48 protein-coding genes and 1 other RNA gene (1 of these 49 cut by a window edge) are annotated in these 51346 nt (G+C 67.1%); 27 read left to right on the forward strand and 22 right to left on the reverse strand.

Annotated features, from left to right (window positions below; all coding sequences use genetic code 11):
* The 7 genes from mmsB to FHT09_RS16985 form a co-directional block, all read left to right on the forward strand.
* Positions 1-806, forward strand: the 3' portion of a protein-coding gene (mmsB, locus tag FHT09_RS16955) for a multiple monosaccharide ABC transporter permease (RefSeq protein ID WP_219843004.1). The gene continues 337 nt to the left of window position 1, outside the view; only the last 806 of its 1143 coding nucleotides appear in the window; its start codon lies off the left edge, out of view; its stop codon occupies positions 804-806.
* A gap of 33 nt (positions 807-839) precedes the next feature.
* The gene (locus FHT09_RS16960; protein WP_104607522.1) at positions 840-1151 is read left to right on the forward strand and encodes a Dabb family protein; all 312 of its coding nucleotides are present in this window, start codon (positions 840-842) and stop codon (positions 1149-1151) included.
* 25 nt (positions 1152-1176) lie between these two features.
* Positions 1177-2241 carry a maleylacetate reductase gene (locus FHT09_RS16965; protein WP_104607521.1) on the forward strand — a complete coding sequence of 355 codons (1065 nt, stop codon included), beginning with the start codon at positions 1177-1179 and terminating at the stop codon, positions 2239-2241.
* A 154-nt stretch (positions 2242-2395) separates the two neighbouring features.
* Positions 2396-3712 carry a carbohydrate porin gene (locus tag FHT09_RS16970; protein WP_181141475.1) on the forward strand — a complete coding sequence of 439 codons (1317 nt, stop codon included), beginning with the start codon at positions 2396-2398 and terminating at the stop codon, positions 3710-3712.
* Positions 3713-3860: 148 nt separating this feature from the next.
* On the forward strand, positions 3861-4775 hold the full coding sequence (locus FHT09_RS16975) for a LysR family transcriptional regulator (protein WP_104607519.1): 915 nt from the start codon (positions 3861-3863) through the stop codon (positions 4773-4775).
* Between the two features lie 54 nt (positions 4776-4829).
* Positions 4830-4964, forward strand: a complete 135-nt coding sequence (locus FHT09_RS20345; RefSeq protein WP_258077308.1) for a hypothetical protein — start codon at positions 4830-4832, stop codon at positions 4962-4964.
* 17 nt (positions 4965-4981) lie between these two features.
* Positions 4982-5272, forward strand: coding sequence for a HigA family addiction module antitoxin (locus FHT09_RS16985; protein WP_104607518.1), 291 nt, complete (start codon positions 4982-4984; stop codon positions 5270-5272).
* Positions 5273-5813: 541 nt separating this feature from the next.
* Here the strand turns inward: FHT09_RS16985 and FHT09_RS16990 are convergent.
* From FHT09_RS16990 to FHT09_RS17010, 5 genes are all read right to left on the reverse strand, one after another.
* Positions 5814-6134: a hypothetical protein gene (locus FHT09_RS16990; protein WP_104607517.1), complete on the reverse strand. Its 321-nt coding sequence runs from the start codon at positions 6132-6134 to the stop codon at positions 5814-5816.
* On the reverse strand, positions 6101-6934 hold the full coding sequence (locus FHT09_RS16995; RefSeq protein WP_184417045.1) for a restriction endonuclease: 834 nt from the start codon (positions 6932-6934) through the stop codon (positions 6101-6103). Before FHT09_RS16995 ends, FHT09_RS16990 begins: the two co-directional genes overlap by 34 nt.
* Positions 6935-7169: 235 nt before the next feature.
* Positions 7170-8192, reverse strand: a complete 1023-nt coding sequence (locus FHT09_RS20350) for an XVIPCD domain-containing protein (protein ID WP_258077313.1) — start codon at positions 8190-8192, stop codon at positions 7170-7172.
* The gene (locus FHT09_RS17005; RefSeq protein WP_104607587.1) at positions 8189-8821 is read right to left on the reverse strand and encodes a hypothetical protein; all 633 of its coding nucleotides are present in this window, start codon (positions 8819-8821) and stop codon (positions 8189-8191) included. The genes FHT09_RS20350 and FHT09_RS17005 overlap by 4 nt, the downstream gene beginning before the upstream one ends.
* Entirely contained in the window at positions 8818-9318 is a 501-nt protein-coding gene (locus FHT09_RS17010) for a hypothetical protein (RefSeq protein ID WP_184417047.1), read from the reverse strand. Before FHT09_RS17010 ends, FHT09_RS17005 begins: the two co-directional genes overlap by 4 nt.
* A 384-nt stretch (positions 9319-9702) precedes the next feature.
* Here FHT09_RS17010 and FHT09_RS17015 point away from each other — a divergent pair, with 384 nt between their 5' ends.
* Positions 9703-10581, forward strand: coding sequence for an RluA family pseudouridine synthase (locus FHT09_RS17015; RefSeq protein WP_181141482.1), 879 nt, complete (start codon positions 9703-9705; stop codon positions 10579-10581).
* A gap of 118 nt (positions 10582-10699) precedes the next feature.
* Positions 10700-11038, forward strand: coding sequence for a hypothetical protein (locus tag FHT09_RS17020; RefSeq protein WP_181141483.1), 339 nt, complete (start codon positions 10700-10702; stop codon positions 11036-11038).
* Between the two features lie 28 nt (positions 11039-11066).
* On the opposite strand, the gene FHT09_RS17025 is transcribed toward FHT09_RS17020, so the two are convergent.
* Positions 11067-11522, reverse strand: a complete 456-nt coding sequence (locus FHT09_RS17025) for a hypothetical protein (RefSeq protein ID WP_104607575.1) — start codon at positions 11520-11522, stop codon at positions 11067-11069.
* Between the two features lie 304 nt (positions 11523-11826).
* On the opposite strand from FHT09_RS17025, the gene FHT09_RS17030 reads away from it, so the two are divergent.
* Entirely contained in the window at positions 11827-12228 is a 402-nt protein-coding gene (locus FHT09_RS17030) for an antitoxin Xre/MbcA/ParS toxin-binding domain-containing protein (protein ID WP_166766755.1), read from the forward strand.
* 81 nt (positions 12229-12309) lie between these two features.
* Here the strand turns inward: FHT09_RS17030 and FHT09_RS17035 are convergent, their stop codons facing one another.
* From FHT09_RS17035 to FHT09_RS20355, 3 genes are all read right to left on the reverse strand, one after another.
* Positions 12310-13935: an alpha/beta hydrolase-fold protein gene (locus FHT09_RS17035; RefSeq protein WP_184417049.1), complete on the reverse strand. Its 1626-nt coding sequence runs from the start codon at positions 13933-13935 to the stop codon at positions 12310-12312.
* Between the two features lie 630 nt (positions 13936-14565).
* Positions 14566-15498 (reverse strand): XVIPCD domain-containing protein, encoded by a 933-nt coding sequence (locus FHT09_RS17040; protein WP_181141485.1) that lies wholly within the window; start codon positions 15496-15498, stop codon positions 14566-14568.
* Between the two features lie 16 nt (positions 15499-15514).
* Complete coding sequence (locus FHT09_RS20355) at positions 15515-16126, reverse strand: DUF6393 family protein (RefSeq protein WP_223571191.1); 612 nt, start codon at positions 16124-16126, stop codon at positions 15515-15517.
* A 440-nt stretch (positions 16127-16566) separates the two neighbouring features.
* Here FHT09_RS20355 and FHT09_RS17050 point away from each other — a divergent pair, with 440 nt between their 5' ends.
* On the forward strand, positions 16567-17127 hold the full coding sequence (locus FHT09_RS17050; protein ID WP_104607585.1) for a hypothetical protein: 561 nt from the start codon (positions 16567-16569) through the stop codon (positions 17125-17127).
* A gap of 273 nt (positions 17128-17400) precedes the next feature.
* Here the strand turns inward: FHT09_RS17050 and FHT09_RS17055 are convergent, their stop codons facing one another.
* Together FHT09_RS17055 and FHT09_RS17060 are read right to left on the reverse strand one after the other, a co-directional pair.
* Positions 17401-18513, reverse strand: coding sequence for a type II toxin-antitoxin system RelE/ParE family toxin (locus FHT09_RS17055; protein WP_104607382.1), 1113 nt, complete (start codon positions 18511-18513; stop codon positions 17401-17403).
* On the reverse strand, positions 18500-18706 hold the full coding sequence (locus FHT09_RS17060; RefSeq protein ID WP_104607399.1) for a hypothetical protein: 207 nt from the start codon (positions 18704-18706) through the stop codon (positions 18500-18502). The genes FHT09_RS17055 and FHT09_RS17060 overlap by 14 nt, the downstream gene beginning before the upstream one ends.
* Positions 18707-18974: 268 nt before the next feature.
* On the opposite strand from FHT09_RS17060, the gene FHT09_RS17065 reads away from it, so the two are divergent.
* Positions 18975-19481 (forward strand): hypothetical protein, encoded by a 507-nt coding sequence (locus FHT09_RS17065; protein WP_104607383.1) that lies wholly within the window; start codon positions 18975-18977, stop codon positions 19479-19481.
* A 29-nt stretch (positions 19482-19510) separates the two neighbouring features.
* Here FHT09_RS17065 and FHT09_RS17070 read toward each other — a convergent pair whose 3' ends face one another.
* A complete protein-coding gene (locus FHT09_RS17070) occupies positions 19511-20776 on the reverse strand; it encodes a phospholipase D-like domain-containing protein (protein WP_181141463.1) in 1266 nt (421 codons plus the stop codon).
* 152 nt (positions 20777-20928) lie between these two features.
* A complete protein-coding gene (locus FHT09_RS17075) occupies positions 20929-21768 on the reverse strand; it encodes an SDR family oxidoreductase (RefSeq protein WP_104607384.1) in 840 nt (279 codons plus the stop codon).
* A gap of 100 nt (positions 21769-21868) precedes the next feature.
* On the opposite strand from FHT09_RS17075, the gene FHT09_RS17080 reads away from it, so the two are divergent.
* Both FHT09_RS17080 and FHT09_RS17085 read left to right on the forward strand, forming a co-directional pair.
* Positions 21869-22762 carry a LysR family transcriptional regulator gene (locus FHT09_RS17080; protein ID WP_104607385.1) on the forward strand — a complete coding sequence of 298 codons (894 nt, stop codon included), beginning with the start codon at positions 21869-21871 and terminating at the stop codon, positions 22760-22762.
* Between the two features lie 252 nt (positions 22763-23014).
* Positions 23015-24376 carry an MFS transporter gene (locus tag FHT09_RS17085; RefSeq protein ID WP_104607386.1) on the forward strand — a complete coding sequence of 454 codons (1362 nt, stop codon included), beginning with the start codon at positions 23015-23017 and terminating at the stop codon, positions 24374-24376.
* Positions 24377-24610: 234 nt separating this feature from the next.
* Here FHT09_RS17085 and FHT09_RS17090 read toward each other — a convergent pair whose 3' ends face one another.
* From FHT09_RS17090 to FHT09_RS17110, 5 genes are all read right to left on the reverse strand, one after another.
* Entirely contained in the window at positions 24611-26803 is a 2193-nt protein-coding gene (locus FHT09_RS17090; protein ID WP_104607387.1) for an FUSC family protein, read from the reverse strand.
* On the reverse strand, positions 26800-28260 hold the full coding sequence (locus tag FHT09_RS17095) for an efflux transporter outer membrane subunit (protein ID WP_104607388.1): 1461 nt from the start codon (positions 28258-28260) through the stop codon (positions 26800-26802). Before FHT09_RS17095 ends, FHT09_RS17090 begins: the two co-directional genes overlap by 4 nt.
* Positions 28257-29177: an efflux RND transporter periplasmic adaptor subunit gene (locus FHT09_RS17100; protein ID WP_181141464.1), complete on the reverse strand. Its 921-nt coding sequence runs from the start codon at positions 29175-29177 to the stop codon at positions 28257-28259. The genes FHT09_RS17095 and FHT09_RS17100 overlap by 4 nt, the downstream gene beginning before the upstream one ends.
* The gene (locus tag FHT09_RS17105; RefSeq protein WP_024939640.1) at positions 29174-29392 is read right to left on the reverse strand and encodes a DUF1656 domain-containing protein; all 219 of its coding nucleotides are present in this window, start codon (positions 29390-29392) and stop codon (positions 29174-29176) included. The genes FHT09_RS17100 and FHT09_RS17105 overlap by 4 nt, the downstream gene beginning before the upstream one ends.
* 102 nt (positions 29393-29494) lie before the next feature.
* Complete coding sequence (locus tag FHT09_RS17110) at positions 29495-29950, reverse strand: MarR family transcriptional regulator (protein WP_104607390.1); 456 nt, start codon at positions 29948-29950, stop codon at positions 29495-29497.
* Positions 29951-30081: 131 nt separating this feature from the next.
* Between FHT09_RS17110 and folE the strand changes: the two genes are divergently transcribed.
* The 5 genes from folE (at position 30082) to FHT09_RS17135 (ending at position 39222) form a co-directional block, all read left to right on the forward strand.
* Positions 30082-30684 carry a GTP cyclohydrolase I FolE gene (gene folE, locus FHT09_RS17115; RefSeq protein WP_104543982.1) on the forward strand — a complete coding sequence of 201 codons (603 nt, stop codon included), beginning with the start codon at positions 30082-30084 and terminating at the stop codon, positions 30682-30684.
* 19 nt (positions 30685-30703) lie between these two features.
* On the forward strand, positions 30704-32173 hold the full coding sequence (locus FHT09_RS17120; protein ID WP_104607391.1) for a DUF3375 domain-containing protein: 1470 nt from the start codon (positions 30704-30706) through the stop codon (positions 32171-32173).
* Positions 32160-32861, forward strand: coding sequence for a DUF4194 domain-containing protein (locus FHT09_RS17125; RefSeq protein ID WP_102596602.1), 702 nt, complete (start codon positions 32160-32162; stop codon positions 32859-32861). Before FHT09_RS17120 ends, FHT09_RS17125 begins: the two co-directional genes overlap by 14 nt.
* A 99-nt stretch (positions 32862-32960) precedes the next feature.
* Positions 32961-37013 carry an ATP-binding protein gene (locus FHT09_RS17130; RefSeq protein WP_104607392.1) on the forward strand — a complete coding sequence of 1351 codons (4053 nt, stop codon included), beginning with the start codon at positions 32961-32963 and terminating at the stop codon, positions 37011-37013.
* A 148-nt stretch (positions 37014-37161) separates the two neighbouring features.
* Positions 37162-39222 (forward strand): TonB-dependent siderophore receptor, encoded by a 2061-nt coding sequence (locus FHT09_RS17135; RefSeq protein ID WP_184417051.1) that lies wholly within the window; start codon positions 37162-37164, stop codon positions 39220-39222.
* Here FHT09_RS17135 and FHT09_RS17140 read toward each other — a convergent pair.
* Positions 39219-39998 (reverse strand): TSUP family transporter, encoded by a 780-nt coding sequence (locus tag FHT09_RS17140; protein WP_181141465.1) that lies wholly within the window; start codon positions 39996-39998, stop codon positions 39219-39221. The genes FHT09_RS17135 and FHT09_RS17140 overlap by 4 nt on opposite strands.
* An 82-nt stretch (positions 39999-40080) precedes the next feature.
* Here FHT09_RS17140 and FHT09_RS17145 point away from each other — a divergent pair, with 82 nt between their 5' ends.
* Entirely contained in the window at positions 40081-40470 is a 390-nt protein-coding gene (locus tag FHT09_RS17145) for a YchJ family protein (RefSeq protein WP_053051739.1), read from the forward strand.
* 172 nt (positions 40471-40642) lie between these two features.
* Here FHT09_RS17145 and FHT09_RS17150 read toward each other — a convergent pair whose 3' ends face one another.
* On the reverse strand, positions 40643-41401 hold the full coding sequence (locus tag FHT09_RS17150) for an SDR family oxidoreductase (protein ID WP_039816147.1): 759 nt from the start codon (positions 41399-41401) through the stop codon (positions 40643-40645).
* A gap of 97 nt (positions 41402-41498) precedes the next feature.
* On the opposite strand from FHT09_RS17150, the gene FHT09_RS17155 reads away from it, so the two are divergent.
* The 6 genes from FHT09_RS17155 to bphP all read left to right on the forward strand — a co-directional run bounded on the left by FHT09_RS17155 (position 41499) and on the right by bphP (position 49557).
* Entirely contained in the window at positions 41499-42371 is an 873-nt protein-coding gene (locus FHT09_RS17155) for a LysR family transcriptional regulator (protein ID WP_016902181.1), read from the forward strand.
* A 264-nt stretch (positions 42372-42635) separates the two neighbouring features.
* Entirely contained in the window at positions 42636-42842 is a 207-nt protein-coding gene (locus FHT09_RS17160; RefSeq protein ID WP_104607402.1) for a hypothetical protein, read from the forward strand.
* A 311-nt stretch (positions 42843-43153) separates the two neighbouring features.
* Entirely contained in the window at positions 43154-45316 is a 2163-nt protein-coding gene (locus FHT09_RS17165) for a lytic murein transglycosylase (protein WP_104607393.1), read from the forward strand.
* Between the two features lie 384 nt (positions 45317-45700).
* Complete coding sequence (locus FHT09_RS17170; protein WP_104607394.1) at positions 45701-46966, forward strand: TCR/Tet family MFS transporter; 1266 nt, start codon at positions 45701-45703, stop codon at positions 46964-46966.
* Between the two features lie 99 nt (positions 46967-47065).
* Positions 47066-47659: a biliverdin-producing heme oxygenase gene (locus FHT09_RS17175; RefSeq protein WP_104607395.1), complete on the forward strand. Its 594-nt coding sequence runs from the start codon at positions 47066-47068 to the stop codon at positions 47657-47659.
* Positions 47656-49557, forward strand: coding sequence for a bacteriophytochrome BphP (gene bphP / locus FHT09_RS17180; RefSeq protein ID WP_104607396.1), 1902 nt, complete (start codon positions 47656-47658; stop codon positions 49555-49557). The genes FHT09_RS17175 and bphP overlap by 4 nt, the downstream gene beginning before the upstream one ends.
* A gap of 39 nt (positions 49558-49596) precedes the next feature.
* Here the strand turns inward: bphP and FHT09_RS20415 are convergent.
* Both FHT09_RS20415 and FHT09_RS17185 read right to left on the reverse strand, forming a co-directional pair.
* Positions 49597-49691, reverse strand: a non-coding RNA gene (locus FHT09_RS20415) — sX9 sRNA.
* Positions 49692-49721: 30 nt separating this feature from the next.
* A complete protein-coding gene (locus FHT09_RS17185) occupies positions 49722-50897 on the reverse strand; it encodes a benzoate/H(+) symporter BenE family transporter (RefSeq protein WP_104607397.1) in 1176 nt (391 codons plus the stop codon).
* Positions 50898-51143: 246 nt separating this feature from the next.
* On the opposite strand from FHT09_RS17185, the gene FHT09_RS20110 reads away from it, so the two are divergent.
* The coding region (locus tag FHT09_RS20110) for a hypothetical protein (RefSeq protein WP_221230805.1) at positions 51144-51346 on the forward strand (203 nt) is incomplete at its 3' end.

Below are 51346 nucleotides of genomic sequence, written 5' to 3' on the forward strand. Positions count from 1 at the left end.
GGCGCATGCCGTCCTTCATCGTGACCCTGGCCGGCATGCTGGTCTTCCGCGGCGTCACCATCGCCCTGTCCGACGGCGCGTCGGTGGGGCCGTTCCCGCCGCTGTTCACCTCGATCAGCTCCGGATTCCTGCCCGATCCGTTCGCGACCCACCGCCTCCACCTGCTGTCGCTGGTCATTGGCACGCTGGCCACGCTCGCCTTCCTGGCCGTCGAGGTCCGCGCCCGCGCGCGCTCGCTGTCGCGCGGCGCGACCGTCCCCTCGCTGTCGGTGTTCGCGCTCAGGAACGGCACCGTGGCCGCGCTGTTGCTGGTGTTCTGCTACACCCTGGCCAGCTATCGCGGCATCCCCACGGTGATGGTGATCATGGGCGTGCTCATCGCCTTCTACACCTTCCTGATGAACCGCACGGTGCTCGGCCGGCGCATCTACGCGGTGGGCGGCAACCTGAAGGCCGCACGGCTGTCCGGCGTCAACACCGAGCGCGTGGCATTCGTCGCTTTCGTCAACATGGGCCTGCTCGCGGCCGTCGCCGGGTTGATCTTCGCCGCGCGCCTCAACAGTGCGACGCCGCGTGCGGGAACCGGATTCGAACTCGACGTGATCGCCGCGGTCTTCATCGGCGGCGCCTCGGCCTCGGGCGGTGCGGGCAAGGTGCTCGGCGTCGTGATCGGCGCCTTCATCATGGGCGTGCTCAACAACGGCATGTCGATCCTCGGCCTCGGCGTGGACTACCAGCAGATGATCAAGGGCCTGGTCCTGCTCGCCGCCGTGTTCATCGACATCTACCAGAAGAACAAGTCCTGACCCGCCTGCCCCTCCCCCCCGTCTGGAGCATCCATGATCAAGCATATCGTCATGTGGAACGTGCGCGGCGAGACCGCGGAAGAGAAGGCCGAGGTGGCCGCCCGGGTCAAATCCGGCTTCGAGGCGATGGCCGCGCTGATCCCGGGACTGGCCAAGCTCGAGGTCGGGCTCGACTGCAGCCACGTCGACTACGCGTGCGACATGGTGCTCTACACCGAGTTCGAGAGCCAGGAAGCGCTCGACGCGTACGCGGTGCATCCCGAGCACCTGCGTCTGCGCGACGCGCTGCTGGGGGCGCGCATCGCGCGGTTCCAGGTGGACTACCCGGTGGACGCCGCCGCATGAGCCGCCCCTTGCAGAGGACAACCTGATGTACGAATTCACCTATGTCGCCCAGCCCGCCCGCGTCGTGTTCGCCAAGGGCAGCGTCGCCTCGGTCGCGAGCGAGGTGCAGGCGCTCGGTGCCCGCCGTGCGCTTGTGCTGTGCACGCCGCCCCAGCGCGCGCAGGCCGAGCGGGTCGCGGCGCTGCTGGGCGACCTGAGCGCGGGCATCCACGACGGCGCGCAGATGCACGTGCCGATCGAGGGCGCGCGCAAGGCGCGGGCGCTCGCGGCCGACCTCGGTGCCGATTGCGCAGTGGCGATCGGCGGCGGCTCGACGATCGGGCTCGGCAAGGCGATCGCCCTCGAATCGTCGCTGCCGATCCTGGCGGTGCCGACCACTTACGCCGGCTCGGAAATGACCTCCATCTACGGGCTGACCGAGGGCGGCATCAAGAAGACCGGGCGTGACCCGCGCGTCCTGCCGCGCACCGTGCTCTACGATCCGGACCTCAGCGCCACACTGCCGCTGCCGCTGTCGGTGGTGAGCGGCATGAATGCCATCGCCCACGCCGCCGAAGGCCTGTACGCGCGCGACGGCAATCCGGTCATGTCACTGATGGCCGAGGACGGCATCCGGGCCCTGGCCAGCGGGCTGCAGGGCCTCGCCGAGCAGGGGCCGCACGACGACGCGGCGCGCTCGCAGTGCCTCTACGGCGCCTGGCTATGCGGCAGCGTCCTCGGTCATGTAGGCATGGCCCTGCACCACAAGCTCTGCCACACGCTCGGCGGCAGCTTCAACCTGCCCCATGCCGAGACCCACACCATCGTGCTGCCGCACGCGCTCGCCTACAACGCCGCGGCCGCGCCCGAGGCGATGACCCGCATCGCCCGTGCCATCGGCGAGGCCGATGCGCCGGGCGGCCTCTATCGCCTGGCCGGCCGGCTCGGCGCGCCGCGCGGCCTGAAGGACATCGGCCTGCAGCCATCCGACCTCGACCGCGCGTGCGAGATCGCGCTGTCCAATCCGTACTGGAACCCGCGTCCGATCGAGGCCGGACCGTTGCGGGCCCTGCTGCAGCGGGCATGGGAAGGCGTGCCGCCGCAGCCCTGACCGGTCCACCGCTGTCGCGGGCGCCGCTCGTCCCGGCGGCCCCGCAGCGACGCATTCCATTCCGCCTCATGCCGGGTGCCGCGCACCCGGCGTGTCTTCGCGCGCCGCCCTTCGCCAGGGAGATGACCCCATGTGCAGCCCCCGATACGTTCCCTTGCTGCTGACCGCAGTGGCCCTGACGGCCGGCCCGGCCGCCGCACTGGCCCAGGACGGCGACACCGCGACCTCCGCCGCGGCCCCGCCGCAACGGCCGCCCGAGACATCGCCCGGACCGGGCGGATTCGCCGCCTGGAAGGCCGACCTCGAAGCGCGCGGGATCACGTTCGCGCTCGGCTACCGCTCCGAGGACCTGGCAGCGGTCTCGGGTGTGGACGACCACGACCTCGTCCACGCCGGACAGATCGCGCTGACCACCCTGTTCGACATGGAACGCCTGGCCGGATGGCCCGGCGCGAGCATCACCGCCAGCCTCGCCTACCGCGACGGCGACAACATCAACGACCGCTCCGCGGTGGGCGCGCTGCTGGGGCCCCAGGAAATCTACGGGCGTGGCCACGACCTGCGCCTGACCCAGTTCTGGCTCGACCAGTCGCTGTTCGGCAACCGGCTCCAGCTGCGGCTGGGCCGGCTCGCTCCCGGCGAGGACTTCCAGGCCACCGAATGCAGCTTCACCAACCTGTCGTTCTGCGCCAATCAGCCCGGCAACTACGTCGCCGACTACTGGTTCAACTGGCCGATCAGCCAATGGGGCATCACCGTACAGGGCAACCTCGACGCCACCCGCTACCTGAAGATCGGCGCCTACCAGGTCAATCAACGCAACCTGCGCGGGAACCTGTGGGAGGCACTCAGTCCCCGCGGCGGCAGCGGCGTGCTGGTGCCGTTCCAGTTCGGCTGGAACCCGACCAGCGCGGATGGCCGCATCAGCGAGTACACGATCGGTGGCTGGTACAGCGGCGCCGACCGCCAGGACGTCTACGCGGACATCGCCGGCGGGCCGGCCTCGGCCAGCGGGCTGCCGTTCCGCTGGCGCGACGGCGCGCACGGCGCGTTCGTCAGTGCCGTGCGGCAGCTCACCCGCGGCCGCGGCGAGAGCGCCAAGAGCGGCTTGCGCGCGGTGGTCAAGGCGTCGGTCGCCGACCGGGCCACCAGCACCGTGGACCGCACCTTCGCCGCCACGTTCGTCTATACCGGAGCGTCCGCGCGCCGCCCGCTCGACGACGTCGGCGTCGCGATCGCCTTCAACCATCTCAACGACCGTGTGGCCGACTACCGCGCGGAACGGCTCGCGCTGGGGCAGCAGGCACCGCTTCCCGGCGACGGCGAACGCACGATCGAGGCCTACTACAGCTTCCGGTTCGGCAGCGTCGTCATGATCCGGCCCGACATCCAGTGGATCCGGCATCCCGGCGGGATCAGCCGCCGCGACGACGTGGTGATCGTCGGCGTGCGCACCGAGATCACCTTCTAGCGGCCACGCACGATGGGCCGACACGCCCCGACGCTGCGGGTTCCCGCAGCGGTCGCGCGCCTTCCCAAGCGTCGGCGCCGCGCCCTATCATCCCCGGGCCCGCGATCTGGACGCGCGGCGCGTCCTTCTCTCCTCCGGCCGGTGACGTTTGGATCAGTTCCGCGAGATCGAGTTGTTCGTGCAACTGGCCGATTCCGGCAGCCTCAGCAAGGCGGCGCTGGAGCTCAACATCTCGGTGTCCGCCGCCAGCCGCTACCTGCACCAGCTGGAGAAGCGCCTTGGCGTGCGGCTGGTGCAGCGGACCACGCGGCAGATGTTCCTCACCGAGGCCGGGCACGAATTCCGCCGGCGCTGCCGCTCGATCCTCGGCGACCTGCGCGAGGCCGAGGCCTCGGTGCAGGACATCGCCGTGCGGCCCAAGGGACTGCTGCGGGTGACCGCATCGCTGTCGTTCTGCCTGCTGCACATCGAGCCGCTGCTGCCGGAATTCACCGCGCGCTACCCCGACATCACCATCGACATCCTCGCCGCCAACCGCTACCTGGACATCATCGGCAACAACGTCGACGTCGCCATCCGCACCCGCCAGTTCGAGGCCGACCGCGCCATCACCATCCGCCGATTGGCCGAGACCCGGCGCGTGCTGGCGGCCACGCCGCGTTACCTGGAACGCCACGGCATCCCCCGGGCGCCCGCCGACCTGCAGCACCACAAGCTGCTCATCTACGACTACGCCGACAACCCGTTCGAGCTGCCGTTCACCCGCGGGGACGACGCCGTGACCTGGGCGGTCAAGCCGTTCATCTCGACCAACGACGGGCAGATCGTGGTGAAGGCCGCGCTTGACGATCTCGGCATCCTGGTGCAACCCCTGTACATCGTCCACGAGCACCTGGCCGCTGGCCGCCTGGTCCCGGTGCTCGACGACTGGCGCCTGCCGCTGCTGACGATGAACATCGCGTTCCAGACCCGCAGCTTCATGCCGGCCAAGGTGCGCCTGTTCATCGACGCCCTGGTCGAGCGCTTCGAGACCCACGACTACAGCCGGCTCTGGAGCCGCTGACGCCCGCAGCCGCCCATCCCTTCCCCACAGGACGCGCACGCCGACGCTGGGCGAGTGTCCGCGGCACGCGAAGCGTTGAAGGGCGAGTGGTGCGGGCAGGACAGCATCCGGATCGACGACCCGTGGCGCATCTGCTTCCGATGGCGGGAGGGCGATGTCGTCGAGGTCGACATCGTCGATTACCGCTGAGCGCGAGGCATCTGTCCATGACAGTCCTACCCGACATCCACCTCGGGGAAATCCTGCTTGAGGAGTTCCTCGAGCCCATGGGCATCAGCCAGAACGCACTGGCGCGGGCCACCGGCGTGCCGCCGCGCCGCATCAACGAGATCGTCCTGGGCAAGCGCGGTATCACCGCCGACACCGCAGTGCGCCTGGCCGCAGCGCTGGGCACGACCGAGCGCTTCTGGCTGAGCCTGCAAGCCGATGACGAGCTGGAACAGGCGCACCGCGCGCTGGGCGACCTGCCGTCACGGATCAAGCGGCTGGCGGCTTGAGGGGAAGGGTGTCTCGCACGTCACGCTGACAACAGAGCACGCCCAGTGACCTGTAAGGCCTGTCGATCGCGGAGCAGCGCAGCGTGATCGTGCGCAGGCAGGAACGCGCACACTGATGCTTGGTGTCATCCCAAAAACGCGAGGCCAGGCCTCCGCCCGACCTCGTCTGCCGTCTGGCAGGCCGGGCGGCTTACTTGCCCTTCTTTTCCTGCTTGGCCGCGCGCTTTTCCTTCAGCGTTTTGGTCGGCTCTTTCTTCTGGCTCTTCTTCTGGTCCATCCCCTTGCTCATGACACCCTCGTAGTTGCTGGATTGATCGGTTGGGCAGCGCCATGACCTGGCGTGCCTGCGCACTGTACGGCTTGCGCGGGGTGGAATGGCAGCGGCAGCGCAAGGTCGGGCGACGGGCGGTGTGTCCGGCCCGGCGCCCGCGCGACGCAGCGTGCACCAGTAGCCCTTCGGCGTGGCCGGCTGGGCCACAAACGCAAACGCCCGCGTGCGACGGGGAACGTCGGCACGCGGGCGCTGGCGACAGCGGCGGCCTTACTTGGCCGGCACGCGCTGGTACTGCTCGCCGCCGGTGTTGAGGTGGCCGTTGGCCGCGTCGATGGCGAAGTTCACCGTCTCGCCATCATTGGTCACCTGCAGTGCCCCGTCCTTGTAGACCGCCGGGTAGCTCTCGGTCTTGGGCTTGCGGCTGAAGAACTTCGGCGTGGTGCTGCGGACCATGAAGGTCTCGCCATTGCGCTCGATGTCCATTGTCTCTTCCTGCGTCTGCACGTTGACCCAGTGGCCGACGAACTTCTCGCCCTCCTCCTTGGCGCAACCGCTCACCAACAGTGCCGCAGCCAGCGCTGGCTGCAGCCCAGGAAGTTCTCGCCAGTACGCCGGTTCCTTCGCTGCACAAGCGCGCTGTTGCAGCGCGGGCAGCTTGGGTTGGCAACGGCAGCGGACGCAGTAGCATTGGGTGAAGCAAAGATGGGCTCGATGCGTGCGGATGGCGTCATCGGTTGTGCTGTGGCGTGCTGCTGCAACATTCTGATCATTTGCAACAACTGCTCGCCGCCAATCAGCTCAATCGGCTTGCCTTCGGCGAAGCGCTCTGCATCTTTCGTGTAGGTTCCGATACAGGCGATCTTGACCGAGTGGGCCTGGTGATGGGCGAGCAGGCCGTACATCTCGCGCACGACGCTGACGCCAACCTGCTGGCGCTTCCACTGTTTGCATTGCACCAGCGTGCGGCGGCCGTCCTTGCGCAGGATCAGGTCGATGCCGCCGTCGGCGCCGCCCAGGCCGGTTTCTTCGACGCTGTAGCCTTGGCGGCGAAACGCTTCGCCCACCAATAGTTCGAATTGGCGCCAGCCGCCGGCGGCCAGGCTCTCCAGGCTTGTGCGTGTTTCCAGAAAGCGCCGCCGGCTGCGTGTGCCCAGATAGGAGAGCAGCGCAGCAAGCCAGCAGACGCCGAGCAGCGTCCACGCAAATGGAGCGAACATTCCACTCGATTGCTGTGCGAGGCCTTGCGAAAGCATCCCGCCGTGGTGAGAGAACCACCAGCCGATGCCATAGCGCACCATCAGGTACGCAGCGATTCCCATAACGAAGCCAACCGGCCACGGCAATGCGGCCAACGCTTCGAATCCACCCTGTTTCTTTCTGCGTCCCATGCCAGAACCCCCGTTCCAGCTTCGACCATAGCCGCTGTAACAGGTTTTGTCAGCAGCGTATCTGCGCCGTTGCGAGCAACGTCCCACCAGACATCAGCCCCACGCGCTTGGAACGCAAGAAACCCAATTGCCGCTCCGGCGCTTGAGGCTGCTTATGCATCCTTCGGCGCGCCTGCGCGCGTGGGCGTATCAATTCCATCGCGAAATCTCAGGACCAGAGTCACTTCGCGCCTTCTCATGCCATCCGAGGCGGCGGAGTGATCGGTTGTTCGCGCTGCTGCTCTTGTTGCTGGGACTGTTGCTGCCGCTGCGTCTCACCTAAGGACTGCAATTGCGCCAGAGACTGTTCAACCGGCTGTGCGATGGCGTCATTGGTCTTCATGTGTGCCATCTTGTGTGCGGGATCGTTCAACGCCCCCTCTACAACGAACAGGTTCTCGCCTTGTCGCACAGACTTAGAGTTCTCGCTCAGCACGACATGATCGATTCTTGTCAGCCCATTCTCTTTAGCTAAGTACGCGCTACTTGCTGCCAGCCGTGCGCTGTTGTCGTCGTACTCCCGGCCGAGGCCTTGCTCAAGGCGGCGAACGGCATCTTCGGCCTGGCGATGGAGCGGGTCCTGTGATGGAAGTAAGGAACCATGCCTAGGCACCACGGGCGGTTGATCATGCGGCGCTGGTTGCGCTGGTGCTTCCATTCCGCGCAATGGATTTGCGTGTGGATCGACGTGCAGTAATCTACGCGCCTGCCCATTTTCGTTGATGTTCAGATCTATGGTGCCGTCATCGTTGCGCACTCGCGCAAGATTCTGCCGCTCAACGCCGCTCCAAGCATCATTCAAGAATGCGTGACCCCGACCTGTCTTGTCCCAGGTCACCAAGTCGTTACCGGCAGCATAAAAGCCGGCGCCATTGAATCGCGTTGGGTCTGCCCGGTCCGTTGAAGCATTCTGATAGGTAGCGCCACGATCCAGCGCGCTCACGAATTCCTCTGCACGGTTGTAGTGCAGAAACAGGTTTTTCACCGCATGGTATTCGTGCGCCAAGTTTTGGCCTGCCTGCGGCGCATTGAGTGTTGTCGGATCCACAAGCGGGTTGGCGACCACATTGGTCCATGCTGCTGCGAGCGGGCTACGCGAATCCGCATTGCGCAATGCATTTACCACATCAGCGCCCTCCAGCGCCTTGTCTCGCCCAGCTTCCAGATAGTCGCCACGTCCAGTCGCCCTTGGATTCAGATCATCAATGGCGGCACTCACATCCGCGAGCGAATGGTACTGGTTTGCCTCAATGCTGCGGGCATCGGCGTGGTGCGCGTTTCATTCTGGTTGTAGGCTTTCCCAACCATCGTCGCCAACTTTACTTGGTCGTCCAGAGACGCGTTCTGGTAGAGCTCACTTCGCTGCAAGGGCGCGATAGCGCGATCCATCAGCTTGTCGATTTGCGCCACATCGCGTTGATGTACCCAACTGATGCCTTCGTTGGAAGAAAGGAAAGTGTCCAGCCTGGATTTCACTTCAGCATCGAGAGGCCGACCGGCATCAACGCGGATAGCGCGGCCGTTACGGCCAAGATCGGCGATTGTCTGATCAATCTGCTGTTGGCTCAGAACAAGATCTTGCTGTTGCCCATGCGCCCATTGTTGATAGGCATTCACGAGGTCCCTTGGAACGTTCTCCCCGTTGGGCATGTTCGGCTGATAGTGCTGCCCCAAGTCAGTTTGGATGGTGCCGATCGTGTAGCCACTGTTGTCGGCCGGCTCCAGCAACGGTGTCCTGAGATTGTCGCCAGCGACCTCCAATCGATAAGCGGCATATCCGCTTTCGGATGACACGCCGACAGCAAAGTACAGCGTGGCCCGCAATTCCTGATCTGTCAGCCTGCTCATGAGTCGCTCTCCGTGTCCGCACAGGTTTCGGATGGAATCTGCTTGACCTTGATATCAGGGTGCAAGGCGACATCTCGCTTATATGTATTGCCGAACTTCTGGTAGCGAACCAGGGCCCCCTTTTCAAGAACGAAGTAATCTTCCGCCCCCGAGAAGTTGGGGCATGCCTCATAGCCTGCCTCGCCATCATCGCTGCAGTAGCGAACGTAGAGCTTTCCGCTACGCACATCCCCTTCCAATTTTCCGCCCCCTCCACGCGCGTTGGTTCCTTCGCTCCACTCTCCCGTGACATGGCTCTTCTGCTGATGGAGGTCAACGCTCAGAAAGTGGCCAGAACCACAAGCTGTGGCGTACGCCCACTTGTTTGCAAAGTTACCGACCGTCGCGCCAGCCGGTGGCGAAGCATTCGAGCATGCTGCACTCAGCGCGACGACGGTAAGTGACATGCAACGCATGATCTTTTTTTTTTTTTTTTTGAATGTTCTTTGAGCTGTCATTGAACGCTTCCTTGATCTTCGCTATCGGCGAGTCGGGCGTAGGGCACAGCGACTTTACTGCAAACAGCAGTTTCAATTCGCTTACGGTACGAAAAAATCGCAGGTAGGCTGTTGGCAAAAGTCACTACTGAAGAACCGAAACGCCTTCCGCGCGCCCAAGACCGGTTGGTGTCTGAAGCAACAGCGCATCCCCATCTACTTGGTATGGAGTTGCGGCATTGCCTAACGTGGCGTCATGCGTATCGCCTGGCAGTCACTCGTTGGTTGAGGCTTTTCTGTTCACCTTTGCAGGAATGAGGAGAGAACGGAAAACGCGGGCAGGGTACGATTCCATCCCTCTCCGTGTAAGCGCGCCTTGTTATGGTCATGCTTCCAGCACGCCCGATGCTTGATGGCCTCCCCGCCAGCCAGTTCCAGTTGCCGCCCGGCCCCTGGTCCACGGTGTTGGAAGCGTTATGCGCGTGCCTTCCGGGTGTGGATGCCGCCACCTGGCAGGACCGCTTCGCGCGGGGGCGTGTGCTGGATGCCGAAGGCAGCGCGCTTGATGTCTCTGAGCCGTATCGCCTGGGTGCCGAGATTCTGTACTTCCGCGAGGTAATGGACGAGCAGGTCATTCCATTTGCCGAGACGGTGGTGCATGCGGACGCGCACCTGGTGGTGGCGTGCAAGCCGCATTTCCTGCCCGTGGTGCCAGCCGGTGCCTACGTGCACCAGACACTGCTGACGCGGTTGGTGCGCCGCTTCGATAATCCCGCATTGGTACCGCTGCACCGCATCGATCGCGACACTGCGGGACTGGTGTTGTTCTCTGCTAACCAGGCCACGCGCGGGATCTACCAGGCGCTGTTCCGAGAGCGACGCATCCGCAAGCACTATCTGGCAGTGGCGCCGCCGCTACCGGGGCTGAGGTTTCCGTATGTGCATCGCAGCCGGCTGGAGCCGGGCGAGCCGTTCTTCCGTATGCGCGAGGGCGTGGGCGAGCCGAACAGCGAGACGGTGATCGATGTGGTCGCGCGCGGTGCAGACACATGGACGTATCGATTGGAGCCGGTCACCGGGCGTAAGCACCAGTTGCGCGTGCACATGGCCGCGCTGGGCGCGCCGATCCTGCATGACCGTTTCTATCCAGAGCTGGAAGATCAGCGGCCTGATGATCCGGAACGGCCGCTGCAATTGTTCGCGCATACGTTGGCATTCGATGACCCGATCACCGGCGAGCCTCGGCGCTTCACCGCGACGATCGAACCGACAAGATCGGACTGAGACGCAAACCTGTGCTTCGCTAAAAAATCAGGCGAAATATCTGGTTTTCAGATATCCGAAAAAGCGCGCTACGGTGGCTTTGCGGACATCCCGTCCGCTCACGTCGAGGACAGACGGCATGACCACTTCGAGAGCCCTTACGACCAATACTCGGCAGCGCGTGCGGCCAGCGGCCAAGATAGAAGCGCACGCAGAGCCCTTCACCTTCGGCGTCACCCTGCAGCAGATCGACCAGTTCCATACGCTGCTGCGCACGATCACTGCGCAGAGCGACATGGTGGCGGTGTGCAGCGGCAAGCCGCTGGACGCCACCAGTCTGTCGGTTCTGGGTGAGAGCATCTTCAACGCCGCCCGCGCGGTGCGCGGTGTGGTCGATGAGATTTACGAGCAGCGGCTCGGTGGCGATGGCCCGGCCGATGCGGTCGAAGCGAGCGGGCAGCGCGGCGCCAGGGTCTGACCGGGCGCCGCGTGCAATCGCGTCAGCCTCAACGCACCTTGTACAACACCGCCGCACCCGGCCGGGGCTCGAACATCGGCACGGTCTGCTGCTTGAGCGCGGTGCCCTTGGCGTCCCACACCAGCGTCTCGGCGGGGTAGTCCTCGTTGCGGGTCATGGTGTCGATCTGCTTGACGATCACCGTCTTGCCGGCGGGCACTTCCGGGTTCCAGGCGAACACGCCCAGGCGGCCGTAGAACACCGCCGGCGCGGCGGCATCCAGGCGGCGGTCCGGGCACATGACCAGGCTGCGTTCCAGCATCACCCGCAATGCGCCCACGGGTACGGCCCTGACGGTGGGCGCGGTGCGGTCGGTGCTGTGGCCGGGGCAGACATTGGCCGAGCGGGTGAGCATGTCTTCGGCGACTTGCCGGTCGGACTGGGCCAGCGCCGGCAGTGCGGCGGCGGACAGGGCAAGCACGGCAAGAGCGGATTTCCAGGGCATCTGACAACTCCTTGTGAGATGACACTCCAATACTGCAGCCCTGCGGTCGCGGGCTGCTGCCAGTGACGCACCCGGATGCTAGCAATGTGCACGTTAAGCACGGCCCATGGGTGGCGCCGCTTGCGGGTGGGCGCGCGTGCGGAAAGCGGCTGCCCACGCTGCCGCCGGGCCACCGACGCGGCTCACGCCGGCCGGCGCGTAATGCAACGGCCGCTGACGCCCACCTTCGCTGTCAGGAGACTCCTGATTGAGCGGCGGCGACGAGGCGGATAGCGTGCGCGCTATCACACCGTTGGACTGCTTTATGGAACGCGCCGATCTCATTGCATCACTGCTCACCGGCATGCGGCGTGCCGAAGACTTCCGCGCGCAGGCGTCGATCTACAGCACCGCGCACAGCCAGCAGATGGCAGTCGACCACGGCAAGGCGGCCGACGCCGAGCTGGTGCTGTCGCTGTTCGCCTTCACGCCGGAGCACCTCAAGCTGCTGGGCAGCACCGGCATCGAGAACCTGGGCGAGATCGTCTGCCACGCCTGGGCCTTGAACGGCGGCAACAACGAGGCGCTGATCGGCTGGTTCCGCAAGCCGATGAACGCGCTGGACGGGCAGACGCCGGCTGCCCTGGTCCGCGGCGGCCGGCTGCAGGTGCTGCTGCTGGTGCTCAGGCAGCAGCTGGAGTGGGAGCTGCCCAAGCGCTCGGCCTGACATCGGCATCGTCGCCCGTCGCGCCTTGGCGCGGCGGTGGCCGGCACGCCAGGCGACAGCGCCGGCCGTGCGCCGGCGCGTTTACTGCTTGGGCCGCGCCACGGCGTACATCTCCCAGGCAATCTTCTTCATCAAGGCGTTGCTGTCCTCGCCCTCCTTGTACAGGTCGAAATGGGTGCGGCCGTCCAGGTAGCGGAATTCGCTTTTGGCGCCCAGGCCATCCAGCACCGCCTGGAGCTTGCGCGCCGCCCCGTCCAGGTAGAACGTGTCGGCGGTGCCGACGATCAGGTGGATCTTGCCGTCCAGATCCGGCTTGAGCGTGGGCCATTGCGCGGCCACGCGCGCGGCGATGTCGTAGTGCGTGCGCCAGTAGGCCACCACGGCCAGGTCCACCTTGCCGGTGTCGCGGTCGAACATCGGCAGCGGGCGGCCGTCGGGCCCGCGCGGGGAAAACACCCAGTCGAACGAGGTCATCTGCCCGCCGTAGGGGCCCAGCACGCGCTCGAGCCTGGCGAAGGTTTCCAGGTCGGCCACCACCTTGCCCTGGTCACGGATCAACGGGAACTGGCTGCCGTCCGGGCGCCGGTAGACGTTGGCATTGGGCGCGTACAGATCCGGCCCGGTGAAGTCGTGGAAGTCGCTGGAATCGGGCGAGGTGGACCAGGTACCGCCGAACAGCTTGGGGTAGCGCGTCTGCAGCCACAGCGTGGCCCAGCCGCCGGACGAATGCCCGTTCAAGAACCGGCCCCGGGCGTTGCCGTCCATCTTGTACTGGCGTTCCAGCGCGGGGATCAGCTCTTCGGTCAGCGCGGTGCCCCAGGGGCCGTTGTTGACCGAGTCGGCGAACTCATGGGTGCCGGTGGGCGTGGACTGGTCCAGGAACACCCAGATCATCGGCGGCATCTGCTTGGCCGCCATCGCGCTCCAGGTGCCGGCGATGCTGCCGGCAAAGCGGTTGTAATTGCCGCCGAAGCCGTGGGTGACATACACGGTGGGGTAGCGGGTGGCGGCCTTGGCGTCGTAGCCCGGCGGGGTGAGCACGCGGGCGCGCAGCGACACCGGCCGGCCCCAGAACGCGCTCAGCGACGGGCTCACCAGCGAGGCATCCGCGCTATGCAGCCTGGCCTCCGGGATGGCGTCGCGGATCGCCTGCGGCGCGCGCGGCGACACCTGCCATGGGTCGTCCGACGCGGGTACCTGCTTGCTGAGCGTCAGCGTGGGCAACGGCTTGCCCTTGCCCGGCGTCACTGCGGTGACCTCGCTCAACAGGTCGCCGCCATCGCGGCCGCTGTAGCCGTAGCTGTGGTCCGGATCCAGCACGGCCTGGAACAGGTACGCGCCGGCCGGCAGCGCAGAAAAGCCGCTGGGGAAGGCGATGTTGTCCAGGTCGATCTCCACGCTGGCCCCGGGGGCCAGCCCGGTCACCTCCTGCGCCGCCACGGCCACCGCCGTTGGGCGGAACGGGCTGACGTCCACCTCTTCCACCTTGCCGGCTTTGCCATCCTTGCCCTCGTTGGCCGCGGCCTGGGCGTCCTTGGCCAGGGTGGCGAACACCAGCAGGCGCCCGGACACGGGCTGATCGCTCGCTCCGTCCAGCGTGACGCGCAGCAGGCGATGGGCCGCTGCCGGTGCGGCGGCGTGCGCGCAGCAGGCGCACAACAGGCCAACGGCCAGACCCAGGCGGGGGGCAAGACGATGTAGAGACATGCAGATCCTTGGGAACGCAGGTGGATGGAGCGGGCGCACACGGCCCTGTGCAGACTGTAGCCAGTTCCCGGCCGGACGCGTGCTGCCATCGCGAGGCCTGCTCACCGTATCCGATCTGCCAGCTCCAGCGCTCACATCATCAACCGGACGCGACACAGACTCCGGCCGGCATCGCGAGCCACGGCATAAAGCTGGGCCGGCCCCAAGTAACCAAAACGAAAGCCAGCGTCAGTTTCAACCCGGTAACTGCCTAATCGATAGCTAATCTAATGTCGGCTTCAGGTTTCGCTTGTACCTGTTGACTGCCGGAATAATCTAAAGCCCGCTTTAGATTCGATCACTGCCATGCGCATCCCAATCGACCGAGCATCCGACATCGACGCCTATATCCGCCCAGTCCGCAATGCGGAAGGCTTGCGGCAGGCGGCCAGGTCGCTGTGCAACTAGGCCGGATGTCCGAGCTGTTGCGGCAGTTGGGCCTCCAGGTCCGGCCAGACCTGCCGGACCCGGTAGATGAGCGATCCCAATGATCAGCGCCGATGCGCCACGCAGCCTGGAACTGTGGCTGGGAGAGCGCCGCGGCGGCGAGCTGCGGGAGTAAGGCGATACGACTGCATTCCCAATTGCTGTTCACCGCATTCCAAGTGCACCATGACTTGGTTGGTCCACTGCGCGTGATGCCTCCTGCGTAGACGCCGGCATGGTCTGTTGATTGGCAACTTCGAGCTTCTGCAGGTTCTCGGCCAAGGGCTGCTTGACGGCTTCGGCCTTATCTACGTGCGTGCGTAATACATCCATGTCATTTCCTGGATTCTTGTACGTCGCGAAAACATTGCCGTTTGTGTGATTCGGAATAACGTCCTGGATCTCGGGCAGCGGCGGGCGATTGAGTTTGGCCTGGACCGCCAGGGCACCGGCAATGCGTTCCTTATCTTGCTGATTAGTGTAGACGCCTGCATCCGGGCCGAGCTTATCGAGCCTCGCCAAGGCTTGCTTGAACAATGGGTCATCGCGTAGCCGCGCTTCCTGATGCGGATCGAGGGGTGCTCCGCCTGCGCTGAAGGTACGTCCTGAGTTACCTAATCCTGGCACAGAGGGCTGGATCGATTCGTCGAGCTGTCGTCCCGATGCAGGCGCCCAGTGGCCGAAAACGCCATCGTTCTTTGGTTCCGGAAGGCGTACATCCCGCAGAACGCTATCGGCCAGTGTGTTGGAGTTTTGCAACTGGGGATCGTAGGGATACTTGTCATCCTTGCTCTTGGCATTGGCGACCATGCGTGCCCAGGTTCCCGACAAGTCCGCACCGTGTGTGATCTCTTCGCGATATTGCTTTTGTCCAACCGCATTCGGATTGTCGCGATGATCGGGGTTGGCCCGGTTGTAGGGCAGATTAGTCTCAACGTGCATCCGGCCATACGGCAATCCAGGTTGCTCATCGCCGGTCCAGCCACTGATGGTGTGCTGGTTGCCCTCTTTATCTGTGTAGAGAAGGAATTTGTGATGGTACTCCTTGCCCAGCGCAGACCCGATGTTGCGATATCCAACTTCAATCTTCTCGTCCATGATGGTCTCCGTTGGCTTACTGATTCTTGATGTGGACGGCGTCGACGTGTGTCACCTTGCCGTCGGCATCCAAAGAAAAAGTCATCACAACGGAACGTGCATCTGGATCAAGCATTGCCTGCCCCTTATTGTCCCTGACGACCACCTTGCCTGGGGTGTCTTCAACAATCTTTGACGTTGGAGATTTGCTGAACGTCTCCAGCACCACCAACTTTGTTGTTCCCAGAGGAACGTACTTGGCAACGATGCTACTAACGTCGACCTGTTCGAATCGAACGGGCTTTTTTGATGCATAAATTTCTTCAAGCATTGGGCTGGCTCCTGATTTCATGGTGTCTTCCTGTGTCGAAGCGGTACGTGCAGTATCTGCATTGGCGCAGGATGAAAGCGGGAGCACCGCAAGCCCGGTAAGTGCAAGCGTTGCGGCCCACCCGTTTAGCACGATGCGTGGCATGGCGATCTCCTGATACAACCAATCACTTGAATAGAATGTCCGCGCGGTCCTGAGCCTTCCCAGGCAGGCTGGTACATCAACACTCCTTCCGTGCAGACGATACCAGCGTACTACAAGCTTCCCATGGTTGATGAATAGCTGAGTTGGATCGTCAGGGCTGCCCAGGCGATCCATTTTGTGCCACATCCAAATGTATGCATTGAGATATTCCTGCAATCCACGCCTCTTCAAGTAGGCGACCACACTTCTACTGGCGTTACTGGAAGTTTCAAGCCCCCAAGCGCTTCAAATAGCCGCTTTGCCTCGACTGATGCTTGACGTGAGCCGTGGACAGCGCCGTATTCGCTTCCGAATCCCGAACTGCATCACGCAACGAAACCGTTGAGACGATTTGCCGGGTTTGCGAGGCCTTGGTCTTCAACGATGAAACCACCAGCGGCGTGGCCGGCTGGGTGGCGTAGGTGTGGTGCTCCCACACGGACGCATGTCGTCATCGTACGCAATCGATCATCTGCCGCTTGGCGTCATGCACAGGTGCCGTTGCGAATGTCCATTCAAGGCGCAAGCGGCAGCTGCTGCCGACACCTTGCATCGCACACCAGGGAACGATCGAAATGAAACGTAAAACCAGCTATCGCGGTGCGCTTGCGGCCTGTGGCCTCTCACTCGTCGTGGCCGCGTTGTGCATGGACGCTGCCGTTGCCGCACCGGTCACCGGGACGGACACGGTCACGCTGAGCCATGTCTTTGCCACGCTGCAGACGGGCCAACAGGATCAGAAGCCCGAAGACATTGCGGCCTGTCGCAAGCAGGTTTCCGCACCGGGTTCCAAGTACCTGGGCTCGGCGGTCACCACCAAGTACTCCATCGACGTGCAGTCCAAGATGATGTCTGCGTCCTCGTCGCTGCCATCGCCTATGGGCACGCAGCCGCTGACGCTGACGATACCGCTGGCGCCGTTGGGCTTGTCCGGTGAGTATGCCTTCGGTGCGTTTCGACCGAGTGCGCTGCCCAACACCTATGTGCTGTTCTCGGTCGGGCTGGACTTCAAGGGGCCGCAGTCGTCCGTGCTGGTTCTCAACAGCGACAAGACCTACAACTGCCTGGTGACCAGCAATCCGGCGCCGTTCAAGGGAGCACTGGGTACCAAACTGGGCAAAGACCAGGGCCGCTGATGCCTGCAACCGCCGGGTAATCGACGAACGCGCCGAAGGCAGCTTCGGCGCGTTCGGCGGCTGCTTGCAAAACAGTACTTTAGAGGGAGCGAGCGAAATGGCGGTTTATCACCGTACGCTCCAGAACAACTCCACGGGTCGATGACGTCCAGCGCCATCGCCGCGAACGGTGCCGTGTGGCGAGTGGCAACGGTCAGGCCTTGCGCGGCTGCCGTTGCAGTCATCCCCGCACCAGCAGTTAAGTGAAATCCGAGGCCAATCTGGCCCTGCCACTCACCGATACGGCCCAGGCCCGCGCCACACCGGCTCGCCCTGCTTGTAGACCTCCATCATGTTGATGACCTCGCGGGCATCGCCGATGTCTTTGAGTTCTGGCGAGTCCGGCGGCAGCAGGCGGCATTTGCTGGAGCCGCGCTTGAGCGCGACTTCCAGCGGGCAGACCATGCGGTACTGGGTGCCGGGCAGGATGATGGCCACTTCCTTCATGCCCTGGTCGCGCCAGTTGCGCAGCTGGGTTTCGCTGCGCACCTCGTAATAGACCTGGTAGCCGCCCACATCCATGCTGGGTTGGGCGTTGTTGCGGTCGCGGCGGCGGCCTTCGCTGATGGTGGGCGTGTTGGACATGCCGTCTTCGGCGGCATCGGCCTCTTCTTCGAGCATGCCGGGTGGGCGGCCGGTCCAGGTTTCGGGGCGGCGCTGCGGCGGCGACGAGGGTTCTGCCGGCGGTTGCGGCGGGGTGGGGCGCTGCACCGGCTGCGTCTGGCGCTGCTCGACCAGGCCGCCGCGGCGGGTGTTGCCTGCCGGCGGGACCGGGTTCTTGGCGGTCTTGACCAGGGTGGACCGCACCGGCGAGGCGGCCGGCGGCGGTTGCACGGGCGCTGGCGTTTGCGACGGCGGGGTGGGTGTCGGCGAGGGCGTGGGTTGCTCGGGCGTGGCGGTGTCGCCGACAAAATCCACCTTGGTGCGGCCACCGCTGGCCGAGCCCTGCGGCGGGGTCATGGTGGGCGTGGAGGCCGACAGCAGGATCAGCAGCATCAGCACGTGCAGCAGGGCGCTGATCAGCGCAGCAATCCAGGGTTCGATGCGTTCGATCAGCGGCTCGGTGCGCGGCAGCCAGTCCTGCGTTTCCAGGCGGACGTGCAGCAGCTGCAGCGCGTCGTCGCGCACCCGGTAGACCAGCACATAGGGCGTTTGCTTGACCACCCATTCGCGGGTGCCGGCGACGCGGCCGGCGCGGCCGCGACCGGGTTGCTCGGCCAGGGTGCGGGTGGCTTCCAGCACCTGCCGCGCCATCGCGGCGGCGGCGGTCGGGTTGAGCGCGTGGTAGTGATCCTGGGCGTGTGCGAGTTGCCTGGCGGCCGGGACGGTCCAGTCACGCCGTAACATCAACGCCCCATCTGGCGAACAGTGCCGTCACCTGTGCCGGCGCGGCAAAGGCGCCCCGGTCCGCTGCGGCCATGCCGTCCAGTACGGCCGCCTCGAAGCTGGCGGTGCCCACGACGCGAACCACGTCATCCCATCCTGCCGTCTCGGGCAGCGTGTCGATCAGCGTACGGGCTTCTTGCTTGATGGCGGACATGGCACTGCGGTGGGGGAACTCTGCCGACAAGTCTACCCGCGCGGCTCCGCTTCGCGTGTGGCAATGGCTGGCGCGCGGCCGGGCGTTCACTGGCGATGGCAACCAGGCCGGTCCTGCGCGAAGGTGGCTCGTCCGTCGCGAATGCCGCGCGCGGCGGCGGCCGCCCGGGCAACCCGCCTGCGCGCAGAAAGTGACGCTTGGCACCTTGTTCGCTACGGGGGCTGGTTTCATCCTGCGTCGGTCACCTCACCCCGCATAAGGAATCGCCATGCCCGCTGCTGCCATCGCCCCGCTGACGCCATATCTGCCGATGGCGGCCATCGCCTTTCTCTACTACCGGCGTATCCGGCGCAGCTTCGGCCGCCAGCCGTGGAAGCCGGTCGGCAGCGCGGTGCGTGCGGTGGTGCTGCTCATTGCGGCGGCAGCGCTGGCGTTCGCGGTGTATGGCTTGCCGCAGGTTCGGCCAGGGATCGCAGTGGGAACATTGGTCGGCATCGGGCTGGGTGCATTGTCGCTGCGCTATACGCATGCCGAATGGGCGGAAGGGCGCGGCTGGTATACGCCCAACCCGTGGATCGGTGGCGGCCTGACGCTGGTACTGCTCGGGCGCCTGGCCTGGCGCTGGGCCGATGGCGCCTTCAGCGCGGGCGCGGCGGCAGCCGGGTCGCAGGCCAGCCCGTTGACGCTGGGCATCGCCGCGGCGCTGGTGCTGTACTCGCTGGTGCATCTGGGCGGGGTGTGGTGGCGGCTGCGCCAGCTGCGGCTGCAGGCGTAACCGCACGCGCGTTTGCGGCGCTGGGCGCGCTACACCTGCGAGCGAAACGGGATCACCAGCTTCTCGCCCAGCTTCTGTCGCAGCGGCCGCTTGCGCCAGCGTTCCAGCGTGTATGGCTCGGCCCGTTGCAGGTCGCGCTCGAACACCTCGGTCATCTGTGCGGCCAGCGCGCGGTCGTAGACATTCAGGCTGGCCTCGTCGTTGAGGCGGAACGAGCGGATGTCGAAGTTGGTCGAGCCCACCGAGACCAGCAGGCCGTCGATGATCAGCAGCTTGGTGTGCAGCATGGTGGGCAGGAACTCGTGAATGGCGATGCCGGCCTGCAGCAGCGGCTCCCAGCTGGCCTTGGAGGCCAGCCGCACGGACACGGCATCGATGTGCTTGCCCGGCAGCAGCACGCGGATGCGCACGCCACGCGCGCGCGCTTCCAGCAGCGAGCGGGTGATCAGCGCATCCGGCACGAAGTAGGCGGCGGCCAGGTCGATGGAGCTGGCCGCCGCGGCAATGGCGATCAGGTACATCAGGTGCATGCTCTCGCTGCCGCCTGCCGGCGAGGCCACGAACAGCTGCGCATCGCTGTCGCCGGCCGGTGCCAGCTCGGGGTAGTACTCGGCGCCATTGAGCACGCGGCCGGTTGTCTTGATCCAGTTGTCGTTGAAGGCGGCCTGCACCTGCGCCACCACCGGGCCTTCGATACGGTAATGCGAGTCGCGCCAGTGCTCCGGGTCCTGCGCATCGCCCATCCACTGGTCGGCCACGCCGACGCCGCCGGTGAAGCCGATACGGCCATCGATTACCAGCAGCTTGCGATGGGTGCGGTTGTTGACGCGGTGCAGGTTGTACCAGGTCAGCGGGCGGTAGCGATGCACCTCCACCCCGGCGTCGGTCATGTCCTGGACCAACGAGGCATCCATCTTCAGGCTGCCGCCCCAGTCGATGGTGACGCGCACCTTGACCCCGGCGCGCGCGCGCTCGGCCAGCGCCTGGCTGAACTCGCGGCCGATCTCGCCCGACCAATAGATATAGGTTTCGAAGGTGATGGTGCGCTGCGCGCTGCCGATGGCGGCCAGCATCGCCGGGAAGATCTCATGGCCGTTATGCAGCACCTGGATCTTGTTGCCGGGCAGGATCGCCGGGCCCAGCAACACCGACATCTCGCGCTTGAACTGCGGGTCGGACACGTCGTAGCAATGGCTAGGGATGTGCTCGAGCTTTTTCTCAGGCGTGGCGAAGTTGAGCAACAGCAGCCCCACCAGCAAGGTGGTGACGACTGCGGCCACGATGATCCATGTCATGCGTCCAACCCCTGTTCCCGGACCGTTGCGGCCTTGAGCGGCCGGCATTCTGGCAAGGCTGGCGGCATGAGGGCTGTGAAGGATGGGGCGCTAGCTGCGGATCGGCGCTGGCGATACCGCAGAACACGTTCGCTGTAGCGGTGTTGCCATCATCAGCCAGCGGCAGCCGGGTTGTCGGTGGAAAACGCGATGTCGCGCTGGTTTTCGAGCGCGGCCAGCCGCGTGGTCAACGCATCGCGGATGGCGTGGTACGCGCTGCCGCCCATGACCAGGCGAAACGGCGGTGGCGATTGTTCGGTGCAGGCGATCATCGCCGCGACCATGCGCTCCGGGTCGCCGACGATGGCCCAGCTGCCGTCGTCCAGTGCGCGGCTGAGTGCGTCGACCGGCGTGCCGGCGTAGTCGGAGGGGATGTCGGTCCTGACCAGCGCGGTACCGAAGTTGGTGCGCGCCGGGCCGGGTTCGGCCAGGGTGAAATGGATCCCGAAACCGGCCACTTCCTGCGCAACGGCTTCGACAAAGCCTTCGATGCCCCATTTGCTGGCGTGATACAGGCTGAAACCGGGATAGGCGATCTGGCCGCCTTCGGAGGACACCTGCACCACGTGCCCGCCACCTTGACGACGCAAGTGCGGCAGCGCGGCCTGGATCAGCGTGATGGAGCCGATGAGGTTGGTGTCGATGACCGCGCGCACCTGCGCATCGGTGGCGGCCTCGGCCGCACCGAGCGTGCCGTAGCCGGCGTTGCTGATCAGCACGTCGATCCTGCCCAAGGTCTGAAAGGCTTGGGCCACGACGTTGCGCACTGCTGCGCTGTCGCGCAGATCGAGCTGAAACACGTGCAATGCCTCGCCGTGCAGTGTCTGCAGATCGGCCAGCGCATCCGCGCGCCGCACCGTGGCCGCGACACGATCGCCGCGTGCCAGCAGTGTTTCGACCAAGCCGCGGCCGAAGCCGGAAGATGCGCCTGTGATAAGCCAGGTCCTGGACATGGGCGTTGCCTTTGCGTGGGGAGGGAACACCACCCTAGATGCGGGGAATTGATGGGTCTATGCCCTAGAATTCGAATGTGTTGATGCGTTTTGACCACTAATGCCCAAGCCCACCTTCAATGACCTGGCCGCGTTCACCAGTGTGGCCGTGCACCGCAGCTTCCGGCGTGCGGCCACCGAACTGGGGCTGGCGCCGTCCTCGCTCAGCCACCTGATCAGCGCGTTGGAACGCAACCTCGGCGTGCGCCTGCTGCACCGGACCACGCGCAGCGTCTCGCTGACCGAAGCGGGCGAGCGCCTGTACGCGAAGCTGGTGCCGGCATTGCAGGATGTGGAGCAGGCGTTGAGCGAACTGGACGCCTTCCGCAGCGGGCCCGCCGGCACGGTGCGCATCAACGCGCCTGAAGTGGTGGTGCGGCTGTTGTTGCAGCAGGTGGTGCCGGAGGTGCTGGCGCGGTATCCGGCGTTGTCGGTGGATCTGGTGAGCGAAGGGCGGCTGGTGGATATCGTGGCGGCCGGCTTCGATGCCGGCATTCGCCTGAGCGAGTCGGTGCCGCAGGACATGATTGCGGTGCCGTTCGGCGGGCAGACGCGCTTCATCGCGGTGGCCGCACCTGCATATTTGCAGCGCGCCGGCAGCCCGGACACGCCGGACGATCTGCATCGCCACGCGTGCATTCGGCATCGCATGCCAAGCGGCAGGCTGTATCGCTGGGAGTTCGAGCGGCGCGGTCAGGAGGTGGCGATCGATGTGCCGGGGCGGCTGACGCTGGATCAGATTCTGATGATGGGCGAAGCCGCCGAGGCCGGCCTTGGCATCGCCTATGTGCCCGAGCACGCGGTGATGGCTGCACTGGCGCGCGGCACGCTGGTACGCGTGCTGGAGCAGTGGTGCCCGGCCATTCCGGGACTGGTGCTGTATTACCCGGGACATCGCCAGATTCCACCGGGCCTGCGCGCGTTTATCGATACGCTCAAGCAGGTGCTGCCTTAGTCATCGATCGGTATCCAATGCGGCAAATCGCTTGCTGCGCCGACGCCGAAAGCGGGCTGAAGCGCTAAGACGACATCAGTGCACGTCGGTGTGGAACGACACAAGCGCACGCTCCGCGTTGGCTGCCGCCCGCTCGCAAACCGGACGCACTAGCCGCTTGCGTGGCGCCTGCCTATGCGCCGAAATGCTTACATGCGTCACACAAGCGCGCACCTATACTGCCGGGTGTCCCACCCACAAGGTTCTGACTGCATGAGCGCACCCCCAACGTCCCCGATCGCCGCCGGTTCTGGCGCAGCTCCCGGTAGTCTTCGCCGTTCGGTGTCCAATACGCTCAAGGGATCGGCCGGCAACCTGGTCGAGTGGTACGACGTCTACGTCTACTCGGTGTTTGCGGTCTATTTCGAATCGCAGTTCTTTTCCAAGGAAGACAAGAACGCCACCATGTTCGTGTGGGCGATCTTCGCGATGACCTTCCTGATGCGTCCGATCGGTGCGTGGTACTTCGGCCGCTTCGCCGACCGCTATGGCCGCCGCCTGGCGTTGACCATCTCGGTGTCGATGATGGCGCTGTGCTCGTTCGTCATCGCCGTCACACCGACGGTGGCCACGATCGGCATCGCCGCGCCGATCATCCTGTTGCTGGCGCGCCTGCTGCAGGGCTTTGCCACCGGTGGCGAGTACGGTACCAGTGCGACCTACATGTCCGAGGCGGCGATTCCGGGCCGGCGCGGGTTCCTGTCCTCGTTCCATTACGTCACGCTGGTCGGCGGGCACGTGCTGGCGCAGACCACGCTGCTGGTGATGCTGCATTTCTTCGATGCGCCGCAGGTGTCCGAGTGGGGCTGGCGCGTGGCGTTCGGCCTGGGCGGCATCGGTGCGTTGGTGGTGTTCTGGCTGCGCCAGACCATGGACGAGTCGCTGAGCTCCGAATCCATCGCCGATTCGCGCACCGGCAAGGCCAAGGCCTCCGGTTCGATGCGCGAGCTGTTCGTCAACCAGTGGCGCCCGCTGCTGCTGTGCTTCCTGATCACCGCCGGCGGCACGATCGCGTTCTACACCTACTCGGTGACCGGCCCGAAGATGATCCAGACCGCGTTTGCCGGTGGCGACGTGATGGCTGGCACCATCATCAACCTGGTCGCGCTGACGGTGCTGATGCTGATGCAGCCGGTGGGCGGCTGGTTGTCGGACATCGTCGGACGCAAGAGCCTGCTGGTGTTCTTCGGCATCGGCGGGGTGCTCTACACCTGGTTCCTGGTGATGGAGCTGCCCAAGCAGACCGACTGGCTGACCGCGTTCGCGATCCTCACCGTGGGCTTTGTGATCCTGACCGGCTACACCTCGATCAATGCGGTGGTGAAGGCCGAACTGTTCCCCACCCATGTGCGCGCGCTGGGCGTGGGCCTGGGGTATGCGCTGGCCAACTCCGCCTTTGGCGGCACCGCGCCGTTGCTGTACCAGGCCTCGTTGAAGACCGGCCACGTCAGCGAGTTCGTGATCTACGCGACGGCGGTGATTGCGGTGTCGTTGGTGGTCTACATGTTCTTCCTGACCAACAAGGGCAGCAACTGGCTGGACGACGAAGCGGCGATGCATCAACGCAAGCGCTGATCCGCCTTGCCCTTCTCCCGTCGGGAGTTGGTCTTCCTTCTCCCTGCTGGAGTTGATCTTCCTTCTCCCTGCGGGAGAAGGTGCCCGAAGGGCGGATGAGGGGACGTGCGAAGCCTCGTGTCATTTACCGCGAGTGGCTTCGCCTCGTACCCTCACCCCAACCTCCGCGCCCCGGCCCGCGCCAGTAGCGCGGGCGCTCCAGGGCACGCGCGCCAGTGGCGTGCAGGCAGTGCCTTAGCGCCCCGCAGGGAGAGGGGCCAATGGCGGCGCGGTACCGGTGTTTCTCTGGGTTTGCGGCGCCGTCTGCGCAAACAAGCTGTAACGCAGCCCGATCAACCCCAGCAGCGCCTCATCGCGATGCGCACCCGCCGGCACCTTGCCGACGCGCGCCAGCGAGGCATCCAGCCGCGCACGCAAGGCATCGGGCGCAGGCAGCGGGCGCTTGTGCGCAATCTGCTGCCGGTAGTGCGCAGCAACCTCGGTCAGAATCGCGTCAACCGCCTCCCTGCTTGGCTGCGGCAGGCCATGCCGCGCGCTGCGCAGTTGCAGGATGTTCAAGCCCACCCGCACGTCGTTGAGCATATCCACCGAGGCCAGGTCGCTGCCTTCCGGCGTCAATGCCAGCCGTGGTGCGAGCAGGCCAAGCAGATCCAGCATGCGGGCGGCAAAGTGCTGCCGGTCCTGTGCGCCTCGGCCGTCGGCGGCAGCGGCCAGCGTGCGCCAGCCCTGGCGCACCAGCCGGCGCGCGCTCCATTCGGCGCCGACCGAGCGGAACAGCCGCGTCAACACCACGGCGAATCCAATCCCCAGCACCATCGCCACCGCCGCGTTGACGAAGCTCTGGATATTGGCGTTGTAGGTGTTCTGCAGGCTCAGCAACGCGGTGAGATTCACCACCAGCGGCAGCGCGATCAGCATGGTCTTGGGACGGTGCAGCAATGCGCCGATCGGCAGGAACACTGCCGCCAGCACCAATACCAGCATCGGGAAATCGTGGATGGCCGGAAAGATGCCGAACAGATAGATGCCGGCGACCACGCTGGCCACCACCGCCCAGGTCAGGAACGACAGCATGCTCGGCGCCGGGTCGTCCTGCGCGGCGAAGAATGCGGCAGTCACCGCCGCCATCATCGCGCCGTTACCGCCGCCTTCCCAACCGATGCCGATCCACAGCACGCAGTACGCCATCAGCGCGATGCCCGCGCTCAGGGCGGAAAACGCGGCCATGCCGAAATCGATATGGCGGCTGCTGCGGGCGGGTGCAGGTGCATCGGATCGCGACCAACCCGGGCGCTGCGGCAACAGCGCTTGCACGCGCGAACGCACAACGGGTTCGCCTTGCGCAGCCTCGGCTCGCCCGGGGGACGGGGCCGTTGCAGGGGCCATCGCCGCAACCGGCATCGCCTTCAGTCCCGGCGTCGCCGTGCCGTGCGCCACCGCCTGCTGCAGCGCGCGGCAGTCTTGCCACAGGTCGAGCAGCTCTTCCAGCCGCAGCAGCAGGCTCGCCAGCAGCAGATGTTCGATGTCCTGATCCACCGCCGGGCGCAGTGCGGCGATGCGTGCACGCAAGGCGTCCACATCCGCATCGCTGCCTGCGTCCTCGCCTTGACCCACCCAGGCGGCGACGTCTTCCAGCAGCGTGGCCGTCTCGAGCGGCAACGCCGACCCATCGCGCTGCAACGCATCCAGCCGATCGGCCATCGACGACAGCACCGGCAGCAGCATCAGCATGCGTGCGCGCAGGTGTTCCAGCGTGGGCACGGCACCGGCATGGCGTGGATCGTCGTGGCGCACGAAGGCGATCAGCGCCTCGAACTGCACCAGATCGGCGGCCAGCCGGTTGCGCGGTGCCTGCGACGGACCGCGCTGCAGCACCTGCCGGCACCATTGCGCGGCGTCGTGCATCCAGTTGCCGATGCGCGCGCTGAGCATCGGCTTGACCGAGGCCGGGAACACCAGCGCGGCGAACAGCACGGCCATCACCGTGCCCAGGATGATCTCCTCGCTGCGCGCCACCACGGTGTCGAAGATGCCTTCCGGCGCGGTCACCGCCGGGAAGCCGATGAAGGCGGTGGTGTAGCCGGCCAGCAAAAACGCATAACCGCGCGGGCCGCGATTGAGCAGCGCCAGGAACAGGCAGGCCGACAGCCACAACGCCATCGCCGCACTGAGCAGCAGCGGCGTTTCCACCAGGTTGGGCAGCATTACCAGGGTGGCCGCGCCGGCCAGCAAGGTGCCGAGCACGCGGTACACGCCCTTGGCGCGGGTGGGGCCGAGCAGCGGCTGGGAGACGATGTAGACCGTGGCCATCGCCCAGTACGGCCGCGACAGGTTGCCGGCCAGCCCCACATACAACGCCGCGATCGAGGCGGCGAAGGTCTTGGCCGAAAACAGCCAGGCCTGGCGATCGCGCAGCAGCGCACTCATCGCGCGGCAGTCGGGTCGGTGCGGCCGGCGATCGCTTCCCAACCGCCGCCCAGCGCCAGGAACAGCTGCAGTTGATCCTGCGAAACCTGCGCCTGCGCATTGGCCAGCGTCATGTCGGCGGTGGCCAGCGTGCGCTCGGCATCCAGGCTGGACAGATATGGCGTGCGCCCGCCCTGATACAGGCGCCGGTTCTGCGCCGACGCCAGGTCGGCCTGTTGCTGCGCCTGTTCCAGCAGATGCAGGTGGTCCAGATCCTGCGCGTAACGCGACAAGGCGGTCTGCACCTCGCGCAGCGCCTGCAGCACGGTGTTGTCGAACTGCGCCAGCGCCGCGTCCGCGCCGGCCTCGGTGGCGCGCACGCGCGCACGCGCACCGCCGGATGGCAGCGTCCACGAGATCAGCGGGCCGAACGACCAGGCATGCGTGGCCGGCTCGCCGAAGTCGGCCAGCAGGCCGGTGGCACCGATCGAGCCGCCCAGACGGATATCCGGATACAGCTCGGCGGTGGCCACGCCGATGCGCGCGGTGGCTGCCGCCAGCCGACGTTCGGCCTGGCGCACATCCGGGCGACGCGCCAGCAGCGCGCGGCCGTCGCCGATCGGAATCGGTCGCTGCAGGGCCGGCGCATGCGCGCAGCCGTCCACACCGGCCGGCACTTCGCCGGGGGTCTTGCCGAGCAGCGCGGCCAGTTGGTAACCGGCGGCCTGGCGGCGCGCGCGCAGCGGCGGCAGCGCCGCCTCCAGCATTGCCACCTGCGCGGTGGCGCGGGCCAGATCGGGCGGGGTGCCGCGGCCGGCAGCGATCAGGCGCTGGGTGATGTCGCGGCTGCGCTGCTGCAACTGCAGCGAACGCTCGGCCACGTGCAGTTCGTGATTGGCGTGGCAGATCTCCACGTAACTGCCGGCCACCTGCGCGGCCACGTTGACGCGCGCCAGGTCGATCGCGGCCTGGGCGAGCTGCGTATCGGCCTGCGCGGCCTCGGCACCGCGTTGCAGCTTGCCGAACAGATCGAACTGATACGACACCCCGAACTTGCCATCGGCCAGGTTGAACACCGGCAGCTTTTCCTGCTGCAGGAACGCCTGCGCCGAGACCTGCGCGCGGCTGACCCCGGCCTCCACCTCGTAATCGAAACCGCCCGCGTCCAGTGCCTGTTCGTACACCGCGGCGGCGCGGCGCAGGTTGGCACCGGCCACCTTCAGCTCGACGTTGTCGCGCAAGGCCTGTTCGATCAGGCCATCCAGCATCGGGTCCTGGTACAGCGCCCACCAGCGTGCCGGCAGCGGCGCGCCGGCCTGCACCTGGTCGTTGCCGGTATCGCCAAACGCGGCATTGGCGGCCGGCCGCTGGTAGGCCGAATCCGCCGGCACCGCGTAGTTCGGGCCGACCGTGGTGCAGGCGCTCAATGCGGCCAGCAGCGTGGCCAGTCCCAGGGGACGCAACACGCTGCGGTTCATGGCGCGGCCTTGGCCGGCACGCGGGCAGGCGCGGTGGCGGCGTCGCGCACGGCGTCCGGCAGGATGGTCACGGTGGCGGTGCGCCCGGCGATCAGCTGCACATGCGCCGGCACCCGATCCAGCACGATGCGCACCGGGATGCGCTGCGCCAGCCGCACCCAGTCGAACGCCGGGGTGACGTTGGGCAACGCGCCGGCGCTGCCGCTGCGGTAACGGTCCTCGATACCGGCGGCGATGCTCTGCACATGCCCATGCAAGGTGACCGGCTCGCCCATCAGGTGCACGTCCACGCGCTGGCCGGCATGCACGCCCTGCAGGCGGGTCTCTTCGAAATAGCCATCGACGCGGAACGAGCCGGTATCCAGCACCGCCACCACCGGGCGCCCGGCGCTGACGTAATCGCCCACGCGTACGGTGCGGTCGCTGACATGGCCGTCGGCCGGGCTGCGCACCTGCGTTCGGTCCAGGTTGAGCTGGGCCAGGTCCACCGCCGATTGCGCGGTGGCCACCGCCGCCTGCGCTTTCTGCACATTGGAGCGGCGCACTTCGGCATCTTCGGCGGCGACCAGGTCCTGCAGGCTGCGGTCGCGCGCGATCTCGCGGCGCAACTGGCTCAACGTGGCCTGGTGCTCGGCCAGCGCAGCGCGCGCCTGTTCCAGCGCGATCGCATAGCGTGCGCGGTCCACCACGAACAGCAACTGCCCGCGCCGCACCGCCTGGTTGTCGGCCACCGCCACTTGCTCCACCAGCCCGGACACATCCGGCGCCACCTGCACCACATCGGCGCCCACGTGCGCATCGCGCGTCCACGGTGCTTCCATGTAATAGCGCCACAGGTGCTGCAGCACCACGGCCGCCACCACCACCATTGCCAGGGTCAGTAATGCCGGCCCCGCGTTCTTGATCAGCTTTTTCACGATTGCATCCAACGGGTAAGGGAAAACAGGCCGCCCAGCAGCGCGATGTACAGCGCCAGGTTGAACAGCGCCGGGTGCCAGATATGTCGGTACGCACCGGCCCGGGTCAGCAGCGCGCCGATGGCGCTGTTGAGCAGGTAGGCCAGCGTCATCAACGCCAGCAAGGTGGGAACGAACACACCGTAGAGACTGAATTCGCCGTACATCGGGCACATCCTGGGCAAGGGGGAACAACCACGTCCGGCGCCGTGCGCAATGCGCACCGGGCCATCCGGAACGTCACAACCGGCGTCGCAGCGCGACGCCCGACAGCGGGCTCAGTCGGACTGACTCAGCCGCGCGTGCGCCTGCGCGATCTGCTCCCACAAGGTCAGCACCACTTGCACCTGCGCCTCGCTGAGCGCGCCGAACACCTCCGCGCGCAGCGCATCCAGGCGGATCTCGATGCGCCCGACCAGGGCCTGGCCTGCGTCGGTGAGCCACAGCTGGTTGGCGCGGCGGTCGCTGCTGTCGGCCTCGCGGCGCACCAGCGCCTGCGCGCACAGCTTGTCCAGCAGCCGCACCAGGGAAGGGCCTTCCATGCCCAGTTGCTGGGCCAGCGCCACCTGGCGGATGCCGCCGCCGGAGCGGCCGATCATCAACAACGGCCCGGTGCAGGCGCTGGACAGCCCGAATTCGGCAAATGCCTGGTCGGCCAGCCGCTGCCACTGGCGGGCGGCGACCAGCAGGCCGGAGCTGAGCTGGGCGCGGGGGGGGATCGCCTTATTCGTCATAATAGATAGGATGCTATCAATTCAATAATGAATCAATAGTCATGGAAGCCGGGCAAGCCGGCGCAACCGCCACTGGGGCCGCCGGCCCGTCCTCGGGTACCATGCTCGCCCCCTTTGGGTGCACCCTGCGCATGAGCCAGTCCGACCAGCCCGATTCCCCCGTCACCCAGGCCCAGGCCGAAGATGCCGTGCGCACCCTGTTGCGCTGGGCCGGCGAAGACCCGGCCCGCGAGGGCCTGCTGGACACCCCGCGCCGGGTCGCCGAAGCCTATGGCGACTGGTTCAGCGGTTACCGCGAGGAACCGCGCGAGTACCTGGAACGCACCTTCGAGGAAGTGGCCGGCTACGACGAACTGATCGTGCTGCGCGACATCTCCTACGAAAGCCATTGCGAGCACCACATGGCGCCGATCATCGGCAAGGTGCACGTGGGCTACCTGCCGCGCGGCAAGGTGGTCGGCATCAGCAAGCTGGCGCGCGTGGTGGAAAGCTATGCGCGGCGCTTCCAGGTGCAGGAAAAGATGACCGCGCAGATCGCCCAGTGCATCCAGGACGTGCTGCAGCCGCGCGGGGTCGGCGTGGTGGTGGAAGGCGCGCACGAATGCATGACCACCCGCGGCATCCACAAGCGCGGCGTCAGCATGGTGACCTCCAAGATGCTGGGCAGCTTCCGCGAGGACGCGCGCACCCGCGCCGAATTCCTGCAGTTCATCGAAGTGGGCGGCAAGCGTTGAGGCAGCCGTTGCCGTCGCCATGAAGCACCAGGCACGCATCGCCGGCTATCGCCAATTGCGCGAGCAGCCGGTGTGGAAGCTGCTGGCCGCCGACCACGCCCCGGAGCTGATCGGCCTGCTGCAGACGGTGTTGCTGGACGGCGAACGCCGCCTGCCCTCGGCGGTGCTGCACGAGCGCCTGCAGCGCCAGCTCGACGCGCTGCGCGCCGACGAACTCTCGCGCGAGTTGCCGCGCACCGCGCAGGCCTATCTGGCGCATTGGCTGGGACAGGGCTGGCTGGAACGCCGCCTGCCCGAAGGCGCGGCCGAAGAAGAGTACGAGCTGTCGCGCGCGGCCACCCAGGCCATCCGCTTCATCGTCGGCCTGCGCGAGAGCAGCAGCAGCGCCACCGAAAGCCGCCTGTCGCTGGTGATCCAGCAGTTGGTGCAGCTGGCGGGCCAGACCGAAGCCGACCCGGAGCTGCGTCTGGCCACCCTGCGTGAAGAACGTGCGCGCATCGATGCCGAGATCGAACGTGTGGCCTCCGGTCGCGTAGCCGCGCTGGATGGCAAGCGCGCGCTGGAGCGCGCCCGCGACCTGATCCATCTCTCCGACGAGCTGGCCGAAGATTTCCATCGCGTGCGCGACGATTTCGAACAGCTCAACCGCCAGTTCCGCGAACGCATCATCGACGACGAAGGCGCGCGCGGCGATGTGCTGGAGCAGTTGTTCAACGGCGTGGACGTGATCGCCGACAGCGAGGCCGGGCGCACCTTCGAGGCGTTCTGGAGCCTGCTCAACGACACCCAGCAAAGCAGCCAGCTCGATCAGGCGCTGGATGCGCTGCTGGCACGCGGCTTCGCCCGCAAGCTGGACCGGCGCGAACGCGCCTTCCTGCGCGGGTTGACCGGCACGCTGCTGGAGCGCGGCGGCGAAGTACACACGGTGATGCAGCACTTCGCGCGCAGCCTGCGCGGTTTCGTGCAGAGCCGCGGCTATCTGGAGCAGCGCCGGCTCAATCAATTGCTCAGGCAGGCGCAGGGCGAAGCCTTGCAGCTGCGCGACAGCCTGCACGCCACCACCGCCACCGGCTACACCCAGGCGTTGAGCGCAGCCCGCCTGCGTTCGCTGTCGCAATGGCGCCTGCACGACCCGCGCATGACCCAGGTCGATGGCCGCGTGCAGGCCGCCGATGCGGCAGACATCTCGCTCGACAGCGTGGGCGATCTGGTCGCGCAATCGGAGATCGACGTGCGCAGCCTGCGCCGCGACCTGCACGAGCTGCTCGGCCAACGCCCGCGCCTGACCATCGGCGATGCGCTGCAGCAGCGCCCGGCCGCACAGGGCCTGGGCAGCGTGATCGGTTACCTGTCGCTGGGCACGCGCCACGGCGTGGTGATCGACGGACAGATGGAAACGGTGCAATGGGAAGGCGGCGACGGCGCCCTGCGGCGCGCACGCATTCCGCTGGTGTGGTTCACCCGGGAGAAACGCAATGAACTGGTCTGAGGACACCCGCCTGGACGCGGACGAGGGCAGCGGCGCATCGGCCGATGCCGGCCGCACGTCGCTGGCGGAGACATCGCCTGCACAGCCGCGCGGCGAGCTGTTTCTGGGCGACACCGGCACGCTGCCGTTCGACGCGCGGCGTGCGCTGTGCCAGCTGCTGGCCGGCCCCAGCATCGACGCACAACGCCACGGTGCGTTGTGGCCTGCGCTGCTGCGCAACGAAGCGGCGATCCGCCAGGTATTGTGCGAGCTGTTCCTGGAACTGGTGCTGGACCGCGAGGGCGGGGTGGCCTTCACCCGTCAGGCCGACACCGCCGAGCTGGAATCGCCGAGCCTGCTGCGCAGCGCGCCGCTGACCTTTATCGAGTCGGTGCTGCTGCTGTTCCTGCGTCAGCAACTGGCCGAAGCCGATACGCGCGGCGAGCGTGCGGTGGTGGACGAGGCGCAGTTGGTGGAGGCCTTGTCGGTCTACGAGAAGAACGTCTCCACCGACCGCGCCGGATTCGCGCGACGGGTGCTGACGGCGATCGGCAAGATGCGCGATAACCAGTTGCTGTCGCGGTTGCGCGGCAGCGAGGAGCGCTACGAGGTCTCGCCGGTGCTGAAGTTGCTGTTCTCGGCCGAGGACGTGCAGGCCCTGGTGGTGGCGTATCGCGGCTTGCGCGAGGGAGACGTTGCGCTCGACTAAGTGCCTTCTCCCATCGGGAGCCAGCAACATCCCGCTTCAAACAGTCGTGATGTGAGTCGTCCTCAGCGTTGCCCGTCATCCCGTTTTGGTGAGTGAGCCATGAATTCCCAGTCCAACCTGTCGCCGGCACAGCCGGGCGCGTCCTTGTTCACTGATTCGCTTGCCGAGCAGCGCGCGCAGCAGTTCCGCATGCGGCGGTTGCAGGTGCACAACTGGGGTACGTTCAACGGCTTGACCGAGGTGCCGATCGCCGAGAAGGGCTTCCTGTTCGTCGGGCGCTCCGGGTCGGGCAAGTCGACCTTGCTGGATGCGATGTCGGCATTGCTGACCCCGCCCAGCATCGTCGACTTCAACGCCGCCGCACGCGAGGCCGAGCGCAGCGGGCGCGATCGCAGCCTGGTGTCGTATGTGCGCGGTGCCTGGGCCGATCAGCAGGACAGCGCCTCGGGCGAGATCGCCACCCAATACCTGCGCAAGGGCGCCACCTGGTCGGCGCTGGTGCTGGAATACCGCAACGCGCACGGCGAGACGGTCAGCCTGATTCGCCTGTTCTGGATCGCCGGCAGCGGCAATGCCGCGGCCGATGTGCGCCGCCATTACATGGTCGCGCCGCGCAGCTTCGATGTGGCCAGCGAGCTGGATGGCTTCGATCTGGATCTGCGCAGGCTCAAGGCGCGTCTTGGCGAGGAGGTCGCGCATTTCGACGGCTTTGCCGGCTACGCAGAGCGCTTTCGGCATGCGCTGGGCATCGGCAACGAGATGGCGTTGCGGTTGCTGCACAAGACCCAGTCGGCCAAGAACCTGGGCGATCTCAATGTGTTCCTGCGCGGCTTCATGCTGGACGAGCCGCGCACGTTCGAGGCAGCCGACCGGCTGGTGGAGGACTTCGCCGAACTCGACGGCGCACACCATGCGGTGGTCACCGCGCGCCGGCAGGTGGAAACGTTGAGCCCGGCACGCGAGCACCATGCGGCGCTGATGGCCTTGCGCCACAGCGTCGGCGAGTTGCGCGAGCTGCAGCTGGGCGTGGACAGCTACCGCGAGCAGCAGCGTCTGGCCTTGTTGGAGACGCGCCTGCACGAACTCGACAGCCAGGACCGCGGGCTGGCCGGCGAAGAAGGCCAGCGGCGTGAGTCGTTGGACAATCACGAACAGAAACTCGCCGGGCTGGAACGCGAACAACGCGCCGCTGGTGGCGAACAGATCGAGGAACTCGAACGCGAGCGCGCCCGGGTCGAGCGCGAGCGCGACGAGCGCCTGCGGCGGCGCGTGCAGATCGAACAGGCCTGCCGCCAGCTCGGCACGGCCCTGGCCGCAGGCGCCAGCGGCTTTGCCGAGCAGATCGCGCACGCGCAGACCGTGCTCGAGAACGGCAAGCACGATGCCAGCGCGCTGGATGAGGCGATCGCCGAGCGCATGGGTGCGCGCCGCGACGATGAGCGGCGCTTTGCCGAGATCCGCGCCGAACTGGATGCGTTGAAGCGCGCCCCGTCCAGCATGCCGGCACCGATGCAGGCCTTGCGCGCGCGTCTGTGCGAGGACACCGGCATTGCCGAAGCCGCGCTGCCGTTCGTCGGCGAACTGGTGCAGGTGCGCGAGGATCAATCAGCCTGGCGCGGTGCGATCGAGCGCGTGCTGAGCGGTTTTGCGCAGTCGCTGCTGGTGGACGACCGCCATTACGCGCAGGTCAGCGAGTGGGTCAACCGCACCCAGCTCGGCACGCGGCTGGTGTATTTCCGGGTGCGCCGCAACGATGCACTGCATGCGCGCACGCCGGACGCGCGTGCATTGCCGGGCAAGCTGCAGCTGCGCGAGCACGCCTTCACCGAGTGGCTGCGCAACGAGTTGATGCGTCGCTTCGACTACGAATGCGTCGATAACGCCGCCGCGCTGCGCAATGCCGACCGCGCCATCACCCGCGAAGGGCAGGTCAAGCATCCCGGCGACCGGTATGAAAAGGACGACCGCCATGCGGTCAACGACCGCAAGCGCTGGTTGCTGGGCCACGACAACCGCGACAAGCTCAAGGTGTTCGAGCGCGAAGCGCAGACGCTGGCCCAGCGCATCGCCGGTTGCGATGCCGACGTGGCCGCGCTGCGCAAGCAACGCGAGCAGGACCAGGAACGGCAGCTGGCCGCGCACACCCTGGTGGAGCGCGACTGGGACGAGATCGATGTCGGCCCCAAGCTGCAGCGCCTGAGCGATATCGACGAACAGCTGCAGCAGCTGCGCGAAGGCAACAGCGGCCTGCGCGCGCTCGGCCAGGCGATCGAGACCGCACGTACCTTGCGCGACCAGGCCAAGCGCACTTACGAGGACGTGCGGCTGGAGCGCGCGCAGCTGGCACGCGAGCGGGTTCGGCTGGAACAGCAGCACGCTGCCTGTGCCAGCCGTGCCGGCACCGCCGCGCTCACGCCCACCCAGTTGCAGGGCCTGCGCGAGCGCCTGGCGGCGTTGGCACCGCTGTCGCTGGACAATCTGGAGGCGCATTTCCGCGTGGTCGAGCGTGGCCTGGCCGAGCAACTGGCCGAGAGCCAGGGCCGCGACAGCCGGCTCAGCGCGCAGCTGCTCGATTGCTTCCGCAAGTACTGCCAGCAATGGCCGGAAGACAGCGGCGATTTCACCGTGAGCCTGGCCAGTGCCGACGATTTTCTCGCGCGCCTGGATCGCCTGGAGAGCGATGGCCTGCCGCGCCACGAGCACCGCTTCTTCGATCTGCTGCAGACCCAGAGCAAGAACAATCTGCTGGCCCTGCAGCGCCACACCGCCGAGGCCCACAAGGGCATCAAGCAGCGCATGGACGAGGTCAACGCCAGTCTGGAGCAGGTGCCGTTCAATCGCGGCACGCTGCTGACCATCGAGGTCAGCGACCGTCGCCTGGGCGAGGTGCAGGAATTCCAGCAACAGCTGCGCGCGGTGCTGTCGCATCAACAGACCGAAGACCGCGCACTGGCCGAAGCGCAGTTTTCCACCTTGCGCGCGTTGGTGGCACGCCTGGGCGCGCAGGAACCGGACGCACGCCGCTGGCGCGAGCAGGTGCTGGACGTGCGCCAGCATGTGGAATTCATCGGCGTGGAGCTGGATGCGCAGACCCGCGCGCAGGTGGAGATCTACCGCAGCGGCGCCGGCAAATCCGGCGGTCAGCGCCAGAAGCTGGCGACCACCTGCCTGGCCGCCGCGTTGCGCTACCAGCTCGGCGGCGAAGACGGCGAGTTGCCGCGCTACTGCGCGGTGGTGCTGGACGAAGCCTTCGACAAGGCCGACAACGAATTCACCGCGCTGGCGATGAACATCTTCGAGAACTTCGGTTTCCAGATGGTGGTGGCCACGCCGCTGAAATCGGTAATGACGCTGGAGCCGTTCATCGGCGGTGCCTGCTTTGTGGAAATCAGCGGCCGGCACAACTCCGGCGTGCTGCTGATCGACTACGACGAGCAGGCGCAGCGACTCCAGTTGCCCGAGCGCTCGCGCGGGGACGAGGCAGCTGTAGCGGATACGCAGCAGGCGGTGAGTGCTGCGCAGCGCGAGGATGCATCGCGTTCGACGCAGGGCCAAACGCGTATGGACAGCGCCGGTGCCGTCTCTGGCGCTGAGGGCGCGGCACTTCAGGACCTCCCTGCACAGGACGACGTAGCAGCCAAGGCGAGCAAGCGGCCCAGCAAGGTCGCGCCGGCATCGACGCCGGCCGTTCAAGCCGCGCCGAAGTCCTTGAAAACAGCCGCTTCCAGCGGAGGTGCGGGATCAGGCAAGTCGGCACCGGCGAAGACCGCAGCGGGCAAACCTGCATCGGCCAAACCTGCATCAGCCAGGCGTACATCGCCCGCAGCGGGCACGGCGCGCAGGCCGGCAACGCCGACCAAACCCGCCAGGACGCCGGCAAACACCAGTACGGCATCCAGGCGCGCGCCCGCGTCCGCCAAACCGACTGCCAAGCCGAACAAAGCCACGACAACAGCGGTAGCGCTGAAAAAGCCTGCTGCCAAGTCGACGGTGGCGACCAGGCGCGCCACCACTTCGCTGGGTGGCGCAACCAAGGTAACCAAGACAACTACGGCGCGTAGCGCGGCCAGGCCCGCGCCAGCCAAACCCGTGGCCAAGGCACTTGCTGCCTCCACGCGCGGGTCTGCACGCAAGCCGCGCGGAAAACGCTGAGCGCGCCGCCTGGATGCCTGCCTCACCGCGCTGCGGTCGCAGGCAGCGCAAGCAGCGGCGCAGCAAGGCGGGCGCTCGAAGATAAGAATCGTTATCATTAACGGCCCAGATGTGCCCGCTAGCGCGCATCGTCCCGCTGAAGATCCCGATGACCCCACTGCCTGCGCCTCGCCACCTGTTGTTCGTGTCCCTGCTTGCCTCCATGCCGGCCGCCGCCCAGGAGGCCAGCCTGCTCGACGCCATCGTGGTCAGCGAAAAGCGCGCCCTGTACCGGCCGGAAAAGGCCGCCGGCGCCACCCGCACGCAGACGCCGGTGGAGCGCATTCCGCAGGCGATCCAGGTGGTGCCGCGCTCGGTCATCGACGAACAGCAGCTCACCCGGCTGGTGGATGTGGTGGCCAATGTCTCCAACGTGCAGCCCGGCGGCACCCAGGGCAATCGCTCGGAAACCTTCGTCATCCGCGGCTTCGAGGCGTCCTCGTATGCGGTCGACGGCATCCTGCTCAACCCGGCGCAGAACTTCACCGAGACCGTGCGCGATCTGGCCAATGTCGCCCAGGTGGAAGTGCTCAAGGGCCCGGCCGCAGTGCTCTACGGACGCGGCGAACCCGGCGGGGTGATCAATCTGGTCACGCTGCGCCCGGATGCGGTGTTCGGCGGCAACGCATCGGTGCAGGTGGCCGAACACGGGCTGCGCCGCGTGCAGTCCAGCGTCACCGGCCCGCTGAGTCCGACGCTGTCGGCACGGCTCAGCGCCGCCGCGCAGGAAACCGGCAGCTTTCGCGCTGCGCAGGCCGATGGCGATCGCGTGTTCGTGTCGCCCTCGCTGGCCTGGCGGCCGAACGCGCAGCTGCGCGCCGATCTGGATCTGGAATACACCCGCCAGACCAGCCCGGGCGATCGCGGGCTGGTCGCCATCGACGGGGTGGTGCGTGGCCCGGCAGAGCGCAGTTTCGGCGAGCCGTGGTCGCGCAATCACGGCACTTCGCGCACCGCACGCGGGCGCATCGAATATGACGCCAACGACTGGCTGACGCTGCGTCAGATCCTCAATCACCAGGACGGCGACAGCGGCCGCGACGTGGCCGACTTCACCGGTTTCAGCGCCGACCGCGCCTTCCTGCAGCGCCGCGCCGTGCGCCAGGACCAGCAGGTGCGCGCAACGACCTCGCAGACCGAAGCGCTGGCGCATTTCGCCACCGGCCCGCTGCGCCATCAGCTGCTGGCCGGCGCCGAGTACGTCGATGCGCATCGCCACACCGACGAAGCGCGCGCGCCGCTGGCACGCATCAGCGTGCGCAACCCGGTGCAGGGCGCCTTGCCGGGCAGCTATGTGCCGGCGCGCGAAATCGATGTCGATGCGCGCTATGCCGCGCTGTACCTGCAGGACCAGATCAGCATCGGCGAGCGTTGGGACGTGCTGGCCGGCGTGCGCTGGGACGACGTGCAGCAGACCACCAGCGACAACGGCGCGCGCACCCGCGAAGACGGCCGGCGTGCATCGCCGCGCATCGGCGTGGTGTGGAAAGCGGCGCCGCAGCTGTCGCTGTACGCCAATACCTCCACGTCGTTCCGGCCGCGCAGCGCCACGCTGTTTTCCGGCGGCAGTGCACCACCGGAGACCGGCCGCCAGTACGAGCTCGGCCTGAAGGGCGCGCTGTTCGACAACCGCGTGCTCGCCACCGCCGCCGCGTTCCAGATCACCAAGGACAACGTCGCCACCAGCGATCCGGACAACAGCGGCTTCGTGCTGGTCACCGGCCAGCAACGCGTGCGCGGGCTGGAGCTGGACATCACCGGCGAGCTCACCCGCAACTGGCGGCTGATTCTGGGCGCCGGCTATCTGGATGCGCAGGTCACCCGCGACACCGTCATCCCGGCCGGCAACCGCCTGCGCGGCGTACCGCGGGTCAGCGCCAGTCTGTGGAGCACCTATCACGTCGCCAGCGGTCCGCTGTACGGGCTGACCCTGGGCGCCGGTGCGGTGCATGTGGGCGAGCGCGAAGGAGATCTCGCCAACAGTTATCGCATTGCCGGCTACACGCGCTTCGATGCCTCGGCGGCGTACCACTTCGGCGGCCGTTACCAGCTGGCGCTGATGCTGCGCAATGTCGCCAACCGCTTCTACATCGAGCAACCGGTGACGCAGACCACCAATTATCCCGGCGCACCGCGCACCTTGTCGGCGACGCTGCGTATGGATTTCTAAACGCTATGCAGCAGATCCCAACCCATCTTGCCGATCAGCATGACGACCAGCACCAGGAACAACGTGCGGATCAGCGGCGTGCCGCCGCGTAGCGCCATCCGCGTGCCGGCGACCGCACCGGCCACGTTGGCCACCGCCATCGGGATGCCGATCGCCAGCATCACCTGGCCGCTGGGCAGGAAGAACGACAGCGCCGCCAGGTTGGTGGCCAGGTTCACCACCTTGGCCGCGGCCGAGGCGCGCAGAAAGTCCAGCCCGAAAAAGCGGATGAACAGGAAGATCAGGAAACTGCCGGTACCGGGCCCGAAGAACCCGTCGTAGAACCCGATCGCCGCGCCCATCGCCAAGGCAGTGATCAGTTCGCGCCGGCCGATCTGGCGTGGCCGATGCAGCGCACCGAAGTCCTTCTTGATCAGCGTGTAGACCAGCATCGCGATCAGCAGCACCAGGATCAGCGGCCGCACCGCCTGCTTGGGCATCAGGCTGACCGCGGTCGCGCCCAGAAACGAAAACGTAAACGCCGCCACCGTCGCGTACAGCACCGGCCGCCACGGAAAGCGCACGGTGCGCGCATAGCGCCACGCCGAGGCACCGGTGCCGAACATCGCGCTGAACTTGTTGGTGCCCAGAATCAGCGACGGCGCCTGCTGCGGCAGGGTTGCAAACAATCCCGGCAACTGGATCAGGCCACCGCCGCCGACCGCCGCATCCACCAGCCCTGCGACAAAAGCGATGCACAGCAGCCACGGCAACTCGGTGGGAATCAGTTCCAGCAAGGCGGTGCTCCGCACGACGGGGCGACAGCATAAACGCGCAGAAACCCCGCCTCCCACTTCCCACTTCCCGCACAATCGCCAGATGCCGACTTCCATACCCACCGATCCCTGTCCCTGCGGCCGCGCCGCCACCTACGCACAGTGCTGCGGGCACTACCACGCCGGCGCCGCTGCGCCCGATGCCGAAACCCTCATGCGTGCGCGCTACAGCGCCTACGTCCGCCGCGATGTGGCGTACCTGCTCGCCAGCTGGCATCCTTCCACGCGCCCACCCGAGCTGTCGCTGGACAAGGGCGGCCGCACCACCTGGCTCGGCCTGACCGTGCAACGCGCCATCGAGACCGGTACCGACACCGCCGAGGTGGCGTTCCTGGCCCGCTACCGCATCGGCGGCGCCAGCGCGGTGCGCATGACCGAACACAGCCGCTTCGTGCGCGAAGACGGCCGCTGGTATTACCTCGACGCGCGCTGAGCCGGACCCGGCACTGTCGCTGCCGGGACACCACCGGGACGTGGCAGGGTCTAACGCTCGTCGGCACCTGCGTGCCGGCACCGCGCCGCTGCGGCCGCGGCCCTGGACGCTGCGGCCGATATCGGCCTGCCGGGCCCCCACCGGCCCTCGGTAACGTCGGTAGTCGGCCGTACTAGTGGGCGAAGGCGTGCAGGCCGCCGTCCACGGCAATCACCTCACCGGTCAGATAGCGTGCAAGTGGCGAGGCCAGATAGGCGACCAGATGAGCGATGTCGTCGGGTTCGCCGAAGTAGCCGATCGGCACATGGCGCGCGATGAAGGCCTGGCGCGCTTCCGGCGTGGGATGGAGCTTGTCCAGCACCTGTTCGGAGTTGATGCGTCCCGGTGCGATGGTATTGACCGTGATGCCCTCGGCCGCCAGCTGCGAGGCCATTCCCTTGGCCCAGAACTGCAGCGCTGCCTTCGCCGCGCCGGCGCCGTTGACCTCGCGGGGCTCCATGCTGCCGCTGAAGTTGATGATCCTGCCCCAGCGCCGGTGGCGCATGCCGGGCAGCAGGGCCTGGGTCATGCGCCGGGCACTGCCGAAGTTGAGCGCGAAGGCTTCGTCCCAGTCCGCATCGCTGGCCTCCAGCGCAAAAGGGCGTGCGCCACCGGCGGTATTGACCAGGATCTCGATCCGGCCCAGCGCCTGGCTGGCATCCCGGGCGATGCGCGTGATCTCGGTCGCGCTGATGATGTCGCCGGGGATCACCAGCGGGCGCGGGTGACCCTGTGCCGCGATGTCGTTGGCCAGCTGTTCCAGCCTGTCGGCGCGGCGCGCGGTGATCGCCAGCTGCACCCCCTCGGCCGCCAGCACGCGGGCGATGCCGGCGCCGATTCCGGTGCTGGCGCCGGTCACCAGTGCCGTGTGTTCACGCAATTGCAGATCCATCGACAACGTCCGTCTGAGTGAGGGCCCCCAGCCTGATCCGTTATCGAGCCGCGATAAACGCCGTTATCCTGCATTGATTGGCAACCAGGAGTGTTGAATGGATCTGCTGGACAGCATGCAGGTGTTCGTCCGCGTGGTGGACGGCGGCAGCCTCGCCGCGGCGGCGCAAGCGCATGGCATTTCCCCGACCATGGCGGGCAACCACCTGCGCGCCCTGGAGCAACGTCTCGGTCTGCAGTTGCTGGTGCGGACCACGCGACGGCAGCGATTGACCGCGTTTGGCGAGGCCTACTACGGGCGTTGCCGGGAGATTCTCGAGCTGGTCGCCGATACACAGGTGCAGGCCGACGGTCAGCGCCTGGAACCGGCCGGGCCGCTGCGGGTCGCCGCACCGGTGTCGTTCGGAACCTATGGGCTCACGCCGGTGCTTGGCGAGTATCTGCAGCGCCATCCCCAGGTGAGCCTGGATCTGCAGCTCAGCGATCGGGTGCAGGATCTGGTCGACGAGGGCATCGATGTAGCCGTCCGCATCGGGGTTCTGGGCGAGTCCTCGCTGGTGGCGCGCGCGCTGCAGCCTTATCGCCTGTGGTGCTGCGCGACGCCGGCCTATCTGCACCGCAACGGTACCCCGCAACGGCTTGCCGACCTGGCCGGGCACCAATGCCTGGGGATGGATGCCAAGGCGCTCGGCCAGTGGCAGGACTACACCGGCGAGCGAATCGGCCCGCTGTCGCGCGCGCAGTTGCATCTCACCAGCGGCCCGGCCTTGCACCTGGCGGCCTTGCAGGGCCTGGGCATCGTGCTGCAGCCGGCGTTCCTGTTGCGTGCCGACGTGGAAGCGGGCCGGCTGGTGCGGCTGTTTCAGGACCGGGAGCTGCACCGTCCACTAAGCGTGCTCTATCCCCAAACCCGCTGGCGCTCGGTCACGGTACGCAGCTTCGTCGATTTCCTGCTGGAGCGGTTTGCCTGAAGCCGCCGGGCGTCAGACGGACCCCGTGGCAACGCGCGTTGCCGGAGCCTGGCTGGAGCGGCGAGCGTGCGGGGCGATCAATGCGCCGCGTTGCTGCTGCAATCACGCCGGTTGTCTCCATCGCCCGCGTGATCTGACGCGATAGCCGGCACCCCGTTCATTCCGACGAACGGCAGGCACGGCCGTGCTTTCTCGACGCCACGTTCGCAGCCGATCCCGGAAGCTTGCCGCCTCGGCGGAGCTCGACGCGGGGTGGACACGATGATGGCAACCTTCAATCTCTGGCAGTGGGTGCTTGTGGCCATCGTGGTGTTCGCGATCGTGCTGCCGGCGTGCCTGGCCACGGCACTGATCTGGTTCGGTCCCCGCCACGACGCCCCGCGCAGGGCGCGCGCCCGACGTATGTCCGACACTAGCCCCGCCAGCCCGGCGTTGTCGCTGATCACCGGCATCACCGGCGACGGCAGCTAGGCGCGGCGATCGACGCGACTGCACTGCCGCGGTGTCTTCGCCGGGCGGCCGGACCAATGCCACTCCATCGGCACGCAACATCATTCTCTGACTCGCGCCACACGACCTCTGCGCCGTGCCCATCGCGCTGAAAAGCGTGCGCACCGCACAGTCACCCCTGCGTGTCGCTGCCGACCAGCGCAGCACACCATGCCGTCGCAACATCACGACCTGCACGCCTGCAACCAGCCAGGTTGGCTATCCTCGGCGGCTCGACCTGCCGCAGGAGCGCTCCACCGCATGACCTCCGTCCACACGCCGGCCATCGCGCCGTGATGCCGACCCGGCGCGTCCTGCCTGCGCTGTTGGCGCTGGCGCCGCTGATCGCCTGCGCCGATCCGGCCTTCGACCGCTGCCTGGCGGGCCTGCAGACCCAGGCCGCCGCCAAGGGCGTGGGGGCAGCCGACTTCCAGCGTTTCACCGCCGGCCTGGTGCCCGATCCCAGCGTGTTGCCGCTGCTCGATGCCCAGCCCGAGTTCACCACTTCGATCTGGGACTACCTCGCCAGCCTGGTCGACAGCCAGCGCGTCGCCGACGGCCAGGCCATGCTGGTCACCCACCGCGCGTTGCTTACGCGCCTGTCCGAACAGACCGGCGTCGATCCGGCCACCATCGTGGCGGTCTGGGGCGTGGAGAGCGACTACGGCCGCGTCACCGGCAAGCGCCCGCTGCTGGTCTCGCTGGCCACGCTGTCGTGCGCGGGCCGCCGCCAGCCGTTCTTCCGTGGCGAATTTCTCGCCTTGCTCGGCCTGCTGCAGCAAGGCGATCTGTCGCCGGATGGCTTGACCGGCTCCTGGGCCGGCGCCTTCGGGCAGACCCAGTTCATGCCCTCGACCTATGCCCGCATCGCGGTGGATGGCGACGGCGACGGCCGCCGCGACCTGGTCGCCAGCATTCCCGACGCGCTGGCCTCCACCGCCAACTATCTGGTCAAGGCCGGCTGGGAGCGTGCCCGTCCCTGGGGCATGGAAGTCCGCCTGCCCGCCGGCTTCGACGCCAGCAAGGCCGGGCGCACCCGGCGTCAACCGCTGCAGGCCTGGCAGAACGCCGGCCTGCTCGGTACCGACGGCAAGGCGCTGGCGCCGGCCGGTCTGCCCGCAGAAACCCCGGCCGCCCTGCTGCTGCCGGCTGGCGCAACCGGCCCGGCATTCCTGGTGTTCCGCAACTACGACGCGATCTACGCCTACAACGCCGCCGAAAGCTACGCGCTGTCGATCGCCCTGCTCGCCGACCGGCTGCGCGGTGGCGCCGGCATGGTCGCCGCCTGGCCCACCGACGACCCCGGCCTGGGCCGGCCCGAACGGCGCGAACTGCAGCAATTGCTGCTGGCCCGCGGCCACCTGATCGGCGAGGCCGACGGCATGATCGGCACCGCCAGCCGGCGCGCCATCCAGGTCGAGCAGACCCGCCTGGGCCTGCAACCGGCCGATGGTCGCCCCGGCCAACGCATCCTCACCGCCTTGCGCGCCGCCCCGCCGGTCGCCGGCGCGGCCGCCATCGGCGCCACTGCGTTCAAGCTGCCGGCCGCCTATCCCGCATTCGTCCAATCCCCCATCGTCCAGAAGGCACCCCCCATGTCCGACCTCACCGGCCTGCGCACAGGCGACTTCCACGGGTTTCCCTCGCTGTTGATCGACACCCCGTTCTCCACTGCGGCCATCAGCCTGTTCGGCGGCCAGCTGCTGTCGTTCGTGCCCAAGGGCGGGCAGGACGTGATGTGGCTGTCGCCCACCGCCAAGCAGCCGCCCACTCCGATCCGCGGCGGTGCGCCGGTGTGCTGGCCGTACTTCGGCCGCCAGGACCAGACCGGCGAGGTGCCTGCGCACGGCTTCGTGCGCACCGTGCCCTGGCAGCTCACCGAGAGCCGGCGCGAGGACGACGGCACCCTGGTGCTCACGCTGACCCCGCCCAGCTTCGACGACCTGGCGCTGCGCCTGCGCATGACCCTGCGCATCGGCCGCACCCTCGAGCAGAGCCTGATCACCGAAAACACCAGCCCGGCCCCGGTGCGCTTCACCCAGGCGCTGCACAACTACTTCCGCGTCGGCGACGCGCTCACCGTCAGCGTGCAGGGCCTGGACGGGCTGGACTACCTCGACAAGTACGAGAACTACGCCACCGCCCACCGCCAGCAGGGTGACTGGAGCCTGCGCGACCCGCGCGACCCCGGCCGCAGCGACCGCATCTACACCAACGCCGGCGGCCGCTACACCCTGACCGACCCGGTGCTCGGCCGCCGCATCGTCATCGCCACCCAGGGCAGCCGCTCGCTGGTGGCCTGGAACCCCGGCCAAGAGGCGGCCGCCAAGATGGCCGACGTGGGCGAGGGCTGGCGCGACTACGTCTGCCTGGAAGCGGCCAACGCCGGCCCGGACGTCATCGAACTCGCCCCCGGCGCCAGCCACACGCTGACCCAGACCATCAGCGTCGAGTAAGCGCAACAATCGCCTCCCGATCGGGCAAAGCCCGCGCTGCGTTCCAAGAGAATAAAGAAGCAGCGACGACTCCCTTCTCCCACCGGGAGAAGGTGCCCCGAATGGGCGGAAGAGGGTGCGGGCGACGCCTCGTGTCACCTCACAATTCCTGTGGCTTCGCCCCGTACCCTCACCCCAACCCCCGCTGCGCGCCCCGGCCCGCGCATCAGGCGCGGGCGCTCCAAGGCACGCGCGCCAGTGGCGCGCAAGTCATGCCTTCTCGGCCCGCAGGAGAGGGGCTTTCAGTGAGGGGGGACTTTGGGCGTATCAGGCGACAGCTCATCCCCACAACTGCGCCACCCGGTCCACCGCTACACTCGCCGCCTCGCCCCACTGCGCCGCGCGATGTCCCTCCCTGCAGATTCCGCTCCCGCCACGGGCCGGCGCCGCGCCGCGCTGATCTTCATCTTCATCACGGTGCTGATCGACGTGCTGTCGTTCGGCGTGATCATTCCGGTGCTGCCGGATCTGGTGCGCCAATTCACCGGTGGCGACTATGCCGTCGCCGCCGGCTGGATCGGCTGGTTCGGCTTTTTGTTCGCCGCCATCCAGTTCGTCTGCTCGCCGCTGCAGGGCACCTTGTCCGACCGCTATGGCCGCCGCCCGGTGATCCTGCTCTCCTGCCTGGGGCTGGGCCTGGATTTCATCCTGATGGCGGTCGCCCATTCCCTGCCGATGCTGCTGCTGGCGCGGGTGATCTCCGGGGTGTGCTCGGCCAGCTTTTCCACCGCCAACGCCTACATCGCCGATGTCACCCCGGCCGACAAACGTGCCGGCGCGTTCGGCATGCTTGGTGCCGCGTTCGGTATTGGTTTTGTCGCCGGGCCGTTGATCGGCGGCTGGCTGGGCAGCATCGGCCTGCGTTGGCCGTTCTGGTTCGCCGCCGGGCTGGCGCTGGTGAACGTGCTGTATGGCTGGTTCGTGCTGCCCGAATCGTTGCCTGCCGCACGCCGCACGCCACGCCTGGACTGGGCGCATGCCAACCCGCTCGGCGCGCTCAAGCTGTTGCGCCGTTATCCGCAGGTGTTCGGCCTGGCCTCGGTGGTGTTTCTGGCCAACCTGGCGCACTACGTCTATCCCAGCATCTTCGTGCTGTTCGCCAGTTATCAATACCACTGGGGCCCGCGCGAGGTGAGTTGGGTACTGGCCGGCGTCGGCGTGTGCAGCATCATCGTCAATGCGCTGCTGGTCGGCCGGCTGGTGCGCTGGCTGGGCGAACGCCGTGCGCTGCTGCTGGGCCTTGGCTGCGGGGTGGTCGGTTTCGTCATCTACGGGTTGGCCGACAGCGGTACCGCGTTCCTGATCGGGGTGCCGATCAGCGCGTTCTGGGCGATCGCCGCACCGGCCGCGCAGGCCTTGATCACCCGCGAGGTCGGCACCGATGCGCAGGGCCGCGTGCAGGGCGCGCTGACCAGCCTGGTCAGTCTGGCCGGCATCGCCGGTCCGCTGCTGTTTGCCAACGTGTTCGCCTGGTTCATCGGCCGCGACGCACCGCTGCATCTGCCTGGCGCGCCCTGGCTGCTGGCGGGTCTGCTGCTTGCCGCAGGCTGGGTCATGGCCTGGTGGCGGGCAGGCCGGGCTCCCGGCGCGGCCCCCGCGGTAGAGGAATGATGCCTACCTGTTCAGCTTATGCTCGCGCCCGCTTTATCCGATTTGCGCAGTCACTGCTAGGCTGGTGCACTCCGTGCCGCGGCACCGCCTCGACTCCCTATGTGTCCTGACACCCTGGCTGTTCCGCCATCGGCCGCGCTCGCGCTGCGCCATGCCACACAGGACACCCACCGCCTGGTCGAAACGGTTCCGTTGATGCAGGCGCTGGGGCAGGGGCGGGTCGATCGCGCCGCCTACGCGCTGATCCTGCGCCGGCACCATGCACTGCTGGCCGGCTTCGAAGCGCAACTGAGCGGCTGGCTCAGCACCCTGATCGGCACCGGCTGGCAGTACCGCCGCCGCGTCCCGGCCTTGCGCGAGGATCTGCACACGCTCGGGCAGCCACCGCAGACGCCCATTGCGGCGCCGGCTGCCGGCAACGATGCCGCGCGCTGGGGCATGCTCTACGTCATCGAAGGTTCGCAACTCGGCGGGCGGGTGATCGCGCGCACCTTGCGCAAGCAGCAGCCTGCGCTGGCTGACGCCTTGCGGTATTTCGAACTGGCCAACGACGACCCGGCCGGCTGGCGCCGTTTCCAGGCCGTGCTCGACCAACGCCTGGACACGTCTTCCGCGCGCGAGGCCGCCATCGACGGCGCGCAGCGCATGTTTGCCCACTTCCACACCTGTCTTGCAGCGGAGCCGTGCCCGTGAATCAGCCCACCGAACCCCTGGATATGGATGTCTGTGCGCGTGAGCCGATCCATATTCCCGGCCTGATCCAGCCGTACGGCGTGCTGCTGGTGATCGAGCCGGCCGACGGCTGCATCGTGCAGGCCAGCACCACCGCCGCCGACCTGCTCGGCGTGCCGCTGGCCGAATTGCTGGGCATGCAATACACGCAAGTGCTGGAACTGCCCGGCGAGCAGCCGTGTGCAGTGGAGGACCAGGCGCAGCATCTGCTGCATGCCGACGTGCGTTTTCCCCTGCGCGCAGCACCCACCGACCATCCCTGGGTGGCCGCCTGGCATCTGTATCCGGAGCAGTGGCTGGTCGAAATCGAGCCGCGCGACGCACGCCTGATGGACGTCACCCTGCGCGAAGCGCTACCGCTGTTGCGCAGCATCGAGCGCGATACCGGCATCGCCGAAGCCGCCGTGCGCGCCGCCAAGGGGCTGCGCAGCATGATCGGCTTCGACCGGGTGATGGTGTATCGCTTCGACGAGGAGTGGAACGGCGACGTCATTGCCGAAGCGCGCCAATCCGACCTGGACGCCTATCTCGGCCTGCATTACCCGGCCACCGACATCCCGGCCCAGGCGCGCGCGCTGTACCTGCGCAACCGCGTCCGCCAGATTGCCGATGTCGGTTATCGGGCGTCGGCGATCGAACCCACGCTGCATCCGCGTCTGGGCACCCCGGTGGATCTGAGCGATGTCAGCCTGCGCAGCGTCTCGCCGGTGCACCTGGAATACCTGGCCAACATGGGCGTGACCGCCACGCTGGTGTCCTCGATCGTCGTCAACGATGCGCTGTGGGGGCTGATCGCCTGCCACCACTACAGCCCGCACTTCACCAGCCATGCCATGCGCGATGCCACCGATGCGGTGACCCGCGCGCTGGCCGGGCGCATCGGCGGATTGCAGGCGGTGGCGCGCGCGCACATGGAATCGGTGCTGCTCACCGTGCGCGAGAAGTTGATCACCGACTTCAACGACGCCGACCAGATGACCGTGGAAATGCTCGCCGACATGGCGCCCGACCTGATGGACGTGGTCGACGCCGACGGCGTGGCGATCTTCCATGGCGGCGAGATCAGCCGGCATGGCAGCACCCCGGACGCGGCCGCGCTGCGCCGCATCCGCGACCACATCGAATCCGAACACCACGACGCCCTGCGCGAAGATGCGGTCGGCGCCCTGCATGTGGACGCGATCGGCGAGGTGTTTCCCGAGCTGGCCGACCTCGCACCGCTGGCTGCCGGCTTCATCTTCGTGCCGCTGATGCCGCAGTCGCGCAGCGCCTTGCTGTGGACCCGCCGCGAGCAGGTGCAGCAGGTCAAATGGGCGGGCAATCCGCAGCTGGCCAAGCTGCCGGACATCCCCAACTCACGGTTGTCGCCACGCAAGAGCTTCGACCTGTGGCAGGAAACCGTGCGCGGTCGCGCGCGGCGCTGGTCGCCGCTACATCTGGAATCGGCGCGCAGCCTGCGCGTGCTGATCGAGCTGATGGAACGCAAGCGCTTCCAGCAGGATTTCACCTTGCTCGAAGCCTCGCTCTCGCGTCTGCGCGACGGCGTTGCCATCATCGAACGTGGCGCCACGGCCGCGCACCGGCTGATGTTCGTCAACCCGGCGTTTGCAGAACTCAGCCAGACCGAAGTGGCCGACCTGATCGGTTGCGACATCCTGTCCCTGCTGGCCAGCGATGCCGCCCCGCCCAAGGTGGAGCTGCTCGAAGACGCACTGCGGCACGGGCGCGCCGCATACGTCACCCTGCCGCTGCGCGCGCAGGACGGCGCCCCGGTCTACCGCCAGTTCCATCTCGAACCGCTGCCCAGCCCCAATGGCCTCACCGCCCATTGGCTGCTGCAGCTACGCGATCCAGAATAAGCGCGGCCCTCAACCGAATCGTCTGCCGCGGCCAGGAGTGGCTGACAAAACGTAGCGAGCAGTCGCCCGCTGGAGTGCGGATGTTGCGGAAGAATCGCAGTGTCGAAGATTCCGCGCACCGGCCGCGCCCACATGGGGTTGGCGCCGTCGGTTTGACCGCTGCTCTAAGCCCGCGGCCGCAACACCAGCAAGGTGATCGTTCCGGCCGCCAGGCCCCAGAACGAGGCGCCGATCCCGCCCAGCGTCAGCCCCGATGCGGTCACCAGGAAGGTGATCAAGGCCGCTTCGCGCTCGCTGTCCCGCTGCAAGGCCGCCGCCAGGCTGTTGCCGATCGTGCCCAGCAACGCGATCCCGGCGATGGCCATCACCAGCTCGCGCGGAAAGGCCGCAAACAGCGCCGCCACGGTCGCGCCGAACACGCCGATCAGCACATAGAACACGCCCGCGCTCACCGCGGCGGTGTAACGCCGCGCCGGATCCTCGTGCGCCTCGCGGCCCATGCAGATCGCTGCGGTGATTGCCGCCAGGTTCAAGGCATAGCCACCGAACGGCGCCAGCAGCGTATTGACCACCCCGATCCAGCCGATCGTCGGCGAGATCGGCACCGCATAGCCGGAAGCGCGGATCACCGCCACGCCCGGCACGTTCTGCGAGGCCATGGTGACCACGAACAACGGAATCGCCAGCCCGAACAACGCCGCCCACGACAACGACGGCACCACCAGCACCGGCTGGGCCAGTTCAAGCTGCACGCTCTTCCACTGCATCAACCCGCTGCCGGCCGCAATCGCCATGCCGACCAGCAAGGCCGCAATCACCGCATAGCGCGCCAACCAGCGTCGCCCTGCCAGATAGGCCGCCAGCATCGCCAGTGCCAGCCACACCTGGCTCTGCATCGCCACGAACAGATCCAGGCCGAAGCGCAACAGCACTCCGGCCAGCATGCCCGAGGCCAGCGAGATCGGAATGCGCCGGATCGCCTTCTCAAATAACCCCGAGAAGCCGGCCAGCATGCCAAGCACCGCCGCCAGCACAAACGCGCCGACCGCCTCGCGCAGCGGCACCCCGGCCGCGCTGCCGATCAACATCGCCGCACCCGGCGTGGACCAGGCGGTCACCACCGGCACCCGGTAGCGCAGCGACAGGCCGATGCAGGTCACGCCCATGCCGATCCCGAGCGCCCACATCCACGAAGCAATCTGCGCCTGGTCCGCCCCCAGGTGACGCGCCGCCTCGAACACGATCACCGCAGAACTGGCAAAGCCCACCAACACCGTGACAAAGCCCGCGGCAATCGCAGGCAGGGACAGGTCGCGTAGCAGGCTGCGGGAGGGAGACATTGGGAGCTCGCTATCTAGTGCATGCATTCTTACCGAGCGCGCCGATGATCGATAGCGCAGCACCTTGCGTGGTCGGCTCTCTATCGACGCTCTTGTTGTCCTGCCTGGAAAGCACGACGTCGCTGCAATGCGGGCACACGGTCCCATGACCTTGATAGAGAGAGCAGGCCGGATACACCGCAAAGTGCGTGGAATCAGGCCCCGCGCATGGACGCAATGACGTCCGTGTCATGCCAGTGTCAAAAAATGCTTGCACTTCTGCGCAGTCTCGATAAACTGCGCGGCCTCGCTCAGGACGGCGGCGCTTCTCGAAGCACCGCAATAACGAACGGGGGCGAATCGGAAACATCACAAGGTGTTGACGAAACGAAAAAGCCGGCTATGATGGGCGGCTCGCTACACGGAAAGACGCTACGGCGGATTGAGGTGCAGCGGCGGCAACTTCCTCT

The organism is Xanthomonas sp. CFBP 8152 (genome assembly GCF_014199025.1).
GTDB classification, from domain to species: Bacteria; Pseudomonadota; Gammaproteobacteria; order Xanthomonadales; family Xanthomonadaceae; genus Xanthomonas; species Xanthomonas arboricola_B.

What these genes read in the sequence shown, in the direction of transcription:
- FHT09_RS16960 (WP_104607522.1), top strand. Translation starts at nt 840, where the DNA reads ATGATCAAGCATATCGTCATGTGGAACGTGCGCGGCGAGACCGCGGAA.
- FHT09_RS16965 (WP_104607521.1), top strand. Translation starts at nt 1,177, where the DNA reads ATGTACGAATTCACCTATGTCGCCCAGCCCGCCCGCGTCGTGTTCGCC.
- FHT09_RS16985 (WP_104607518.1), top strand. Translation starts at nt 4,982, where the DNA reads ATGACAGTCCTACCCGACATCCACCTCGGGGAAATCCTGCTTGAGGAG.
- FHT09_RS16995 (WP_184417045.1), bottom strand. Translation starts at nt 6,934, where the DNA reads ATGGGACGCAGAAAGAAACAGGGTGGATTCGAAGCGTTGGCCGCATTG.
- FHT09_RS17005 (WP_104607587.1), bottom strand. Translation starts at nt 8,821, where the DNA reads ATGAGCAGGCTGACAGATCAGGAATTGCGGGCCACGCTGTACTTTGCT.
- FHT09_RS17010 (WP_184417047.1), bottom strand. Translation starts at nt 9,318, where the DNA reads ATGACAGCTCAAAGAACATTCAAAAAAAAAAAAAAAAAGATCATGCGT.
- FHT09_RS17015 (WP_181141482.1), top strand. Translation starts at nt 9,703, where the DNA reads ATGCTTGATGGCCTCCCCGCCAGCCAGTTCCAGTTGCCGCCCGGCCCC.
- FHT09_RS17020 (WP_181141483.1), top strand. Translation starts at nt 10,700, where the DNA reads ATGACCACTTCGAGAGCCCTTACGACCAATACTCGGCAGCGCGTGCGG.
- FHT09_RS17025 (WP_104607575.1), bottom strand. Translation starts at nt 11,522, where the DNA reads ATGCCCTGGAAATCCGCTCTTGCCGTGCTTGCCCTGTCCGCCGCCGCA.
- FHT09_RS17030 (WP_166766755.1), top strand. Translation starts at nt 11,827, where the DNA reads ATGGAACGCGCCGATCTCATTGCATCACTGCTCACCGGCATGCGGCGT.
- FHT09_RS17035 (WP_184417049.1), bottom strand. Translation starts at nt 13,935, where the DNA reads ATGTCTCTACATCGTCTTGCCCCCCGCCTGGGTCTGGCCGTTGGCCTG.
- FHT09_RS17040 (WP_181141485.1), bottom strand. Translation starts at nt 15,498, where the DNA reads ATGGACGAGAAGATTGAAGTTGGATATCGCAACATCGGGTCTGCGCTG.
- FHT09_RS20355 (WP_223571191.1), bottom strand. Translation starts at nt 16,126, where the DNA reads ATGGATCGCCTGGGCAGCCCTGACGATCCAACTCAGCTATTCATCAAC.
- FHT09_RS17050 (WP_104607585.1), top strand. Translation starts at nt 16,567, where the DNA reads ATGAAACGTAAAACCAGCTATCGCGGTGCGCTTGCGGCCTGTGGCCTC.
- FHT09_RS17055 (WP_104607382.1), bottom strand. Translation starts at nt 18,513, where the DNA reads ATGTTACGGCGTGACTGGACCGTCCCGGCCGCCAGGCAACTCGCACAC.
- FHT09_RS17060 (WP_104607399.1), bottom strand. Translation starts at nt 18,706, where the DNA reads ATGTCCGCCATCAAGCAAGAAGCCCGTACGCTGATCGACACGCTGCCC.
- FHT09_RS17065 (WP_104607383.1), top strand. Translation starts at nt 18,975, where the DNA reads ATGCCCGCTGCTGCCATCGCCCCGCTGACGCCATATCTGCCGATGGCG.
- FHT09_RS17070 (WP_181141463.1), bottom strand. Translation starts at nt 20,776, where the DNA reads ATGACATGGATCATCGTGGCCGCAGTCGTCACCACCTTGCTGGTGGGG.
- FHT09_RS17075 (WP_104607384.1), bottom strand. Translation starts at nt 21,768, where the DNA reads ATGTCCAGGACCTGGCTTATCACAGGCGCATCTTCCGGCTTCGGCCGC.
- FHT09_RS17080 (WP_104607385.1), top strand. Translation starts at nt 21,869, where the DNA reads ATGCCCAAGCCCACCTTCAATGACCTGGCCGCGTTCACCAGTGTGGCC.
- FHT09_RS17085 (WP_104607386.1), top strand. Translation starts at nt 23,015, where the DNA reads ATGAGCGCACCCCCAACGTCCCCGATCGCCGCCGGTTCTGGCGCAGCT.
- FHT09_RS17090 (WP_104607387.1), bottom strand. Translation starts at nt 26,803, where the DNA reads ATGAGTGCGCTGCTGCGCGATCGCCAGGCCTGGCTGTTTTCGGCCAAG.
- FHT09_RS17095 (WP_104607388.1), bottom strand. Translation starts at nt 28,260, where the DNA reads ATGAACCGCAGCGTGTTGCGTCCCCTGGGACTGGCCACGCTGCTGGCC.
- FHT09_RS17105 (WP_024939640.1), bottom strand. Translation starts at nt 29,392, where the DNA reads ATGTGCCCGATGTACGGCGAATTCAGTCTCTACGGTGTGTTCGTTCCC.
- FHT09_RS17110 (WP_104607390.1), bottom strand. Translation starts at nt 29,950, where the DNA reads ATGACGAATAAGGCGATCCCCCCCCGCGCCCAGCTCAGCTCCGGCCTG.
- folE (WP_104543982.1), top strand. Translation starts at nt 30,082, where the DNA reads ATGAGCCAGTCCGACCAGCCCGATTCCCCCGTCACCCAGGCCCAGGCC.
- FHT09_RS17120 (WP_104607391.1), top strand. Translation starts at nt 30,704, where the DNA reads ATGAAGCACCAGGCACGCATCGCCGGCTATCGCCAATTGCGCGAGCAG.
- FHT09_RS17125 (WP_102596602.1), top strand. Translation starts at nt 32,160, where the DNA reads ATGAACTGGTCTGAGGACACCCGCCTGGACGCGGACGAGGGCAGCGGC.
- FHT09_RS17130 (WP_104607392.1), top strand. Translation starts at nt 32,961, where the DNA reads ATGAATTCCCAGTCCAACCTGTCGCCGGCACAGCCGGGCGCGTCCTTG.
- FHT09_RS17135 (WP_184417051.1), top strand. Translation starts at nt 37,162, where the DNA reads ATGACCCCACTGCCTGCGCCTCGCCACCTGTTGTTCGTGTCCCTGCTT.
- FHT09_RS17145 (WP_053051739.1), top strand. Translation starts at nt 40,081, where the DNA reads ATGCCGACTTCCATACCCACCGATCCCTGTCCCTGCGGCCGCGCCGCC.
- FHT09_RS17150 (WP_039816147.1), bottom strand. Translation starts at nt 41,401, where the DNA reads ATGGATCTGCAATTGCGTGAACACACGGCACTGGTGACCGGCGCCAGC.
- FHT09_RS17155 (WP_016902181.1), top strand. Translation starts at nt 41,499, where the DNA reads ATGGATCTGCTGGACAGCATGCAGGTGTTCGTCCGCGTGGTGGACGGC.
- FHT09_RS17160 (WP_104607402.1), top strand. Translation starts at nt 42,636, where the DNA reads ATGGCAACCTTCAATCTCTGGCAGTGGGTGCTTGTGGCCATCGTGGTG.
- FHT09_RS17170 (WP_104607394.1), top strand. Translation starts at nt 45,701, where the DNA reads ATGTCCCTCCCTGCAGATTCCGCTCCCGCCACGGGCCGGCGCCGCGCC.
- FHT09_RS17175 (WP_104607395.1), top strand. Translation starts at nt 47,066, where the DNA reads ATGTGTCCTGACACCCTGGCTGTTCCGCCATCGGCCGCGCTCGCGCTG.
- FHT09_RS17185 (WP_104607397.1), bottom strand. Translation starts at nt 50,897, where the DNA reads ATGTCTCCCTCCCGCAGCCTGCTACGCGACCTGTCCCTGCCTGCGATT.